54 protein-coding genes, 1 pseudogene and 1 riboswitch (1 of these 56 cut by a window edge) are annotated in these 55,786 nt (G+C 68.9%); of the genes and pseudogenes, 27 read left to right on the top strand and 28 right to left on the bottom strand.

Features of this window, described 5'->3' with window-relative positions; all coding sequences use genetic code 11:
* The 3 genes in view from ACZ5ZX_RS35635 to ACZ5ZX_RS35625 are tightly spaced (at most 1 nt apart) and all read left to right on the top strand, a layout consistent with a single transcriptional unit that may run on beyond the window.
* Positions 1-667, top strand: the 3' portion of a protein-coding gene (locus ACZ5ZX_RS35635; protein ID WP_465506402.1) for an ABC transporter ATP-binding protein. Its footprint begins 248 nt before the window's first position; the window shows 667 of its 915 coding nt (coding positions 249-915); its start codon lies beyond the left edge, outside the window; it ends in the stop codon at positions 665-667.
* Complete coding sequence (locus ACZ5ZX_RS35630) at positions 667-1,482, top strand: ABC transporter permease (protein ID WP_465506374.1); 816 nt, start codon at positions 667-669, stop codon at positions 1,480-1,482. The genes ACZ5ZX_RS35635 and ACZ5ZX_RS35630 overlap by 1 nt, the downstream gene beginning before the upstream one ends.
* 1 nt (position 1,483) lies before the next feature.
* Positions 1,484-2,311, top strand: a complete 828-nt coding sequence (locus tag ACZ5ZX_RS35625) for an ABC transporter permease (RefSeq protein WP_465506373.1) — start codon at positions 1,484-1,486, stop codon at positions 2,309-2,311.
* 43 nt (positions 2,312-2,354) lie between these two features.
* Here ACZ5ZX_RS35625 and ACZ5ZX_RS35620 read toward each other — a convergent pair whose 3' ends face one another.
* On the bottom strand, positions 2,355-3,785 hold the full coding sequence (locus ACZ5ZX_RS35620; protein ID WP_465506372.1) for a S8 family peptidase: 1,431 nt from the start codon (positions 3,783-3,785) through the stop codon (positions 2,355-2,357).
* A gap of 527 nt (positions 3,786-4,312) precedes the next feature.
* Here ACZ5ZX_RS35620 and ACZ5ZX_RS35615 point away from each other — a divergent pair.
* The 5 genes from ACZ5ZX_RS35615 (at position 4,313) to proB (ending at position 10,880) form a co-directional block, all read left to right on the top strand.
* The gene (locus ACZ5ZX_RS35615; RefSeq protein WP_465506371.1) at positions 4,313-7,429 is read left to right on the top strand and encodes a translation initiation factor IF-2 N-terminal domain-containing protein; all 3,117 of its coding nucleotides are present in this window, start codon (positions 4,313-4,315) and stop codon (positions 7,427-7,429) included.
* Positions 7,430-7,594: 165 nt separating this feature from the next.
* Entirely contained in the window at positions 7,595-7,909 is a 315-nt protein-coding gene (gene rplU / locus ACZ5ZX_RS35610) for a 50S ribosomal protein L21 (RefSeq protein WP_005158538.1), read from the top strand.
* Positions 7,910-7,936: 27 nt separating this feature from the next.
* Entirely contained in the window at positions 7,937-8,194 is a 258-nt protein-coding gene (gene rpmA, locus ACZ5ZX_RS35605; RefSeq protein ID WP_003067129.1) for a 50S ribosomal protein L27, read from the top strand.
* Between the two features lie 122 nt (positions 8,195-8,316).
* Complete coding sequence (gene obgE / locus ACZ5ZX_RS35600; protein WP_465506370.1) at positions 8,317-9,774, top strand: GTPase ObgE; 1,458 nt, start codon at positions 8,317-8,319, stop codon at positions 9,772-9,774.
* A complete protein-coding gene (proB, locus tag ACZ5ZX_RS35595; protein WP_465506369.1) occupies positions 9,771-10,880 on the top strand; it encodes a glutamate 5-kinase in 1,110 nt (369 codons plus the stop codon). The genes obgE and proB overlap by 4 nt, the downstream gene beginning before the upstream one ends.
* Before the next feature lie 131 nt (positions 10,881-11,011).
* On the opposite strand, the gene ACZ5ZX_RS35590 is transcribed toward proB, so the two are convergent.
* The gene (locus tag ACZ5ZX_RS35590) at positions 11,012-11,653 is read right to left on the bottom strand and encodes a TetR/AcrR family transcriptional regulator (protein WP_465506368.1); all 642 of its coding nucleotides are present in this window, start codon (positions 11,651-11,653) and stop codon (positions 11,012-11,014) included.
* An 89-nt stretch (positions 11,654-11,742) separates the two neighbouring features.
* Between ACZ5ZX_RS35590 and ACZ5ZX_RS35585 the strand changes: the two genes are divergently transcribed.
* Positions 11,743-13,017: an FAD-dependent oxidoreductase gene (locus ACZ5ZX_RS35585; protein WP_465506367.1), complete on the top strand. Its 1,275-nt coding sequence runs from the start codon at positions 11,743-11,745 to the stop codon at positions 13,015-13,017.
* Here the strand turns inward: ACZ5ZX_RS35585 and argS are convergent.
* The 3 genes from argS to ACZ5ZX_RS35570 form a co-directional block, all read right to left on the bottom strand.
* Positions 13,012-14,736 carry an arginine--tRNA ligase gene (gene argS / locus ACZ5ZX_RS35580; protein ID WP_465506366.1) on the bottom strand — a complete coding sequence of 575 codons (1,725 nt, stop codon included), beginning with the start codon at positions 14,734-14,736 and terminating at the stop codon, positions 13,012-13,014. The two genes, ACZ5ZX_RS35585 and argS, sit on opposite strands and share 6 nt — an antisense overlap.
* Positions 14,737-14,807: 71 nt before the next feature.
* A complete protein-coding gene (locus tag ACZ5ZX_RS35575) occupies positions 14,808-16,094 on the bottom strand; it encodes an MFS transporter (RefSeq protein WP_465506365.1) in 1,287 nt (428 codons plus the stop codon).
* Between the two features lie 91 nt (positions 16,095-16,185).
* On the bottom strand, positions 16,186-18,291 hold the full coding sequence (locus tag ACZ5ZX_RS35570) for a RecQ family ATP-dependent DNA helicase (protein WP_465506364.1): 2,106 nt from the start codon (positions 18,289-18,291) through the stop codon (positions 16,186-16,188).
* A gap of 161 nt (positions 18,292-18,452) precedes the next feature.
* Here ACZ5ZX_RS35570 and nadD point away from each other — a divergent pair, with 161 nt between their 5' ends.
* From nadD to ACZ5ZX_RS35535, 7 genes are all read left to right on the top strand, one after another.
* Positions 18,453-19,052, top strand: a complete 600-nt coding sequence (gene nadD, locus ACZ5ZX_RS35565) for a nicotinate-nucleotide adenylyltransferase (RefSeq protein ID WP_081736408.1) — start codon at positions 18,453-18,455, stop codon at positions 19,050-19,052.
* 55 nt (positions 19,053-19,107) lie between these two features.
* Positions 19,108-19,527: a ribosome silencing factor gene (gene rsfS, locus ACZ5ZX_RS35560; protein WP_465463672.1), complete on the top strand. Its 420-nt coding sequence runs from the start codon at positions 19,108-19,110 to the stop codon at positions 19,525-19,527.
* Positions 19,524-20,138 (top strand): histidine phosphatase family protein, encoded by a 615-nt coding sequence (locus tag ACZ5ZX_RS35555; RefSeq protein ID WP_465506363.1) that lies wholly within the window; start codon positions 19,524-19,526, stop codon positions 20,136-20,138. The genes rsfS and ACZ5ZX_RS35555 overlap by 4 nt, the downstream gene beginning before the upstream one ends.
* A 3-nt stretch (positions 20,139-20,141) precedes the next feature.
* Positions 20,142-20,867, top strand: coding sequence for a diglucosylglycerate octanoyltransferase (octT, locus tag ACZ5ZX_RS35550; protein WP_465506362.1), 726 nt, complete (start codon positions 20,142-20,144; stop codon positions 20,865-20,867).
* Positions 20,868-20,877: 10 nt separating this feature from the next.
* A complete protein-coding gene (locus tag ACZ5ZX_RS35545; protein WP_465506361.1) occupies positions 20,878-21,723 on the top strand; it encodes a DegV family protein in 846 nt (281 codons plus the stop codon).
* Positions 21,724-21,869: 146 nt separating this feature from the next.
* Positions 21,870-22,592, top strand: coding sequence for a ComEA family DNA-binding protein (locus ACZ5ZX_RS35540; protein WP_465506360.1), 723 nt, complete (start codon positions 21,870-21,872; stop codon positions 22,590-22,592).
* Entirely contained in the window at positions 22,589-24,994 is a 2,406-nt protein-coding gene (locus ACZ5ZX_RS35535; RefSeq protein WP_465506359.1) for a ComEC/Rec2 family competence protein, read from the top strand. Before ACZ5ZX_RS35540 ends, ACZ5ZX_RS35535 begins: the two co-directional genes overlap by 4 nt.
* Positions 24,995-25,011: 17 nt before the next feature.
* Here the strand turns inward: ACZ5ZX_RS35535 and thrC are convergent, their stop codons facing one another.
* A complete protein-coding gene (gene thrC, locus ACZ5ZX_RS35530) occupies positions 25,012-26,277 on the bottom strand; it encodes a threonine synthase (protein WP_465506358.1) in 1,266 nt (421 codons plus the stop codon).
* A 12-nt stretch (positions 26,278-26,289) separates the two neighbouring features.
* Positions 26,290-26,422: riboswitch (SAM riboswitch) on the bottom strand.
* Positions 26,423-26,557: 135 nt separating this feature from the next.
* Between thrC and holA the strand changes: the two genes are divergently transcribed.
* Positions 26,558-27,541, top strand: coding sequence for a DNA polymerase III subunit delta (holA, locus tag ACZ5ZX_RS35525; RefSeq protein ID WP_465506357.1), 984 nt, complete (start codon positions 26,558-26,560; stop codon positions 27,539-27,541).
* Between the two features lie 52 nt (positions 27,542-27,593).
* On the opposite strand, the gene rpsT is transcribed toward holA, so the two are convergent.
* Positions 27,594-27,854 (bottom strand): 30S ribosomal protein S20, encoded by a 261-nt coding sequence (gene rpsT, locus ACZ5ZX_RS35520; protein ID WP_005158599.1) that lies wholly within the window; start codon positions 27,852-27,854, stop codon positions 27,594-27,596.
* Between the two features lie 331 nt (positions 27,855-28,185).
* Between rpsT and ACZ5ZX_RS35515 the strand changes: the two genes are divergently transcribed.
* Positions 28,186-29,091, top strand: a complete 906-nt coding sequence (locus tag ACZ5ZX_RS35515; protein ID WP_465506356.1) for an EamA family transporter — start codon at positions 28,186-28,188, stop codon at positions 29,089-29,091.
* Between the two features lie 23 nt (positions 29,092-29,114).
* On the top strand, positions 29,115-29,489 hold the full coding sequence (locus ACZ5ZX_RS35510; protein ID WP_465506355.1) for a VOC family protein: 375 nt from the start codon (positions 29,115-29,117) through the stop codon (positions 29,487-29,489).
* On the opposite strand, the gene ACZ5ZX_RS35505 is transcribed toward ACZ5ZX_RS35510, so the two are convergent.
* Entirely contained in the window at positions 29,486-30,073 is a 588-nt protein-coding gene (locus tag ACZ5ZX_RS35505; RefSeq protein ID WP_465506354.1) for a class I SAM-dependent methyltransferase, read from the bottom strand. The two genes, ACZ5ZX_RS35510 and ACZ5ZX_RS35505, sit on opposite strands and share 4 nt — an antisense overlap.
* 113 nt (positions 30,074-30,186) lie before the next feature.
* Here ACZ5ZX_RS35505 and lepA point away from each other — a divergent pair, with 113 nt between their 5' ends.
* A complete protein-coding gene (gene lepA / locus ACZ5ZX_RS35500; RefSeq protein ID WP_465506353.1) occupies positions 30,187-32,025 on the top strand; it encodes a translation elongation factor 4 in 1,839 nt (612 codons plus the stop codon).
* Between the two features lie 52 nt (positions 32,026-32,077).
* Here the strand turns inward: lepA and ACZ5ZX_RS35495 are convergent, their stop codons facing one another.
* Both ACZ5ZX_RS35495 and ACZ5ZX_RS35490 read right to left on the bottom strand, forming a co-directional pair.
* A complete protein-coding gene (locus ACZ5ZX_RS35495) occupies positions 32,078-32,524 on the bottom strand; it encodes a pyridoxamine 5'-phosphate oxidase family protein (RefSeq protein ID WP_465506352.1) in 447 nt (148 codons plus the stop codon).
* Positions 32,525-32,581: 57 nt separating this feature from the next.
* Positions 32,582-34,345 carry a family 20 glycosylhydrolase gene (locus ACZ5ZX_RS35490; protein ID WP_465506351.1) on the bottom strand — a complete coding sequence of 588 codons (1,764 nt, stop codon included), beginning with the start codon at positions 34,343-34,345 and terminating at the stop codon, positions 32,582-32,584.
* 154 nt (positions 34,346-34,499) lie between these two features.
* Here ACZ5ZX_RS35490 and ACZ5ZX_RS35485 point away from each other — a divergent pair, with 154 nt between their 5' ends.
* Positions 34,500-35,549, top strand: coding sequence for an NAD(P)H-dependent flavin oxidoreductase (locus ACZ5ZX_RS35485; protein WP_465506350.1), 1,050 nt, complete (start codon positions 34,500-34,502; stop codon positions 35,547-35,549).
* Here ACZ5ZX_RS35485 and ACZ5ZX_RS35480 read toward each other — a convergent pair.
* The 3 genes from ACZ5ZX_RS35480 to ACZ5ZX_RS35470 all read right to left on the bottom strand — a co-directional run bounded on the left by ACZ5ZX_RS35480 (position 35,524) and on the right by ACZ5ZX_RS35470 (position 39,274).
* A complete protein-coding gene (locus ACZ5ZX_RS35480; RefSeq protein ID WP_465506349.1) occupies positions 35,524-37,002 on the bottom strand; it encodes an amino acid permease in 1,479 nt (492 codons plus the stop codon). The two genes, ACZ5ZX_RS35485 and ACZ5ZX_RS35480, sit on opposite strands and share 26 nt — an antisense overlap.
* 79 nt (positions 37,003-37,081) lie before the next feature.
* Positions 37,082-38,125, bottom strand: a complete 1,044-nt coding sequence (locus ACZ5ZX_RS35475; protein ID WP_465506348.1) for an alpha/beta hydrolase — start codon at positions 38,123-38,125, stop codon at positions 37,082-37,084.
* Between the two features lie 183 nt (positions 38,126-38,308).
* Positions 38,309-39,274 carry a zinc-binding dehydrogenase gene (locus ACZ5ZX_RS35470; protein ID WP_465506347.1) on the bottom strand — a complete coding sequence of 322 codons (966 nt, stop codon included), beginning with the start codon at positions 39,272-39,274 and terminating at the stop codon, positions 38,309-38,311.
* A gap of 59 nt (positions 39,275-39,333) precedes the next feature.
* Here ACZ5ZX_RS35470 and ACZ5ZX_RS35465 point away from each other — a divergent pair, with 59 nt between their 5' ends.
* The 3 genes from ACZ5ZX_RS35465 to ACZ5ZX_RS35455 are packed head-to-tail and all read left to right on the top strand — an operon-like array spanning position 39,334 to position 40,390.
* Complete coding sequence (locus tag ACZ5ZX_RS35465; RefSeq protein WP_465506346.1) at positions 39,334-39,537, top strand: hypothetical protein; 204 nt, start codon at positions 39,334-39,336, stop codon at positions 39,535-39,537.
* 11 nt (positions 39,538-39,548) lie between these two features.
* On the top strand, positions 39,549-40,034 hold the full coding sequence (locus ACZ5ZX_RS35460; RefSeq protein WP_465506345.1) for a guanyl-specific ribonuclease: 486 nt from the start codon (positions 39,549-39,551) through the stop codon (positions 40,032-40,034).
* Complete coding sequence (locus ACZ5ZX_RS35455) at positions 40,031-40,390, top strand: barstar family protein (protein ID WP_465506344.1); 360 nt, start codon at positions 40,031-40,033, stop codon at positions 40,388-40,390. The genes ACZ5ZX_RS35460 and ACZ5ZX_RS35455 overlap by 4 nt, the downstream gene beginning before the upstream one ends.
* Here ACZ5ZX_RS35455 and ACZ5ZX_RS35450 read toward each other — a convergent pair.
* The 10 genes from ACZ5ZX_RS35450 to ACZ5ZX_RS35405 all read right to left on the bottom strand — a co-directional run bounded on the left by ACZ5ZX_RS35450 (position 40,387) and on the right by ACZ5ZX_RS35405 (position 48,362).
* A complete protein-coding gene (locus tag ACZ5ZX_RS35450) occupies positions 40,387-41,160 on the bottom strand; it encodes an enoyl-CoA hydratase-related protein (protein ID WP_465506343.1) in 774 nt (257 codons plus the stop codon). The two genes, ACZ5ZX_RS35455 and ACZ5ZX_RS35450, sit on opposite strands and share 4 nt — an antisense overlap.
* A gap of 77 nt (positions 41,161-41,237) precedes the next feature.
* Positions 41,238-41,861, bottom strand: coding sequence for a cyclase (locus tag ACZ5ZX_RS35445; RefSeq protein WP_465506342.1), 624 nt, complete (start codon positions 41,859-41,861; stop codon positions 41,238-41,240).
* A gap of 179 nt (positions 41,862-42,040) precedes the next feature.
* Positions 42,041-42,790 carry a sirohydrochlorin chelatase gene (locus ACZ5ZX_RS35440; protein WP_465506341.1) on the bottom strand — a complete coding sequence of 250 codons (750 nt, stop codon included), beginning with the start codon at positions 42,788-42,790 and terminating at the stop codon, positions 42,041-42,043.
* Positions 42,787-44,049 (bottom strand): sulfate adenylyltransferase subunit 1, encoded by a 1,263-nt coding sequence (locus ACZ5ZX_RS35435; protein ID WP_465506340.1) that lies wholly within the window; start codon positions 44,047-44,049, stop codon positions 42,787-42,789. The genes ACZ5ZX_RS35440 and ACZ5ZX_RS35435 overlap by 4 nt, the downstream gene beginning before the upstream one ends.
* Positions 44,049-44,969, bottom strand: coding sequence for a sulfate adenylyltransferase subunit CysD (gene cysD, locus ACZ5ZX_RS35430; protein WP_465506339.1), 921 nt, complete (start codon positions 44,967-44,969; stop codon positions 44,049-44,051). The genes ACZ5ZX_RS35435 and cysD overlap by 1 nt, the downstream gene beginning before the upstream one ends.
* A gap of 11 nt (positions 44,970-44,980) precedes the next feature.
* Entirely contained in the window at positions 44,981-45,676 is a 696-nt protein-coding gene (locus ACZ5ZX_RS35425) for a phosphoadenylyl-sulfate reductase (RefSeq protein WP_465506338.1), read from the bottom strand.
* Positions 45,673-45,822, bottom strand: a complete 150-nt coding sequence (locus tag ACZ5ZX_RS35420) for an eL43 family ribosomal protein (protein ID WP_061982721.1) — start codon at positions 45,820-45,822, stop codon at positions 45,673-45,675. The genes ACZ5ZX_RS35425 and ACZ5ZX_RS35420 overlap by 4 nt, the downstream gene beginning before the upstream one ends.
* Complete coding sequence (locus ACZ5ZX_RS35415) at positions 45,819-47,513, bottom strand: nitrite/sulfite reductase (RefSeq protein WP_465506337.1); 1,695 nt, start codon at positions 47,511-47,513, stop codon at positions 45,819-45,821. The genes ACZ5ZX_RS35420 and ACZ5ZX_RS35415 overlap by 4 nt, the downstream gene beginning before the upstream one ends.
* Before the next feature lie 36 nt (positions 47,514-47,549).
* The gene (locus ACZ5ZX_RS35410) at positions 47,550-47,636 is read right to left on the bottom strand and encodes a putative leader peptide (RefSeq protein ID WP_360907593.1); all 87 of its coding nucleotides are present in this window, start codon (positions 47,634-47,636) and stop codon (positions 47,550-47,552) included.
* Between the two features lie 153 nt (positions 47,637-47,789).
* Positions 47,790-48,362, bottom strand: coding sequence for a TetR/AcrR family transcriptional regulator (locus tag ACZ5ZX_RS35405; RefSeq protein ID WP_465506336.1), 573 nt, complete (start codon positions 48,360-48,362; stop codon positions 47,790-47,792).
* A gap of 81 nt (positions 48,363-48,443) precedes the next feature.
* Here ACZ5ZX_RS35405 and ACZ5ZX_RS35400 point away from each other — a divergent pair, with 81 nt between their 5' ends.
* From ACZ5ZX_RS35400 to hemW, 3 genes are all read left to right on the top strand, one after another.
* Entirely contained in the window at positions 48,444-48,857 is a 414-nt protein-coding gene (locus ACZ5ZX_RS35400; protein ID WP_465506335.1) for a VOC family protein, read from the top strand.
* An 85-nt stretch (positions 48,858-48,942) separates the two neighbouring features.
* Positions 48,943-49,299: a hypothetical protein gene (locus tag ACZ5ZX_RS35395; RefSeq protein WP_465506334.1), complete on the top strand. Its 357-nt coding sequence runs from the start codon at positions 48,943-48,945 to the stop codon at positions 49,297-49,299.
* Positions 49,300-49,621: 322 nt separating this feature from the next.
* Positions 49,622-50,827, top strand: coding sequence for a radical SAM family heme chaperone HemW (gene hemW / locus ACZ5ZX_RS35390; protein WP_465506401.1), 1,206 nt, complete (start codon positions 49,622-49,624; stop codon positions 50,825-50,827).
* On the opposite strand, the gene ACZ5ZX_RS35385 is transcribed toward hemW, so the two are convergent.
* The 5 genes and pseudogenes from ACZ5ZX_RS35385 to ACZ5ZX_RS35365 all read right to left on the bottom strand — a co-directional run.
* Positions 50,820-51,512: a hypothetical protein gene (locus tag ACZ5ZX_RS35385; RefSeq protein WP_465506333.1), complete on the bottom strand. Its 693-nt coding sequence runs from the start codon at positions 51,510-51,512 to the stop codon at positions 50,820-50,822. The two genes, hemW and ACZ5ZX_RS35385, sit on opposite strands and share 8 nt — an antisense overlap.
* On the bottom strand, positions 51,509-53,311 hold the full coding sequence (locus ACZ5ZX_RS35380) for a carbamoyltransferase family protein (protein ID WP_465506332.1): 1,803 nt from the start codon (positions 53,309-53,311) through the stop codon (positions 51,509-51,511). The genes ACZ5ZX_RS35385 and ACZ5ZX_RS35380 overlap by 4 nt, the downstream gene beginning before the upstream one ends.
* Before the next feature lie 21 nt (positions 53,312-53,332).
* Entirely contained in the window at positions 53,333-54,613 is a 1,281-nt protein-coding gene (locus ACZ5ZX_RS35375) for a hypothetical protein (RefSeq protein WP_465506331.1), read from the bottom strand.
* Positions 54,610-54,876, bottom strand: coding sequence for a hypothetical protein (locus ACZ5ZX_RS35370; protein WP_465506400.1), 267 nt, complete (start codon positions 54,874-54,876; stop codon positions 54,610-54,612). The genes ACZ5ZX_RS35375 and ACZ5ZX_RS35370 overlap by 4 nt, the downstream gene beginning before the upstream one ends.
* A gap of 51 nt (positions 54,877-54,927) precedes the next feature.
* Positions 54,928-55,506 (bottom strand): annotated as a pseudogene (locus ACZ5ZX_RS35365) (ATP-grasp domain-containing protein); the annotation flags it as partial.
* Between the last annotated feature and the right edge of the window lie 280 nt (positions 55,507-55,786).

Below are 55,786 nucleotides of genomic sequence, written 5' to 3'. Positions count from 1 at the left end.
CAACCTGGACACCGAACTCACCGTCCGTCAGAACCTGCAGATCTACGGCCGCTACTTCGGCCTGTCCCGCGCGCACGTGCGGAGCAAGGCCGAGGAGCTGATGGAGTTCGCCCAGCTCACCGACCGGGCGGAGGCGGAGGTCGATTCGCTCTCCGGCGGGATGAAGCGGCGGCTGGCCATCGCGCGGTCCCTGGTCAACGACCCGGAGCTGCTCCTGCTCGACGAGCCGACCACGGGGCTGGATCCGCAGGCCCGGCATCTGTTGTGGGACAGGCTGTTCCGGCTCAAGGCCGGCGGGACCACGCTGATCATCACCACGCACTACATGGACGAAGCAGAGCAGCTTTGCGACAGGCTGGTCGTGATGGACAACGGCCGCATCGCCGCCGAAGGCTCGCCCGCGGACCTGATCAGCCGGTACTCCACCCGCGAGGTCGTCGAACTGCGGTTCCCGAACGGCGAACAGGAGGCGGCCGCGAAACGGATCGAAGGCCTCGCCGAACGCGTCGAGGTGCTCCCGGACCGGGTCCTGCTCTACACGATGACCGGCGAGGCCACCCTCGAACAGGCACACGCGCGCGGGCTGCGGCCGCTGTCGAGCCTGGTCCGCCGTAGTTCACTGGAGGACGTCTTCCTCCGCCTCACCGGCCGGACGCTGGTGGACTGATGACCACAGCACGGACGAAGGCCTCGACGGGCCGCGTGGTGTCGACCTGGCTCGGCGCCTGGCTCCGGGTCGAGGGGTACTGGATGTGGTACCGCCGGTACTGGCTGTCCACGTTGTACTCGACGGGCCTGCAGCCGGTGATGTTCCTGGCCGCGATGGGTCTCGGATTCGGCTCGCAGGTGCGGGCCGGTGCCGCGACAGGCGGGTTCTCCTACCTCGAGTACGTCGCGCCCGCGCTGCTCGTCGCCGGCGCGGCGCAGCTGGCGGTGGGGGAGTCCAGCTACCCGGTGCTGTCCGGGTTCAAATGGCAGCAGAGCTATGTGGCCGTCACCGCGTCGCCGATCACCCCGGGGCAGGTGCTCGGCAGCCAGATCATCTGGGTCGGGATCCGGTTGACCCTGGCCGGAGCGATCTACGCCGTCATCGCCGCGCTGTTCGGTGCGTGGACGAGCTTCGGCGTGCTCGCGGTCATCCTGATCGGGACGCTCACCGGTCTCGCCTGCGGCACCCCGGTGATGGCGCTGGCCGCGACCACCTACGACGAGGGCTCCCGGTTCGGCCTGGTGTTCCGGTTCATCCTGATCCCGATGACGTTGTTCTCCGGCACGTTCTTCCCGATCACCGAACTGCCGGCCCCGCTGATGTGGATCGCCTGGCTTTCCCCGCTGTGGCACGGCAACGAGGCCGCCAGGGCGGTCAGCCTCGGCACCGTCGGCCCGCTCGCCACGCTGGGGCACCTCGCCTTCCTGGTCGTACTGGCCGGCGCGGGCTGGGCGCTGGCGCACAAGTACTTCTACCGACGGCTGGTGGTCTGAAGTGACTGTTCTCGTCGATGCCCCGCGGCGTGGGGTGCTGCTGCGCGTCCTGCCGCCGTCGATGTACAGCGGCCGCTCGAAGGCGGTCCTGGAACGCACCTTCCTGACCTACTCGCACGTCTGGATGCTGTTCGTGTCCGGCGCCTTCGAGCCGCTGTTCTACCTGATGGCCTTCCAGCTCGGCTTCGGCAAGCTGGTCGGGGAGGTCGTCGGGCCCGGCGGTCAGGTGATGAGTTACGTCGCCTTCGTCGCGCCCGGCCTGCTCGCGGCGTCGGCGATGAACGGCGCGATTCTCGACTCGACGTACAACCTGTTCTTCAAGCTGAAGTACGCGAAGCTGTACGACGCCATGCTCGCCACCCCGATCGGGCCGCTGGACATCGCGCTCGGCGAGGTCGGCTGGTCGGTGTTGCGCGGCGGGATCTACTCGATGACCTTCCTCGGCGTGATGACCGCGATGGGGCTGCCCGGGTCGTGGTGGGCCGTGCTGATGATCCCGGCGGCACTGCTGATCGCCATGGCGTTCTCGGCCATCGGCATCGTGCTGGTGACCTTCCTGCGGTCGGTTTCGCAGTTCGACTACATCAATCTCGTGCTGATGCCGCTGTTCCTGTTCTCCACGACGTTCTACCCGCTTTCGGTCTACCCGGAGGCGATCCAGTGGATCGTGCGGATCTTCCCGCTGTACCACGGGATCGAGCTGATGCGCGGGCTCTCGATCGGCGTGCTGTCGTGGAGCATGATCGGGAACGTGCTGTACCTGACGGCGCTGGCGGCGGCCGGGATCTACGGGGCCTCGCGGCGCTTCGGGAAGCTACTGCTGCGCTGACCCCCCAACCGCGTTCAGAGGACTAAACGCGGGGCACCGGACCTCAGCGCGCCGGGTTCGGACCGCTCACCCGCGGCGCGACGGCGGCCAGCGCGTCGACCATCCCGTGCCCGTAGAAGCCGTTGAACCCCGCGTACCCGGTGCAGTACGCGTCCTGCGAGCCGTCACCGGTCAGGTCGTAGTCGGCGGGGCAAGCGATCGGCGTCGCCTGCGCGTCCAGCGTCCGCTTCAACTGGCGGGCGCTGTAGCCAGGGTGTTCCGAAGCGAGCAGTGCCACGACACCGGCGACATGCGGCGCCGCCATCGACGTCCCGCACAACGGCGCGTACCCGCCGGGAACGGTCGAAAGGACGCACTGTCCGGCCTCGCCGCCCGGAGCGGTCAGGTCGATCACGCCCAGCCCGTACGAGCTGTAACCCGCCTTGATCCGCTCCGCGCTCACGGACGACACCGCGACGACGTCTCGCAGGCCGGCGGGCAGCGCCTGACAGCCATCGGTCTGCACCCGGCCACCCGAGCGGGGTGACGGCACCAACCCGACGGCCTCGTTGGTCGCCGCCGCGACGTTGAGCGTGCCCGCCGAGGTCGCGTACTCGACCGCACGCGCCATGACCTCGTTCACCACGCCCCGTTCGTCATCGTGGGCGCACGAGAGCGACCACGGCTCGACGAAGTAGCTGCTGTTGGTCACCGTCATGCCCTGTGACGCGGCCCACATGAGCCCGCAGACGGCGGCCTCGGGGTCGGCGTACCCGCGGTCGTCGATCACCTTCACCGAGGCGATCCGCACCCCGGGCGCCACCCCGGTGACGCCTTTGCCGTCGTCGGCCGCCGCGATGATGCCCGCGACGTGGGTGCCGTGCGCCGAGGTCGTCGCGGCCCAGTTCCGGTCGGGGGCGCCGGTCAGGCAGCCCGCCGACCTGTCGGGGTCGAGCGCGGCCGTCAGGTCGGGGTGGGCGGGGTCGATCCCGGAGTCGAGGACGCCGACGACGACGTCCTTGCTGCCCCGCTCGACAGCGTGGGCCTTGTCGGCGCCGATCGCGCGCATGTTCCACTGCTCGTCGGTGCGGTCGGCCTTGGGCACCTTCGCCGGATCGGTCGGTTCGAGTTCGGCGCGCGCTGGCGTCGACCTGGGCGACGGCGTGCCGTTCGCCCGCTGCACCGCCAGCCGTTCCGCCTGCGCGCTGAACGCCGCGGCCGGCCGGACCAGCTCCGCGAAGGCACGGTCGGCCGAGGTCGCGACGGCCACCGCGATCTGCGGGTAGTAGATCGTCTGGCTGCCGCAGGCGCCGGTGACCGCCGCCTTGGCCTCGGCTTCGGAGGTACCCCTGTCGAAGGCGACGACGTAACGCAGCGCCCGGCCGACGGGATGACAGGATGACTCCGCTACGGCCGTCGTGGCCGCGGCGACCGAACCGCAGAGCACCACCAAGGCGCATACGGCCGCTCGCAGGGACCGCCCCAGCAGGGACACGCGACCTCCCACCGGAGAACAAGGGACTACGGGGATCGCTCCGGCCTGGGCCTCGGCGCTCCCGAGCCGCACGCTAGCCACCCTCGCACCCGTCGACAAGCTCTCTCGCGAAGTTCGCCCGGCCGGTGGCCGCGGCGCGCCCGGGAGTCAGGCCTGTGGCACCGAGTACACCGGAGCGGGGCCGGTGTGTGGGATACTCGCGGTGGCCGCTGGCCGATGGGCACACGTGAGAGGTGGCGCCCGCGGTCTCGTGGCCCGGTGGTGTGCTGCACATCCTCCACACGCGTCGCCGCCTTCCGAGGCGGCTCGACGACGTGGCGGGCGGCCCGATGTCGCGAACGTGGCCAGCGCTCCGCCGAGCAGACCTTCAGCCGTACGCGGCGCCCGGACAACCCGGCGCCGTCGCGGTCCGGGCAAGGATTCCCGCTGCTGGTGACCACCACGGCGGAACGAACAGAAAGGGGCCCCTGCGCGGCCGCGTCGAGCCGGTGTGAGCCAGCCGACGCGCCCGGGGGCGGAGGAGATATATGTCGAACGCGGACACACCCGCCGTCACCGGCGGGAATACCGCCACACCCATCGCAGGCCAGCTGGCCGAACTGCCTCCCCGGATCCGGGTGCACGCCCTGGCGAAGCTCCTGGGATCCAACAGCCGTGAACTGATGGCCAAGCTCGGCGAGCTCGGCGAGACCGTTCGTAGCGCGCAGTCCAGCGTCACCCGCGATGTGGCCATCAAGCTCGCCGAAGCCCTCACCGGCGGAGACGAGCCCGAGACCGCCGAAGCGGCCCCGGCCGCCGAGGCCCCTGTTGTCGAGAGCCCGGCCGCCGAGACCCCGGCCGAGCCCGAGGTCGAGACGAAGCCCGAGGTCAAAGCCGAGACGCAGCCTGAGCCCGCGCCGCAGGCCGAGGCGTCCTCCCGGCGGGTTCCGCCCGCGCTGGCCGCCCCGGTGACCCCGGAGCCGCCGCAGCGGACGACCCGGCCGTCGAGGGCCGCCGTGCACGTCCCGGTCTTCGCGGCGCCGTCGCCGATCTTCCTGCCGCCGGAGCCGGTCGCGGCGAAGCCCGCCCGCCGTCCGGAGCCGTCCTTCACCGAGACCGAAGAGATCTCTTCCGACGAGGACGAGACGCAGACCGAGCAGGCCGATCGCCAGGACGGTGCCGACGAGGACGGTGACGACGCCAACAGCCGTCGCCGCCGCCGTCGCGGACGTCGCGGGCGTGGCCGTGGCAAGGGTGGCGACGAGAACTCGGCCGACTCCGAGAACGACGAGGAGCAGTCCGAGGCCCCGCGCGGCCGTCAGCCGCGTGGCAAGGACCGCACCGACAAGACCGATAAGGACACCGAGGCCGAAGAGGCCGAGTCCGAGACGGCGGAAGAGGCGTCCGCCGCGTCTGATTCAACCGAGTCCGATTCGGACAATGACGGTGATTCCGACAACGGCAGCAAGCGCCGCCGCCGTCGCCGCCGTCGCAAGGGCGGTGACGGCGACGACACCGCCGAGACCACCCCCGACGACCCGCCCAACACGGTCGTCCACGTGCGCCAGGCCAAGGCCGCCGAGACCGAGCGTCCCGCCAGGGACGAGGTCCGGAGCGTGCGCGGCTCGACCCGGCTCGAGGCCAAGCGCCAGCGCCGCCGGGACGGTCGTGAAGCAGGCCGCCGTCGCGCGCCGATCCTGTCCGAGGCCGAGTTCCTCGCTCGCCGCGAGTCGGTCGAGCGCACCATGGTCGTCGCCGAGAAGGGCGACTCCACGCAGATCGGTGTGCTCGAGGACGGTGTCCTGTGCGAACACTTCGTGACGTCGTCGGGCACCGGCTCGATCGTCGGCAACGTCTACCTCGGCCGCGTGCAGAACGTGCTGCCTTCGATGGAGGCCGCCTTCATCGACATCGGCCGTGGCCGCAACGCCGTGCTGTACGCCGGTGAGGTCGACTGGGACGCCGCCGGTCTCGAGGGCAAGGCCCGCAAGATCGAGCAGGCGCTCTCCACCGGCGACTCCGTGCTGGTCCAGGTCACCAAGGACCCGGTCGGGCACAAGGGCGCCCGGCTGACCACGCAGATCTCGCTGCCGGGCCGCTTCCTGGTGTACGTGCCCGCGGGTGGCGCCACCGGTATCTCCCGGAAGCTGCCGGAGAACGAGCGTCGCCGCCTGAAGGACATCCTCAAGCGCATCGTCCCCGAAGACGCCGGTGTGATCATCCGCACCGCCTCCGAGGGCATCGCCGAAGAGGAGCTGGACCGCGACGTCCGCCGCCTCAAGGCGCAGTGGGACGTCATCAAGGAGAAGGCCGAAGCGAGCAACGGTGGCAAGAAGAACAGCGCCCCCGTCATGCTCTACGAAGAGCCGGACCTGCTGGTCAAGGTCGTGCGTGACCTGTTCACCGAGGACTTCGCCAAGCTGGAGATCCAGGGCGACAAGGCCTGGAACACCATCTACGACTACGTCCAGCACGTGGCGCCGGATCTCGCCGACCGCGTCAAGCGGTACACGGGCACCGGTTCGGCCTTCGCCGACCACCGGATCGACGAGCAGATCACCAAGGCGCTGGACCGCAAGGTCTGGCTGCCCTCGGGTGGTTACCTGGTCATCGACCGCACCGAAGCGATGACGGTCATCGACGTCAACACCGGCAAGTTCACCGGATCGGGTGGAAACCTCGAGGAGACGGTGACCAGGAACAACCTGGAGTCGGCGGAGGAGATCGTCCGCCAGCTCCGGCTCCGGGACATCGGCGGCATCATCGTCATCGACTTCATCGACATGGTGCTCGAATCCAACCGTGAGCTGGTCCTGCGCCGCCTGACCGAATGCCTCGGCCGCGACCGCACCCGCCACCAGGTCGCCGAGGTCACCTCGCTCGGCCTGGTGCAGATGACCCGCAAGAAGATCGGCACCGGGCTGCTCGAGGCGTTCTCGACGCCGTGTGAGCACTGCAAGGGCCGTGGCGTGGTCGTCTCGACCGAGCCGCAGCGCACCGCCGGTGGTGGCAACGGTCACAGCCACGGCGGTGGCAACGCCGGTAGCGGTGGCGGTGGCGGCAAGGAGCAGGGCTCCCGCCGGTCCCGCAGCCGCGGCAAGGGCGAAGACCAGGGGCAGAACGAGCCCGCGGCCGCCAAGGCCGAGACGCCGCAGGCCCCCGCCCAGCGCGAGTCGGTCGTTTCGGCGGTCCAGGCCGTCGCCAACGCCGCCAAGGCGGCCAAGGGCGAGCACCCGCACGAGGTCACCGAGAACGTCGAGGGTGCCGCGCTCAACGGGCACGCGCCGCAGGCGGCTGAGAAGGCCGCTGAGCCGGTGAAGGAGAACGCGGACGTCGTTGCCGAGGCGACCGTCGAACAGGCGGCCGAGGCCGCGGCTGAGCCGGTTTCCGAGCCGGTCGCCGAGGCACCCGCGACCGAACTCGCCGGTGAACCGGTGACGACTTCGGACGACGAAGCTCCGGCCGTGCGCGAAGAAGAGATCGCCGTCGTCGGGGAATCGGGCCCTGAGCCCGAGGCCCCCGAGGTTCCGGTGACCCAGGAGGAGACCGGACCCGAGGTGGACGTCCCGGCCCCGGCCGGCCGCTCCACCACCCGCCGTCGTCCGCGACGGGCCGCCTCCCGGCCCGCGGGCCCGCCGGTCAAGGCGTCCGAAAACAGCCAGTGAACACCTAGGGGCACCCCGGTGTGATCGCACCGGGGAGCCCCCCGTAACCTGTAGAACGGCCCGCACCTAGAGCGGGCACCTTGCGCAGACCTTGGACCGCCGAGAGAAATCCGGCGGGCCGGTCACGCAAGCCCCCACCCGTTGTCGAGTAAGCAGGAGACTTCCGTGTCGGCGTACGCGATCGTCAAGACTGGCGGCAAGCAGTACAAGGTGGCCGTCGGCGACGTCGTCGAGGTCGAGAAGCTCGAAGGCGAGCCCGGTACCGAGCACACCTTCCCCGCAGTCCTCTTTGTGGACGGTGGCGACGTCACCACGGACGCCGACGCACTGGCGAAGGTCTCGGTCACCGGCAAGGTCGTCGAGCAGACCAAGGGTCCGAAGATCCGGATCCACAAGTTCAAGAACAAGACCGGCTACCACAAGCGGCAGGGTCACCGGCAGAAGCTGACCCGCGTCGAGGTCACCGGCATCAGCAAGTAATTCGGATCTTCAGGGAGAGGCTGAGCGATGGCTCACAAGAAGGGTGCGTCCAGCTCCCGCAACGGTCGCGATTCGAACGCGCAGCGGCTGGGCGTCAAGCGTTACGGCGGCCAGGAAGTCAACGCCGGCGAGATCCTCATCCGCCAGCGTGGCACCAAGTTCCACCCCGGCGTGAACGTCGGCCGTGGCGGCGACGACACGCTGTTCGCGCTGGCCGCCGGTGCGGTCCAGTTCGGTGAGAAGCGTGGCCGCAAGACGGTCAACATCGTGCCGTCCGAAGCCTGATTTTCGGCTTCGAGCAAGAACCTCTGACGAGGGGTGGGGCCGGAATATCCGGGCCCACCCCTCGTTTGTTTTGTATGACCAGGTCTTTTGAACGACACAGTGCGAGTGAATAGAGGCAAGTCATGGCGTCCCGTTTCGTGGACCGCGCGGTGATCCATCTGACCGCCGGCGACGGTGGGAACGGCTGCGCCTCGGTGCACCGCGAGAAGTTCAAACCCCTCGGCGGCCCGGACGGCGGCAACGGCGGCAACGGCGGCGACGTGCTGCTGATCGTCGACCCGAACGTCCACACGCTGCTCGACTTCCACTTCCGCCCGCACGCCCGGGCGGGCAACGGCAAGATGGGCCAGGGCGGCAACCGGTCCGGCGCGGCGGGGGAAACGCTGGAAATGCGCGTCCCGTCCGGCACCGTCGTGATGACCGAAGACGGCGAGATCCTGGCCGACCTCGTCGGCCCGGGCACCACGTTCATCGCCGCTCAGGGCGGCCGTGGGGGCCTCGGGAACGCGTCGCTGGCCTCCAGCACCCGCAAGGCACCCGGGTTCGCCCTGCTGGGTGAGCCGGGGGAGAGCCGCGACCTCGTCCTGGAACTCCGGTCCGTCGCCGACGTCGGCCTGCTCGGCTTCCCGTCCGCGGGCAAGTCGTCGCTGATCTCGGTGCTGTCCGCGGCCAAGCCGAAGATCGCCGACTACCCGTTCACCACCCTGGTGCCGAACCTGGGCGTGATCACCGCCGGATCGACCGTGTTCACCATGGCCGACGTCCCCGGCCTGATCCCCGGCGCGAGCGAGGGCAAGGGCCTCGGCCTCGACTTCCTTCGCCACATCGAGCGGTGCGCGGTGCTGGTGCACGTCATCGACTGCGCCACCTTCGAACCCGGCCGCGACCCGGTGTCCGATATGGACGCCCTCGAAGAGGAACTCGCCCGCTACACCCCGAGTCTCGGCGGTGACCTCGCCGACCGGCCGCGCGTGGTGGTGCTCAACAAGATCGACGTCCCGGACGCGGCCGAACTCGCCGAGTTCGTGCGCCCTGAGCTGGAGGCCCGCGGGCTCAGCGTGTTCGAGATCTCCACGGCGACGCGGCAGGGCCTGAAGGAACTGACCTACGCGCTCGCCGCCGTGGTCGAGAAGTACCGCGCCGAGCAGCCGGAACCGGAGCCGGAGAAGGTCGTGCTGCGGCCGATGGCCGTCAACGACGCGGGCTTCACCGTCGAGCACGACCCGGACGAGGAAGGCGCCTTCATCGTGCGCGGTGTCCGTCCGGAACGGTGGATCCGCCAGACGAGCTTCGGCAACGACGAGGCCGTCGGCTACCTCGCGGATCGCTTGCAGCGCCTCGGTGTCGAAGAAGCACTGGCCAAGAAGGGCGCCGTACCCGGCAGCCCGGTCACCATCGGCGACGTCCAGTTCGAATGGGAGCCGTCGACCCCGGCCGGGGTCGCGGTGCACATGTCGGGCCGTGGGACGGACGTGCGGCTGGAGAACAACAACCGGATCGGTGCCGCCGAGCGCAAGGAAGCCCGCCGCGTTCGTCGTGACGGCCCGGACGGTGTCGAAGACGAGATGGACGACGAGTGAGCTCGACCCGTGAGGCGCTCGCCGCCGCGAAACGGGTGGTCGTCAAGGTCGGGTCCTCCGCGCTGACCACCGCCGGTGACGGTCTCGACGTGGCCAGGCTGGACGCGCTGGTCGACGCGATCGCCGAGCGGGTCTCCCGCGGTACGCAGATCGTGCTGGTCTCCTCGGGTGCGATCGGTGCGGGACTCGCACCGCTCGCGCTCGGCAAGCGCCCGCGCGACCTCGCCACCCAGCAGGCCGCCGCCAGCGTCGGGCAACTCGCGCTGGCCCACGCCTACGCCGAGTCGTTCGGCCGGTTTTCCTTGACGGTGGGCCAGGTTCTGCTGACTTCGGACGACGTCGTGCGTCGTTCGCATTACCGCAACGCGCAGAACACGTTCACCCGCCTGCTGGCACTCGGCGCGGTTCCCGTGGTCAACGAGAACGACACCGTGGCCACCGAAGAGATCCGCTTCGGCGACAACGACAGGCTCGCCGCCCTCGTGGCGCACCTGATCGGCGCCGACGGCCTCGTCCTGCTGTCCGATGTGGACGGTCTGTACGACGGGGATCCCCGTGACGGCGCCACTCGCAAGATCGCCGAGGTCGCCGACGAGTCCGATGTGGACGGCATCACGGTCGGCATGTCGAGTTCCGGGCTGGGCACCGGTGGCATGGTCTCGAAGCTCGCCGCGGCCCGCACCGCCGCCGGTGCCGGCATCCCGGTCCTGCTCGCCGCCGCGTCCGAAGCCGCCCGCGCCCTCACCACCGCCGAGGTCGGCACGGCCTTCGCCGCCGCGGACTCCCGCCTGTCGGCCCGCCGGTTCTGGCTGGGCTACGCCGCGGGCGCGTCCGGGAGACTGCACCTCGACGACGGTGCCGTCGCGGCCGTCGTCCGGCGCCGCCGCTCCCTGCTCGCCGCCGGGATCACCGGCATCGACGGCGACTTCCAAGCGGGCGACGTCGTCGACCTGGTGGACCTCCGGCAACGCACCGTGGCCCGGGGTGTCGTCGCCTTCGACGCCGGTGAACTCCCCGACCTCATCGGCCGCTCCAGCCACGACCTACCCGCCGAACAGCGGCGAGAGGTCGTCCATGCCGACGATCTCGTCCCCCTACGCCCCTGAATGTCAACCCTTTCCACCGGGGGAGCGGGGGACCTTTGCTATCGCCGAACCCAGCATGTGGTGCAAGGTGAGCGGGCAATGGGCTATATATGGTGGCAAAATCAACCTAGGTTGACGCCAAAGGTGGCCGGTCACGCCTGCTGATCTCGACCGGTCGCGAGGTGGCCGACGAGCCGCGCCAGTTGGTCGCCGTAGGCCTCCGCGAATTCGGCTGAGTGGGGATCCTGGCCTGTGGCCGCCCGCGCGACTCGGGGGAGCGCCAATGCCGCACTGGCGGCGGCCATGAAGATCACCAGCAGGAATTCTGGGTCGAGGTCCGCGGGAAAGTCGCCGGCGGCCTGGCGGGCCCGGACGTACTCGACCTGCCGCTGAAGAAACTCCCGCTGCCCTTCGACGCCGATGGCGTCGGGTGCCCCGTCGGTCAGGTTCTCCCACAGGAACAGTTTGGCGAGGTCGTGGTCCCGCACCCCTGACTGGACGAAGAACCGCACCACGTCGGCGAACGGCTGGCTGTGGTCGGAGACCGCGACGTAGTCGTCGTACATCGTCGCGGTCAGAGCGTTGTACAGCCCTTCTTTGCCGCCGAAGTAGTACGAGATCAGCTGCTTGTTCACGCCGGCCTTCGCGGCGATCTCGCTGACTCGTGCCGCGGCGTACCCCTTCGCGCCGAACTCGGCCTTCGCTGCTTCCAGGAGCTGGGCCTTGGTGCGCTCGGGGTCTCGTTGGCGTTCGACAGGGGCGCGGCGGGGGCTTCGAGCGGCGGCTTCGGACATGGGTTCACCTTAGTCGCTGACTCTTTCAAACGTTCAGTTGACTTTATCATCCAGTTGGATGATAGTAGTGGACGGAGAGAGGAGATCGAATGACCACGAGAATCGCGATCATCGGCGGCGGCACGGGCGGGCTTTGTCTGGCACAGGGGCTGCGCAAGGCAGGTGTCGAGGTGTCCGTCTATGAGCGCAGCCGTACCCGGACGGAGCGGCTTCAGGGCTATCGCGTCCACATCAACCCGCATGGTTCGGCGGCGCTGCACGAATGTCTGCCGCCAGAACTGTGGACACGATTCCTGGCCACGACCGGCACCTCGAGCGGGCCGTTCACGTTCGTGACCGAGCAGTTGAAGGATCTGATGGTGATCGACAGCGAGCTGACCTGGAGCCCGGATCCCGCGTCGAACCACCATTCGGTCAGCCGGATCAGCCTGCACCAGGTGTTGTCCGACGGGCTCGACGGAGTTCTTCATCACGGCAAGGAGTTCGTCGGATACCGGAGAAACGGGGATTCGGTCGTCTGTGAGTTCGCCGACGGAAGCACCGCAGAGGCGGATCTGGTGATCGGCGCGGACGGGGCGAACTCCCGGGTGCGGAAGCAGTTCTTGCCGCATGCCGATCGGGTGGACACCGGGATCATCGCGATCGCGGGTAAGCACCCGCTGACCGAGGAGGCCCGCGAACGTTTGCCCGCGCGGCTCACCGAGGGGCCGAGCATGGTGATGCCCCGTGCGGGGGCAGGACTGTTCAGCGCGCCGCACGAACTGAACGGTGTGTCGTCGGTCAACGACGAGACCGCCGAGTACGACCCCGTCCTGTTCGACAACACTTCGAGTTACGTCATGTGGGCGTTCGCGGCCGACAACCGGCGCTACCCGGACGACGTGTCCTCATTGGACGGTGAGGCCCTGCGGGCTCTCGTGCTGGATCTGGTGGACGACTGGGCTCCCGCGCTCAAGGACCTGATCGCCGGTTCGCCGTCGGGGTCGGTGTCCCGGCTGCCGATCTTCACGTCGAAACCCGTCGAGCCATGGCCGACGAGCAACATCACCCTGCTCGGGGACGCGATCCACAGCATGACCCCGTTCCGCGGCATCGGCGCGAACACCGCGCTCCGTGACGCGCGACTGTTGTGCCGCAACCTCGTCGCGGCACAGAAGACCGGTGCCGTGCACGCCGCGGTCGCCGACTACGAGCAGCAGATGCGGGACTACGGTTTCGCGGCGGTGCGCGACTCGGAGCGCAGTGCCCGCCAGTTCGTGTCGGAGAACCGGACGGGCCGCACGATGGCGCGGGGGATGTTCCGCTTCTTCCAGGCCGTCCCCCCGTTGAAGCGCAAGGTCTTCAGCGACCACGGCGATTCATAGCCTGGCAGGGGTGGAGATGCCGAGCAGGGACAAGCCCAGCGTCAGCGTCTTCGACGTGAGTTCGGCCAGCAGCAGTCGGGAGTCGCGGACGCCGTGCCCTTCCGCGTCCAGCACCGGGCACTGTTCGTAGAACCGCGAGAACACGACCGCGGTTTCGTAGAGGTATGTGCACAGCTTGTGGGGGAGATGTCCCGCGGTCGCCGAGCCGACGGCTTCGGGGAACCGGACCAGGGCGAGAGCCAAGGCCCGCTCGGCGGGATGACCGAGCGTGATCCGCGCACCGGTGAGATCCTGGTCCGCCTTCGCCAGTACTGAGCGGATCCGCGCATTGGCGTACTGCAGATAGACCGAGGTGTTCCCGTTCTTGGAGAGCATCCGTTCCCAGGAGAAGACGTAATCACGCTCGCGATCGCCGGACAGGTCGGCGTACTTGATCGCCCCGATTCCGATCGCACCGGCGACCTCTTCCCTGACCTCGGGGGAGAGGTCGCCCCGGCTGTCGATCACTTCGGCGGCGTGGGAGACGGCCTCGGTGAGCAGGTCGGATAGACGGACCGATTCGCCGGCCCTGGTTTTCATGGCGCGGCCGTCTTCACCCAGCACGGAACCGAATCCGATGTGCTCGGCCCGGTGCTCCTCATCGAGCCAACCGGCGGCCCGGCAGACGGCGAACACCATCGCGAAGTGCTGTGCTTGTGGCGCTCCGACGACGTAAAGCAGGTCGGTGACGTCGCGTTGCCCCGTCCAGTAGCGCACGGTCGCGAGATCGGTGGCCGCGTAGCCGTAGCCGCCGTCCCGCTTGCGCACGATGAGCGGCAGCGGCTCGCCTTCCCGGTTACGGAAGCCGTCGGGGAAGACGCAGACGGCGCCATCGCTGATCTCGGTGAGGCCGGCGGCGGTCAGGTCGTCCACGACCGCGGCGAGGAACGGGTTGTAGAAGCTCTCGCCGTAGACGTCCTTGCTCGACAGGTCGATTCCGAGGACTTCGTAGACCTGAGTGAAATGCCTTGTCGACTCGTCGACGAGATGTCGCCATAACGACAAGGTCTCGTCGTCACCACCCTGAAGGAGTACCACCCGCTCCCGCGACCGGGTCGCGAAGCCCTCGTGGGTTTCGAACTTCGACCGGGCGGCGCGATAGAAACCGTTGAGATCACCGATCGTGTAAGGACCTGACGGGCGCTCGTCGAGCAGGTGCTCGATCAGCATGCCGAACGGGGTGCCCCAATCGCCCAGATGGTTGTGCGCGATGACGTCGTGTCCCGCGAACCGCAGCAGCCGTGCGATCGCGTCGCCGATGATGGTGGGCCGGAGATGCCCGACGTGCATTTCCTTCGCCACGTTCGGGCTGCTGTAGTCGATCGCGATCCGCCGCGGCCGCGCCGTCACCGTGGCACCCAGCCGTGGGTCGCCGTTGAGCGCGGACGTCCGGTCTTCCAGCCACGACGTGCGCAGCGTGAAGTTGAGAAAACCCGGTCCCGCGATCTCCGGCGGCTCGGCGATGTCCGCGACGTCGAGCCGCGCCGCGATAGCGGCGGCGATCTCCCTAGGGGGCTTCCCGAGCCGTTTGCCCAGGCTCATCGCGAGATCGCACTGGTAATCGACCCCGCTGCGGGACGAGGTCCGGACCAGGGCGGCTGACGGTTCCATGTCACTGACGTGGCGAAAGGCTTCCACCACGCGTTGCGCCAATTCCTCGCTTACATCGCCGAACAACACGGTGTCCCTCCTTCACGCTCGTCGTAGGAGCGCGAGAGTAGCCACCTCGCCACGTCGTCGGCGACGGAGTTTCAGCGCAGATCGCTGCCCTTGGTCTCAGGCAAGGTCCGGATGACGAAGAACGCGATGGCCGCTCCGACCGCCACATACCAGAAGAACAGCGTCGACAATCCGGCATCGGACAGCGCTGTCAGCACCAGAGGAGCGGTTCCGCCGAAGAGTGCGACGGTGAGGTTGTACCAGGCGCCGATACCCAGTCCGCGCAGCTCGGTGGGGAACAGTTCGCTCATGATCGCGGGCGCGATCGACGTCATCGCCGTGTACAGGCAGAGCCCCACACAGAAGACGACCAGCAGCCCCGGTAGTCCCGGACGGACCAAAGTGGACAGCGGGACGATGAGGATCGCGGTCGCCGCCGACCAGACGAGCAGCTGGGGTTTGCGGCCGAAGCGGTCGGACAGCGCGCCCAGCGGATACTGCAGTGCGACGAACAACGCGGTCGCGATCGACAACGCGAGGAAGACGTCGACGTCGTCGGCCTTGCGGGTCTTGACCGCGAAGGACGTCAGTGCGCTGAAGAACGTGTAGTAGCAAAGTGTCGAAAGCATCGAAAAGCCCACGAGCTGCACCACAGCGCGCGGGTGTTCGCGCAGTGTGGTGCGCAGCGGTCGCTCGACCCGGCGCGCCGTCGACTTCTTTTCCTCGAACAGTTCGGTCTCGGCGAGGCTGCGCCGCAGCCACAGGCCGATGATGCCGAGGACGCCACCGAGCAGGAACGGGATCCGCCAGCCGTACGCCGTCAAGTCCGCTTTGGACATCGTCCGGGCGAGCACGAAACCGAGGATCGAGGCGAGCAGGACGGCGGAACCGGTCGAAATGTAGAAGAAAGCGGAGTAGCGCCCGCGGCGGGACGGCGGCGCGATCTCACCCAGGTACGCCGAAGCGTTCGACACTTCGCCGCCGAGCGACAATCCTTGCGCCACCCTCGCCAGCAGCAACAGGATCGGTGCCAGCCAGCCGACCTGGGCGAAGGTCGGCAGGAGGCCGATGGCCACCGATCCGCCCGCCATCAACACGATGGTCAGGATCATCGCGGGCTTGCGGCCCTTGACGTCGGCGAAGCGGCCGAGCAGCATCCCGCCGAGCGGCCGGAAGAAGAACGCCAGCGCGTACGTGGCGAAGGTGTTGATCAACGCGAGGGCTTCGTTGCCCTTCGGGAAGAACTCGCTCGCGAAGTAGATGCTGAACGTGGCGTAGATCGTCCAGTCGAACCACTCCAACGCGTTCCCGACACTGGCGGCGAACAGCTTCCGCACCGGGAGCCGATGTCCGAGTCGTTCCGTCGTTGAGTCCGCCACCGGCACCTCCGTACTCGCGCGTGGACGGAACCATGCCAGAAAGTTTCGGCGGGGGAAAGAACCTGTCGAATGTCGAGACGTGGCTCCTGCGTCACGAAGAGCTGGCGAGGGCGAACGGCAACACGGCGCGGGCCCCGGCCTGGCGCAGCAGGCGCGCCGACAGAGTCATGGTCCAGCCGGTGTCGATCAAGTCGTCGACCAGCAGGATCGGGCCCTCGGTCGCGGCGACCCCGGCGGCGAGCTCGTCGGGGAGGCTGAGCCGCTTCCACAAATCAGCGAGCCGTTGCGCGCTGTTCGCCTGGCGCGGGGGCGGTCCCGCCGAAGCGATGGCGCCCAGATATTCCAGCCGCCCGATCGAAGCCAGCTTCGTCGCCAGACTGTGGACGAGCTGGGGCCGGGTGGCGGACGGCACTTCCACCACCGCGACCGGGCGCTCCGTCCACTGCCAGCCCTTGAGTACCTCGATACAGGCCTGGAAGACCGCGTCGGGGAGCTCGGCGTCCGCCGCGGACGGGCCGACGAGTTCGCGCAGCCGGGTGCCCCAGCCGACGTCGGTCACCCGGCCGACGACCTGGCCGGTCTCGGCCTGCTCACTCGCTGGCAACCGTCCGGAGAGGGGAACGTCCAGCCCCGCCATCCCGGTCGGCCACATCTTCCGGGGCGCGACCTCGACCCCGGGACGACGCAGGCGTTGCCGGGTGGCGTCGACGACGTCGTCGGAAATCGTGGTGTCCCAATGCTTTCCGGTGCAGTTGTCGCATCGTCCGCAGGGCGTCGCTTCGGGGTCGTCCAGCTGACGGCGCAGGTACTCCATCCGGCAACCGGTGGTTTCGAGATAAGCGAGCATCGCGTTCTGTTCGTTGGTGCGCGCCGCGCTCACCCGGGCGTAGCGTTCCTTGTCGTAGCTCCACTCTTCGCCGGTGCCCTCCCAGCCGCCCTTCACCCGGCGGACGGCGCCGTCGACGTCGAGCACCTTGAGGACCATCTCCAGCCTGGATCGGGACAGCTCGACGAACGGTTCGAGTGCGGGTGTCGAGAGTGGACGGTCCGCGTACGCCAGCGCGTTGAGCACCTGCGTGACCCGCAGTTCGTCCGGGAACGCCAGTGAGCCGAAATACGCCCAGATGTCCTTGTCCTCGTGGCCGGGCAGCAGGATCACTTCGGCGCGGTCGACGCCACGCCCGGCACGGCCGACCTGCTGGTAGTACGCGATCGGCGAGGACGGTGCGCCGAGGTGGACGACGAAGCCCAGGTCCGGCTTGTCGAATCCCATGCCCAGTGCCGAGGTGGCCACCAAGGCCTTGACCTTGTTGTTCAGCAGGTCGTCTTCGGCGGCCTGCCGATCCGCCGGATCGGTCTTGCCGGTGTAGGCGGCGACCGGATAGCCGCGCTCGGTCAGCAGCCCCGCGGCGTCGTGCGCGGCCGCGACAGTGAGCGTGTAGATGATTCCGGACCCCGGAAGTTCCTCCAGGCGCTCGGCCAGCCAAGCGAGCCGGGCCTGTGATGTCGGCAGCTTGGCCACCGACAGGTGGAGGCTTTCGCGGTCCAGGCTGCCGCGCAGGACGAGGGTGCCGCCGCCGTTGCCGATGCCCAGTTGTTCGGCCACGTCGGTGGCGACCCGGTCGTTCGCGGTCGCGGTGGTGGCGAGTACCGGTACACCTTCGGGCAGATCTTTCAGCAACGTCCGCAGCCGCCGGTAGTCCGGCCGGAAGTCGTGGCCCCAGTCCGAGATGCAGTGTGCCTCGTCGACCACGAGCAGGCCGGCGCTCGCGGTCAGTTTCGGCAGGACGGTGTCGCGGAAGTCGGGGTTGTTGAGCCGTTCCGGGCTGACCAGGAGGACATCGACCTCGCCGGCCGCGATCGCGGCCTGCACCTGGTCCCACTCCTGCTGGTTCGCGGAGTTCATGGTCGCGGCGTGGATGCCCGCCCGTGCCGCCGCGGAGATCTGGTTGCGCATCAGCGCGAGCAGCGGCGAGATGATCACCGTCGGCCCGGCGCCGCGCTCCCGCAGCAGAGCGGTGGCCAGGAAGTACACCGCCGACTTCCCCCATCCGGTGCGCTGCACGACGAGGGCGCGACGGCGGTGCGCGACCAGGGCCTCGATGGCCGTCCACTGGTCGTCGCGCAGCCGGGCGCCTTCGCCCGCCAATGCCCGGAGGAGGGTCTCGGCGCGGTCCCGGAGAGTCGATGTGTCCACGTCCCCACCTCTACCCCATGCCACCGACGAAGTCGCGGTCGGCATGTCGTGAACGGACCGTTCATCCATGGAACCGACTGTAATGTGACCCAGATCACCACTGGTCGGTGGGTCCGGCGACCCGAGCGGGGAGCCACCCGCGGTGTATAGGCTCACGACCCATGTCACCACGCCGGATCGGGGTCATGGGCGGCACCTTCGACCCCGTGCACCACGGGCACCTCGTCGCGGCCAGCGAGGTTCAGTCACGGTTCGCGCTCGACGAGGTCATCTTCGTGCCCACCGGTCAGCCGTGGCAGAAGTCCGACAGGGTGGTCACCCGGGCCGAGGACCGGTACCTGATGACGGTGATCGCGACGGCGTCCAACCCCGTCTTCTCGGTCAGCCGCGTCGACATCGATCGCGTCGGGCAGACCTACACCGTCGACACCCTGCGCGACCTGCGTGCGGAATATCCCGACGACCAGCTGTTCTTCATCACCGGCGCGGACGCGCTCGAACAGATCCTCACCTGGCGCAACGCCGACGAGCTGTTCGATCTGGCGCATTTCATCGGCGTCACCAGGCCGGGTTACCGGCTCAATTCGCAGCATCTGCCGAGCGGGAAGGTGAGCCTGGTCGAGGTGACCGCGATGGCGATCTCGTCCACCGCCTGCCGCGAACGGGTCGAGGGCGGGGAACCCGTCTGGTACCTCGTCCCCGACGGTGTGGTGCGCTACATCGCCAAAAAGGACCTCTATCGCAAAGACCGGGGAGCGTGACCGGGTACCCTCGTCGGGCGCACCCGCGAGTAAAGCCATCTGTTTGAGGAGAACTGTGACAGCCACGTCCGAGGCACGAGAGCTGGCCGTAGCGGCCGCCCATGCGGCGGCGGACAAGAAGGCGAGCGACGTGGTCGTGCTGGACGTGTCCGACCAGCTGGTGATCACCGACGCCTTCGTCATCGCGTCCGCGCCCAACGAGCGCCAGGTCGGCGCGATCGTCGACAACGTCGAGGAGCAGCTGCGCCTCAACGGGCACAAGCCGGTCCGCCGGGAAGGCGCCCGGGAAGGCCGCTGGGTCCTGCTGGACTACGTCGACGTCGTCATCCACGTCCAGCACCAGGAGGAGCGCTCCTTCTACGGTCTCGAGCGGCTCTGGAAGGACTGCCCGCGGATCGAGGTCGCCGGTCTGGCCGTGCCGGCCGACGGGGACCCAGCCGAGGAGGACCCCGCCGGCGCGCAAGGGGCCTCGTGAGTCCGCGGCGGCTGGTGCTCTGGCGCCATGGCGAGACCGACTACAACGCGGCGGGCCGGATGCAGGGGCATCTGGACTCCGCGTTGACGCCGGTCGGCTGGAACCAGGCCCGGTTCGCCGTTCCCGCGCTCGCCAGGTTCTCCCCGGATCTGGTGATCGCGTCGGATCTCCGTCGCGCGACGGATACGGCCACCGTGCTCACTGAGGCCATCGGTGTCCCGCTGCGGATCGACAAGCGTCTCCGGGAAACCCATCTGGGTGAATGGCAGGGCTTCACCGGCCAGCAGGTCGACGAGGCCTATCCCGGTGAACGCGCACGCTGGCGGGTCGACGCGACCTGGGCACCGCCCGGCGGCGAGTCGCGGGTGGACGTCGCCGAACGCGCGCAAGAGGTCGTCGCCGATCTGGATCTGCCCAATTCCGACGCCGGCGACACCGTGCTGCTCGCCACGCACGGCGGTCTGATCATCGCGCTGACCGCGAAGCTGCTCGGTCTGCCGGTGCCGTCCTGGCCGGCGTTGGGCGGGATCGCGAACTGTCACTGGGTCGAGCTGACCCGGCGTGACGGGAACTGGCGGCTGGCCGCCTACAACGCGGGAATCACCGGCTGATCCATGGCTCCGCGCCTGCTGGTGTTCGGCGATTCCCTCAGCTTCCACGGCCCGGACGGCCCGCTCGCCGCCGACGACACGCGCCTGTGGCCCAATGTCGCCGCCGAAGCGCTCGGTGGCGGTGCGGACCTCGTGGCCGGGTTCGGCTGGACGGCCCGTGACGCCTGGTGGTCCTTGACCGGGGATCCGCGGGTTTGGGCCGATCTCCACCACGTCGACGCCGTCGTGCTCGCCGTCGGGAGCATGGACACGCTGCCTTCGCCGTTGCCCACCTACCTGCGTACCGGTCTGCGGTACCTGCGGCCCGACCCATTGCGACGGGTGGTGCGCAAAACGTATCTTGCCGCTCAGCCCCGGCTCGCGATCGCCCTGCGAGGACGTCCGGCGGTCTTGCCTGCGAAGCTGACCGTCCAGTACCTCGACATGGCTGTCGGAGCCTTGCGGGTGCTGCGGCCGGAACTGCCGATTTTCGGCATCCTGCCGTCGGTCCACCGGTCCGACTCCTACGGTCGTGTGCACACCGCCCGCGCCGGTGCCGCCGCCGCCATCGCCGCTTGGGGGCGTCGCGCGGAGATCCCACTGCTGGATCTCGAAGCCGTCGTCGGCGACCACGTGCTGAGCGGAAGGGGTAATCCGGACGGAATGCACTGGGGCTGGGAAGGTCATGCCGCCGTCGGCGCGGAAATGGCCCGCCTGATGGCCCCGGTGCTGCGCCCCGCGGCAACGTAGGCTGGCTGCCGTGTCGGTCGCCGTAGTCACGGATTCCACCGCCCACCTGCCGGAAGGCTTCGCCGAACGGAACGGGATCCGGGTGGTCCCGCTGCACGTCCTCGTGGACGGCGTCGTCTTTCTCGACGGCGTCGAAATGGGCCCCGCGGCCCTGGCCGAAACGCTCGGCAAACGCAGCATCGTGACGACCTCACGGCCGACTCCCGCGGAATTCGTCAAGGAATTCCGTGCGGCACTGGCCGAAGGCGCGGACGCCGTCGTGTCGGTCCATCTGTCCCGTGAGCTGTCCGGGACCTGGGAAGCGGCGGTGCTCGCGGCTCAGGAGGTCGGGCCGGACAGGGTGCGTGTGGTCGATTCACGCAGCACCGCGATGGGGCTCGGCTTCGCGGCCCTTCGTGCGGCGAGTGCCGCGGCGGAGGGTGCCGATCCGGCCGAGGTGGAAGCGGCGGCGGTCGACGCGGTGAGCCGCTCGGAGACCCTGTTCGCCGTCGAGACCCTCGAATACCTGCGCCGCGGCGGGCGGATCGGCCCCGCGGCCGCCCTGCTCGGCACGGCGCTCGCGGTGAAGCCCGTGCTCCACATGTCCGAAGGCAGGATCCAGCCGCTGGAGAAGGTGCGGACGATGAATCGCGCCGTGGCGCGGCTGGTCGAACTGGCCGTGAAGGCCGCCGACGGCGGACTCGCCGACATCGCCGTCCACCATCTGGCCTCACCGGAGCGCGCCGTCGAACTGGCCAACCGGCTGGAGGAGTCCATCAACTGCCCGGAGGGGTGCGTGGTGTCGGAGCTCGGCGCCGTCATCGGCGCCCACACCGGCCCCGGTGTGCTCGGTGTCGTGATCCAACGAGCGGGCTAGGGAAACCCGTCAGCGTCCCATAACACCCCGACGGAAATCGGCGGTCGGGTCTCGGCCGGGCCTGGGTTGTCCACAACACCCCACTTATCCACAGCCCTGCGATTCGCCACTGCCGCCGTCCACCCCCGCTCCGTAGCGTCGTTCACGTGTTCGACCGAACCGCCCGTCCGCCGGGCTCCTCCGCCAACGCCAGGCTGGCGTGGCTGACCGCGCAGCTGTCGCCACCCACCCAGGGCCCGCCCGCGGGCAGGCTCGTGCGCCGCTGGGTACCCGCCCGGTTCACGGCGGACGGGATTCCGGTGAACCGGCGGTGGTTCGCCGTGGCGGCCGTGCTGATCACGGTGGCCGTGATCGTGACCGGCGCGGTCGCTCTGTTCGGACACCGGCCAGGGGCGGAGACCCCGCCGCCCCTGCCGTCGGCGAAGGCCGCCGGAGACGCCCCCGCCGCGGCGGCCAAGGCGCCTTTGGTGGTCAGCGTCGTCGGCCGGGTGCTCAACCCCGGCCTGGTCACGATCCCTCCGGGCGCACGGGTCGCCGATGCCCTCACGGCGGCCGGTGGGGCACGGCCCGGAACGGATCTGACCGGGCTGAACCTGGCCAGGCGGCTCACCGACGGCGAGCAGGTGGCCGTCGGTGTCCCCGGACCGGCCGTGGCCGGTCCGGGGACACCGCCAGGGAAGCTCGACCTGAACACGGCCACGGCCGAGCAACTCGACACCCTGCCCGGGGTCGGCGAGGTGATGGCGAAACGCATCGTCGACTGGCGGTCCGGGCACGGTGGGTTCACCACGGTCGAGCAACTCCGTGAAGTAGAAGGGATCGGCGAAAGTAAATTCAAAAAAGTCCGGGAACTGGTGTCCGTCGGATGAACCCGTCCGCCGATCCGTCCGAAGTGGACACCGCGTCGTGGCGAGGGCAGGACCTGCGGCTGGTACCGGCCGCGGCGACGGCCTGGCTCGGCACTCTTTCCGGGCTGCTCGGCGGCTGGTGGATCACGATGCTCTGCGGTGCGGCCGCCGCGGTGCTCGCGAACTTCGCCGGTGTCCGTGCCCGCCGGACGGCGTCCCGGTGGGTGACGGGGTTGGGTGCGCTCGCGGTCCTCGGCGCGCTCACGGCCGGTCCGGTGGCGCTGCGGATCCGGGCCGCCGAGCAGGACGACCTCCGTGCCGCCGCCGCACGGGGGAGCGCCGCCACCATGAGGGTGCTGGTCACCGAGCGGCCACGTCCGGTCCGCGGTGCCGGATACGCCGATCGCCGGGCAGGCACCCGCCTGGTGGTCATCGCCGCGACGGTGGACACCGTGGTGGTGGACGAGCGAGGGGTGGATTCGGCCGGCCGGATCCTCCTCCTCGCTCCCGCCGAGGGGTGGACGGACCTGCTGCCCGGGCAGCAGGTCACCGCCTCCGGGCGGCTGGCCCCGGCAAAGGGGGCCGAACTGACGGTCGCGGTCCTCTCGGTGCGAGGCCCGCCGTCGGGGCTCGGACCGGCGCCCTGGTGGCAGCGAGCCGCGGAATCGCTGCGCGCCGGGCTCCGGGAGCTGTGCGCCGTTCTCCCGGAGGAGCAGGCCGGTCTCGTGCCCGGACTGGTCGTGGGGGACACGAGCGCACTGTCCCCGCGGGTCGAGCGTGAGTTCACGGACTCCGGCATGTCCCACCTGATGGCCGTGAGCGGTGGGAACGTGGCGATCGTCTGCGGCTCGATCCTTCTCCTGCTGAGGGCGCTTCGGGTCGGGCCGCGGACATCCGCCGCCGCGGCCGCCGCGGGGCTCGCCGGGTTCGTGGTCCTCGCCGGACCCGCGCCCAGCGTGCTCCGTGCCGGAGTGATGGGTGCGGTGGGGTTGCTGGCGCTGGCACTGGGCCGCCGGGGTTCGGCGCTGCCCGCATTGGGGTTCGCCGTGGCGGGCCTGGTCGTGGCCGATCCCGCGATGGCGGCCGATTTCGGGTTCGCCCTTTCGGTGCTGGCCACGGCCGGGCTGGTACTGCTGGCTCCGCGGTGGGCCGAGTGGCTGGTCGGACGTGGCGTGCCGTCCGGCTATGCCGAGGGACTGGCCGTTCCGCTGGCCGCGTTCGTGGTGACGGCGCCGGTCATCGCGGGGATGGCGGGATCGGTCAGTCTCGTCTCGGTGGTGACCAACGTGCTCGCCGCGCCGGTGGTCGCCCCGGCCACCGTGTGCGGCGTGCTCGCCACCGTCATCGGGCCATGGTGGCCTGCGGCGGGAAGACTGCTGGTCCGCCTGACCGAACCCGAGGCGAGCTGGCTCATCACCGTGGCCCGTCACGGCGCCCGTGCGCCGGGAGCGGTCGTGGAGTGGCCGGGTGGCTGGTGGGGCGGGCTCTTGGCGGCCGCCCTGCTGGTCGTACTGCTTGTCGCCGTCCGGCTGCGGTATGCCCGGATCCTGGTGGCGATCGCCTTGGCGGGCGGACTCCTCGTCTTCGTGCCGGCGCGGGTGCTCGCCCCGGCGTGGCCGCCGGCGTCGTGGAGTGCCGTCGCCTGCGACGTCGGGCAGGGCGATGCCGTGGTCCTCGCGACGGCCGAACCGGGGAGGGCGATCCTGGTCGACACCGGCCCGGAACCGGGACCGGTCGACGAGTGCCTGAGCAGGCTCGGCGTGGACCGCGTTCCGCTGATCGTGCTGAGCCATCTGCACGCCGACCACATCGGCGGTCTCGAATCCGTCTTCGAGGGCCGATCGGTCGGTGCGGTCGCCGTCGGTCCGGGACGGGCGCCCGCGTGGGCGTGGCAGCAGGTCGCCGACGAGACCGCGCGCCGTGGGATTCCCTTGCTGGAACTCGGGATCGGGCAACGGCTGGACTGGCCGGGACTGTCACTGGAGGTACTGGGGCCGCGTTATGTCACGCGGCGATCGGTCCTCGAACAGGACGGCACGGTGATCAACAACGGATCGGTAGTCCTGCGGGCCGGGACCCCGGCTGGCCGGTTACTGCTGACCGGCGACGTCGAGCTCGCCGCGCAGGCCGACCTGATGGCGGAGGGGGTCGATCTGCGTGCCGAGATCCTGAAAGTGCCGCACCACGGAAGCCGTTACACGGCACCGGATTTCCTCAACGTCGTCGCGCCGAGGGTCGCGTTGGTGAGTGTCGGCGCGGGTAACACCTACGGCCATCCGAGCAAGTCCACTTTGGACAACCTGGTGGCCGTCGGCGCCTTGGTCGCCAGGACGGACACGGACGGCGACACCGCGGTCGTCGCCGACGCGCGGGGTCTCGCCCTGCTGCGCCGGGGTGAGGCCCGCGGCCCGCCTCGTTCCTGAGGCGGGCCGGCGGGATCTCAGATGCCGAGTGCCTCGCGGACAGCGTCGGCCGAAGCGCTGACGGTGGCCTTCGGGCCGACCTTGTCCTCGATGGCGTCGAGGGTCTTGAGGCCGTCACCGGTGATCAGCAGCACGATCTCGGCGTCCGGGTCGAGCTTGCCGGTCTCGATGAGCTTCTTGGCCGTCGCCACGGTGACCCCGCCGGCGGTCTCGGTGAAGATGCCCTCAGTGCGGGCGAGCAGCCGGATGCCTTCGACGACCTCTTCGTCGGTGACGTCTTCGATCGCTCCGCCGGTGCGGTTGACCACGTCGAGGACGTACGGGCCGTCGGCCGGGTTACCGATCGCCAGCGACCGGGCGATCGTGTCCGGCTTGACCGGCTGGACGACGTCGTGGCCCGCGCGGAACGCGGCCGAGACGGGGGAGCAGCCGGTGGCCTGCGCGCCGAACACCTTGTACGGCGTTTCCTCGACGAGGCCGAGCTGTCCGAACTCGCGGAAACCCTTGTCCACCTTGGTGAGCTGGGAACCGGAGGCGATCGGCACCACGATCTGCGGGGGAAGGCGCCAGCCGAGCTGCTCGGCGACCTCGAAGGCCAGTGTCTTGGAGCCTTCCGAGTAGTAGGGCCGGACGTTCACGTTCACGAACGCCCAGCTCTCCTGCTCCGCGGCGAGCTGGGTGGCGAGCCGGTTCACGTCGTCGTAGTTGCCGTCGACCGCGATCAGGTCACCGTCGTACACGGCGGTGGTGAGGATCTTGGCGCGTTCGAGGGTCTTCGGGATCAGCACGACCGACCGCCAGCCGGCGCGGGCCGCCGCGGCGGCGACCGCGTTGGCCAGGTTGCCGGTCGAGGGACAGGCGAGCACCTCGAACCCGAACTCGCGCGCGGCCGCGAGCGCGACGGCCACCACGCGGTCCTTGAACGAGTGGGTGGGGTTGCCCGTGTCGTCCTTGACCCAGATCTTCTTGACACCGAGCGCTTTCGCGAGCCTGTCGGCCTGGACGAGCCGGGTGGCGCCGGGTTCGGTGTTGGGGATTTCTTCGACGTTCGAGGGAACGGGAAGGAGCTTCTTGTAGCGCCAGATGTTCTTCGGCCCCGCTTCGATGTCCTCGCGGCGCACGCGGCCGAAGTCGTAGGCGACCTCGAGCGGCGAGAAGTCCTCGGCGGAAACGAATTCGGGGGCGAGCGGCTGCCGGTGTCCCTCTTCCTTCGACACCAGTTCGACGGCCGGTCCGAGATCCGGGGTCTTGGTGGTGGAGGTCGTGCCGAGGGTTGCGGTCATCGCGAGGTCCTTTCCTCATCTGCCCCGCCGAGGCGGGCCGGAATTGGCACCGTGTTCGTCAGCTATCCCACGATCGCGGGATGACAGGCTGACGCCGGTTGCCGGGGCTTCATCGGGCCGTTCCCTCTGCCCCTCTGGATGAGCGGTATTCACTTGTCGGCACGCGCATGATCGCGTCGCCTCGCTAACACCGTACGACATGGGGCTCGCGTGGGGCCACCGTGCCCGGAACACATCACCGGACAAAGCACACGAGAGGAGGAGTGGCAGGATCGTCACCGTGACGACGCAAGCTTCCGCCCCATCGCCGCTGGTCCTGGTCCTCGGTGAGGAAGAGCTGCTGATCGAACGCGCGATCCGTGGCGCTTCGGACGCGGCCAAAGCGGTCGACCCGACGGCGGATCTCAGCCGCATCCGGGTGTCGGACCTCACAGTTCCGGCACTCGCGGAGATGGTCAGCCCCTCACTGTTCGCCGAAGCCCGGGTCATCGTGCTCGAATCCGCGCACGACATCTCACAAGAGCTCGCCGACGGGGTGATGGCCTACGTCAAGGCGCCCGCTGACGGCATCGTGCTCGTCGTCGTGCACAGCGGAGGCGGCCGGAGCAAGGCCGCCAAGGCGCTCCCCGCTGCCTTGAAGAAGGCAGGAGCGGAAGTCGTCGAGTGCTCGAAGCTGACCAAGCCCGCTGAGCGAGAGTCCTTTGTCCGCAACGAAGTCCGCCGGGTGGGCGGAAAGATCGACGGCGCGGCCGTGCTCGCGCTGATCGACGCGGTCGGCTCGGATCTGCGCGAGTTGTCGTCGGCCGCGACACAGCTCGTCGCGGACTCCGGGGGAGTGGTCGACGAGCAGGCGGTCCGCCGCTACCACCGGGGTCGCGCGGATGTGAACGGGTTCGCCGTCGCCGAGAAGGCCGTCGCCGGTGACAAGGCGGCGGCGCTGGAGTCACTGCGCTGGGCGATGCAGCTCGGCGTCCCGCACGTACTGGTCGCGGACGCCCTCGCCGACGCGGTCCGGACGATCGCACGGGTGTCCGGCGCCGGTCGCGGGAACCCGAACCAGATGGCGGGCGAGCTGGGGATGCCGCCGTGGAAGGTGCGCAAGGCCCAGGGACAGGCCCGCGGCTGGGGGCAGGACGGTCTCGCCACCGCGATGCGGATCGTCGCCCGGCTCAACGCCGAGGTCAAGGGGGTTGCGGCCGACCCGGAGTACGCGCTGGAACGCGCCGTGCTGGAGGTCGTCGACGCGCACGGCATCAGCCGCTGAACATGGCGAAGGGCCCCGGCGACTCGCGTCACCGGGGCCCTTCGAAAGCCGATCAGAGAGAGTTCGCGCGCTTCGCGAGCGCGGACTTCTTGTTGGCGGCCTGGTTGGCGTGGATAACGCCCTTGGTGACGGCCTTGTCCAGCTTCTTGGCCGCGTCCTTCTGCAGCTCCAGGGCCTTGGCCTTGTCGCCGGCGTCGGCGGCCTCGCGGAACTTGCGGATCGCGGTCTTCACCGAGGACCGGATCGCCTGGTTGCGCTGACGCGCCTTCTCGTTGGTGGTGATGCGCTTGATCTGCGACTTGATGTTGGCCACGGGGGCGCTCCTCTTGATCTCTCGGTGGTTTCACCGCCGCGCTGTGACTGGCCCTGCGCGCTCGAGAAAGCGGCGCGGGTTTCCTCCATGACGGAATGCCACACGGCGATGAGGAGCAAGCTTAACAGTCGTCCCGAGGCAGATCGCGGCCGCCTCCGGACGAGTGCTTGCGGTACGGTGAAGATCGTAGTGCCTAGGGTTCCGCCGCCTGCCCGTTCCGCGAAACACACAATCAGGGCAGGTGGGGCAGGTCCGAGCGGCACCATCGGCGGGGCCGGAAGCGCCGCCGTTCATCTGACGGGACAAAAGCCTGGAGGACCGGGTTTTCCGCATGCGCGGAAAACGTGAAAGGTCCCCAGTGAACGCCACCGCCCTGTCCCTTGTCCTCGCCGCCGCCGTCATCCACGCCGGCTGGAACCTGGCCGCCAAGCGGATCCGCAGTGGCGGAGCCCGGTTCGTGTGGGCCTACTACAGTCTTTCCGCGGTTCTGCTCCTGCCCGTCATGGTGATCTCATTGATCGTGGAGCCGCAACGTCCACAGTGGACGTGGTTGCTCGCCTCGGCGGTCACCGCCGTGTTGCACGTCACCTACGGGGTCGTCCTCCAGCGGGGTTACGCCGTCGGTGACCTGTCCGTCGTGTATCCACTCGCCCGGGGTACCGGGCCGCTGATCTCGGTGCTCGCGGCCGTCGTGCTGCTCGGCGAGCGGCCGGGTCCGCTCGGCCTGGTGGGTGCGTTCCTGGTGGTCGCCGGGGTACTGGTCATCGGGACCGGACGGTCCCCGGCGCACGCCGACGCCGCGGATCGCGTCGCTCGCCGCAAGGGCGTGGCGTACGGGCTGCTGACCGGGCTCACGATCGCCGCGTACACGCTTTGGGACGCGCATTCGGTCACCGGTCTCGGTGTCCCGCCGATCGTCTACTTCGGAACCGGCGCGGTCGTGCAGAGCCTGCTGATGGCGCCGTACGCACTGAAGGACCGTGAAGAGGTCTCGTGGCTTTGGCGCGAGCACAAGCGTGAAGTCCTTCTCGTCGGCCTGCTCTCGCCGGTCGCCTATCTGCTGGTCCTCTACGCCCTTCAGATCGCTCCCGTGAGCCTCGTCGCACCGGCGAGGGAGCTCAGCATCGTCCTTGGCGGCTTGGCCGCCTGGCTGGTGCTGGGAGAGGCGAACGCCGTCCGCAGGCTGGCCGGGTCGGTGGTGGTGCTGGCGGGTATCACCGCGATTGCGATGGCCTGAACACATCCGGTAGGGATTGAGCCATGGACGTGCTGAGCAGCAGGGTGCTGATCCACCCGAAGGACCTCGATGTGTCGACGGCGTTCTATCGGGACACCCTGGGCCTGGCCATCGACAAGGAGTTCCCCGGTGGAACGGTGTTCTTCGCCGGGAACGGGTCGATCGAGATCGTGGGGACCGGGAAGACCGGTCCGACCCCGGACGTCGCCTTGTGGCTCCAGGTCCGGGACCTGACGGCGGCGCTGGAGGAACTCGCCGCGAAGGGTCTGGAGCCGGTCCGCGAAGCCCGGCGTGAACCGTGGGGCCTGGACGAGGCGTGGATCGCCGACCCCGACGGCACCAGGATCGTGCTGGTCGAGGTGCCGCGTGAGCATCCCTTGCGCACCGATCCGCGTTAGGTCGCGGGTTTGACCGCGCGGAGCTGAGCGGCCAGTGACGCGCCGAACCCCGGCGGATCCCAGGTCCAGGTCTGCAGGTCGGTGAAGCCGGCCGCGGCCGCCTCGTCGGCCAGTTCGTGCCGTGACACAGGCAGCCATTTCTCGTGCGACGAGAGCAACAGCCTGCCGCCGGGCCGGAGCACGCGGAACAGTTCGGTGAACCCGGCTGTCCTGTCCTCCCACAGCTGCACGTTGTTGACGCTCAGGACCACGTCGACGCTCTCGTCCGGCTCACCCGTGGAGGCGGCGGTACCGCTGCGCAGTTCCACCTTGTCTCCGCACCGGCGGCGGGAGCGGGCGATCATCTCCGCCGACGGGTCGACGCCGATGGCGCGGGCGGCGCGTTCGGCCGCGGCCTGCAGGCCGACACCCGGGCCGGGGCCCACGACCAGGGCGGTTTCGCCGGGCTCGATCGCCGCCAGTTCGACGACACGAAGTTCGGTGGCGGCGTTGCCGCGCTCCATCGCCATCCCGCCGAACCGGCCGAGCAGTCCCCTGGGACGGCCGAAGGTGCGGTCGAGCATTTGGGCCAGTGAAGTACTCATACTTCGAGGGCACCACAGCTCATCAAGGGCCGCATCGGGGATGACCCCCACTCCCACCCGGAGCGGCATGGGACCATAGACGTGGCACACCCCGACCTTCGCGAGGAAACCCGTTGACGACGTTCGCCGACACCACGTTCACGCCCCCGGAGCTCATCCGGAACTTCTGCATCATCGCGCACATCGACCACGGCAAGTCGACCCTGGCCGACCGGATGCTGCAGCTCACCGGCGTGGTCGAGGAGCGGGCGATGCGCGCGCAGTACCTCGACCGGATGGACATCGAGCGCGAACGCGGGATCACGATCAAGGCCCAGAACGTGCGGCTGCCCTGGAAGGTCGACGGGCAGGACCACGTCCTGCACATGATCGACACGCCGGGACACGTCGACTTCACCTATGAAGTCTCCCGTGCGCTCGAAGCGTGCGAAGGCGCCGTCCTGCTGGTCGACGCCGCGCAGGGGATCGAGGCGCAGACGCTCGCCAACCTGTACCTCGCGCTGGAGAACAACCTCCAGATCATCCCGGTGCTCAACAAGATCGACCTGCCGTCGGCGGATCCGGACAAGTACGCCGCCGAGATCGCGCACATCATCGGCTGTGAGCCCTCGGACGTGCTGCGCGTGTCCGCCAAGACCGGCGTCGGAGTCGGTGAACTGCTCGACGCGGTGGTGAAGCAGGTACCCGCACCGACGGGCGACGCCGACGCCCCGGCACGGGCGATGATCTTCGACTCGGTGTACGACACCTATCGGGGCGTCGTCACCTACATCAGGGTCGTCGACGGCAAGATCACGCCGCGTGAGCGGATCAAGATGATGTCGACCGGCGCCACGCACGAACTCCTCGAGGTCGGGATCATCTCGCCGGAGCCCAAAGCGAGCAAGGGCCTCGGCGTCGGTGAGGTGGGCTACCTCATCACCGGGGTGAAGGACGTCCGGCAGTCGAAGGTCGGTGACACCGTCACCTCCGAGCGCAGCGGCGCGAAAGAGCCGCTCGCCGGCTACCGGGAGCCGAAGCCGATGGTCTACTCCGGTCTGTACCCGGTGGACGGTTCGGACTACCCGGATCTGCGCGAGGCCTTGGACAAGCTCCAGCTCAACGACGCCGCGCTCGACTACGAGCCCGAGACGTCGGTGGCGCTCGGGTTCGGCTTCCGCTGCGGTTTTCTCGGGCTGCTGCACCTGGAGATCACCCGCGACCGCCTGGAACGAGAGTTCGGCCTCGACCTGATCTCCACCGCGCCGAACGTGGTCTACGACGTGGTGCTGGACGACGGCAAGGAAATCCACGTCACCAACCCCTCGGACTGGCCGACCGGGAACAAGATCGACAAGGTGCTCGAACCGGTCAGCAAGGTGAGCATCCTGGCGCCGTCGGAGTTCATCGGCACGATCATGGAGCTGTGCCAGAACAAGCGCGGCACGCTGCTCGGCATGGACTACCTGTCCGAAGACCGGGTCGAACTGCGGTACAACCTGCCGCTGGGTGAGATCATCTTCGACTTCTTCGACACGCTGAAGTCGCGGACGCGCGGTTACGCGTCGCTGGACTACGAAGAGGCAGGTTCCCAGGCGGCGGACCTGGTCAAGGTGGACATCCTGCTTCAAGGTGAGGGCGTCGACGCGTTCTCCGCGATCGTGCACAAGGACGATGCCTACAACTACGGCAACCGCATGGTGAACCGGCTTCGCGAGCTGATCCCTCGGCAGAACTTCGAGGTGCCGATCCAGGCCGCCATCGGGGCCCGCATCATCGCCCGCGAGACCATTCGCGCGATCCGCAAGGACGTGCTCGCGAAGTGTTACGGCGGTGACATTTCGCGTAAGCGCAAGCTGCTGGAGAAGCAGAAAGAAGGCAAGAAGCGGATGAAGACGGTCGGCCGCGTCGAGGTCCCGCAGGAGGCCTTCGTCGCCGCACTGTCCACTGAGGACAGCGGCAAGAAGAAGTAACCGATCTTCGCGAAAAAGGCCGCCCGAGACTTCGCCGGGCGGCCTTTTCGGGTCAGCGATTTCCGCTGATGCGGTTCGCTGTGACGAAGACGGCGACGCGGCGTTCGGCGGCCATCACACGGTCGTACTCGTCCCAGTCGTCATGCGTCCCCGTCGCCGCGACGAAGACATCGCGCAGCAGCTGGGGGAGCCCGGCCGGGTCGAAGTCCGGATCCAGGTCGTCCGGGCCGATGAGGTGGACGGTGCCCTGGATCGCCGCCCATTCCCAGCCTCGGCGGAAGGTGATCGTGGCGTGGCCCGCGCGGCGGAACAGGTCGAGTTTCTTCGCCCCGCCCACCGCGACGAAACCGACCCCTGGCGCTTTCGTGACCGGATCTTCGATCACTCCGGCGTTCACCACCGACGAATGCACGGTGCCGTCCGCGCGGACCGTCGAAACGGTCGCGAGGCCGTTTTCGCGCAAGGAAAGAGCGCGGACGAGTTCGAGATCGGCAGCCATGGTTCCACCGTAACCCGCTCGACCCGGTGAAAGGGCCGAGCGGGCGAACGGAGGAGGTCAACAGGTGCCGTCGTCGCGCCAGACACCCCACTGCCCGGTGGTGCCGGGCTCCTCGCCTTGCGTCCACCATTTCGCGTACCACTTGTGCCCGTTGTGGGACACGCTCGTGCCACCGGTGTAGGCCGAAGCGCGGTCCCAGGCGGGGAGGGTGCAAGTGCCCGGGTTGGTGGAACCCGTCTCCCAAGGCACCTGACTCGACGCGTAGTAGGCGATGCCCTGCGCCTGCCATCGTGGGGCCTGCGCGCCGAGGCGTACGCGGAAGGCGTTCCAGTCGTGCGTCGACCATGGAGACCAGCCGAGTTCGGCGTGCGCCGGAAGCCTCGGGAACGCGAGGTAGTCGATGTTCGCCGGGGTCACCACGGTTTCGGTCCACAGCGGGGATTCGACACCGCGGACGGCCGATTCGGGCACTCCGGCGAGATACGCGCCCGGGTTCCAGTTGTAGGCGTCCTGGACCTCGATGTAGCCAGCCCACGAGAGCCCGATCGGCGTGCTGGAGTTGTATTTCATGTCCAGGTACGCCTTGTTCGCCGGGGACAGGATCACCTTGCTCCCGCGGGCGACGGCGTTCGAGACCTCGGTGCTCGAGGTGGTCGTGCCCCAGAACTGCGGGGTCGCCGTGGCGGGCAGGGTGGCTTTCCCGATCTCGTGCCAGCCGACGACCTGTTTGCCTGCCGCGGCCACCATCGGCAGTACGCGGTTCATGAAGGTGCGGTAGTCCGCGTCGCTGGTGGCCTGGGCCTCGTCGCCGCCGAGGTGGAAGTACGGCCCCGGGGTCAGCGCGGCGATCTCCCGGATGACGTCGTTGACGAACGTGTAGGTGATCTCTTTCGAGATGCAGAGCGAGCTGTAGCCGACAGCGGTGTCGGTACGCAGCGGGGGAGCGGTGTTGTCGCAGTTCAGCTCGGCGTAGGACGCCTGGGCGGCGTTGGTGTGCCCAGGCATGTCGATCTCCGGGATGACCGTGATGAACCGCGAAGCCGCGTAGTTCACGATCTCGGTGTACTGCGCCTTCGTGTAGTAGCCACCGGCGCCGCCGCCGACCTGGGTACTGCCACCATAGGTGGCCAGGCGCGGCCAGCTGTCGATCTGGATCCGCCAGCCCTGGTCGTCGGCCAGATGCAGGTGCAGGTTGTTGATCTTGTACTGCGCCAGCTGGTCGATGTATCGCTTGACGGTCGCGACCGGGTGGAAGTGCCGGGCGACGTCGAGCATGGCGCCGCGGTACCCGAAGCGCGGATGGTCCAGGATGTCGGCGCCCGGGATCGTCCAGGGGCCGTCCTGCACGGTCGAGCTCTCGACCTTGCCGGGCAGCAGTTGCCGCAGTGTTTGGACGCCGCCGAAGAGGCCCTGCGCCGTCGTCGCGCGCAGGATGACCGAAGCGGATCTTGAGTTCAGTTGGTAGCCCTGGTCACCGACGCTGGGGTCGGCGCCGGACAGCAAAAGCGAGATGCCATCGGTGGGTGTGCCCGAAGGCGCGTCCGACACGGGCAAAGCGAAACCGGTCGACTTGCGCAGGACACCGGCTAGATAGTCGCCGACAGCCTTGGCGGGTGCCGAACCGGCTTGGGTGTAGATCTTCGTGTTCGCGGTCAGGACGTGGTCGGAGCCGGTGACGGCCTGGGCCGAGACCGGTGCGGGGACGATCGCCTGCAACGGCGGAGTGGCCGCGTCGGCGACAGGGGCGGCTGCGGTGGTGGCGCCGGCGAGCAGCGCCACCCCTACGACGGCGCGGCCCAGCCGCGCTCTCAAGCTCTTCACCGGGGGCCTCCAGGCGACAGGGGAGAGGTGACCTGCGTCACGACTGCTTCGATCGTCGCATTTTCGACACTAAAGGTCTAGACCACCATGAAGGAAGCTTGGAGTGGCCGAACGTCACATTCCGTATCGCCAGGGTGGGACTATCGTCGGAATCGTGTTCGAAGAGCTGCGTTTCCCCGTGATAGCGGCGCCGATGGCCGGTGGCCCGACGACTCCCGAGCTGGTGGCCGCGGTGACCGCGGCGGGAGGCTTCGGCTTCCTCGCAGGCGGATACCTGAGCGCCGAAGCCCTCGCGGGCAGAATCGCGAAGACCGCGGAGCTGACCGGTGAACCCTTCGGAGTGAATCTCTTCGTCCCGGGTGACGCCGCTTCGGTGGACCTCGATGGCCACGTTCAGCGCTGGCGGGCGGAGGCGGAGCGCCATGGCGTCGAGCTCGGCGAGCCGCGGTGGGACGACGACGCCTACAGCGCGAAGCTGGAGCTCGTCTTGGAGCGGAAGGTGCCGGTGGTTTCCTTCACCTTCGGCACGCCCTCGGCCACGGACGTCGAACGCCTGCATGTCAACGGGAGCAAGGTGGCCGTCACCGTCACCAGCCCGGCCGAGGCCGATCGGGCCGTGGCTGTCGGCGCGGACGCGCTCGTCGTCCAGGGATTCGAAGCCGGAGCACATCGAGGGCTCTTTGCTGACGAGTCCGGCACCGAAGGCGGGGGAGCGCAGTACGGCGTGCTCAGCCTGCTTCGCCTCGTCTCGGCGCGGACGGACCTGCCGCTCGTCGCGACCGGCGGGCTCGTGCACGGCGCCGACATCGCGGCCGTGCTGGCGGCGGGCGCGGTCGCGGCTCAACTGGGTACCGCGTTCCTGCGTGCGGACGAAGCCGGTACCCAGCCCACGCACCGGCAGGCGCTGGCGGACGGCGGCAGGCCGACCGCTTTCACCAGGGCGTTCAGCGGACGTCCCGCCCGTGCGCTGGTCAACCGCGCGGTCACGGAGTTTTCGGCGACCGCGCCGTCGGCCTACCCGGAGATCAACAACCTGACCAAACCGGTCCGCGCGGCGGCGGGGAAGGCGGGGGATCCGGAAGTGATGTCGCTCTACGCCGGGCAGACCTACGAACTCGCGGGCTCCGGTCCGGCGGCGTCGATCGTCGAACGCCTCCAGGCCGAAGCCCGCGAAGCAGCTACGCGTTTGAGTCGTCTCCGCTGACCTGTTTCGCTTCGCCGTTGTTCGCGTTCATCGCCGAGTGACGGCGGCTGTAGGCGAAGTAGATGATCAGGCCGAGGCCGAACCAGGCCGCGAACCGCAGCCAGGTGTGGTAGTTCAGGAACGTGATCAGCCAGATCGAGAAGACGACGCCGATGATCGGCACGACGGGCATGCCCGGGGTCTTGAAGGACCGCGGCAGGTCGGGCTGCTTGTAGCGCAGCACGATCACCGCGACGCAGACGACCACGAACGCGAGCAGGATGCCGATGTTCGTCAGCTCCGCGGCCTCACCGATGGGCAGCAGCCCGGCGATGACCGCCGACGCGATGCCGAGCACCCAGGTCATGCGGCTCGGCACCTTGCGCACCGGGTGGGTCTTGCCGAACCACTTCGGCAGCAGACCGTCGCGGCTCATCGAGTAGCCGACCCGGCTCGCGCCCATGAGGAAGGTGAACAGCACCGTGGTGATGCCGATGATCGCGCCGACCGCGATGATCAGGCCGAGCCACTTCATCCCGATACCCGCGAAGGCGCTGGAGAAAGCGGCTTCGCTGTCGATGTCCTTGTAGTTGACCATGCCGGTCAGGACCAGGCACGCCAGCACGTAGAGCACCATCGAGATGGCGAGCGAGTAGATGATCGCCTTCGGCATGTGCTTCTGGGAGTCGGTCGATTCCTCGGCCGCGGTGGACATGGCGTCGTAGCCGAAGACCGCGAAGAACACCGTCGCCGCGCCCGTGAAGGCGCCGCTGAGGCCGAATGGGAAGAAGTTCGAGTAGTTGTCGGTGTTGATGTGGAACACGCCGACGACGATCACCAGCAGGACCAGCGCGACCTTCAGGTAGACCAGCAGCGTCTCGAACCGGGCCGCGTTCTTCATGCCCTGGTTGAGGATGAAGGCGATCAGCAGGCACAGCAGCACGGCGAACAGGTTGACCTTGTAGGAGCCCGCTTCGACACCGGCCTTCTCGGTGCCCGGGGCGCCCAGCATCCACGTCGGAAGATCGATGTTGAGATAGCCGAGCAGCTCGTTGAAGTAGCCGGAGATGCCGATCGCGACCACCGCCACGATCGCGGTGTACTCCAGCAGCAGGTCCCAGCCGATGAACCAGCCGACGATCTCGCCCAGCACGGTGTAGCCGTAGGTGTAGGCGGATCCGGCGCGGGGGATGAGCCCGGCGAACTCGGCGTAGGAGAACGCGGCGGCCGCGCTGGCGATCCCCGCGATCAGGAACGAGATGAGCACGGCGGGTCCGGTCGTCTTGTTCGCGACCGCACCGGCCAGGGAGAAGATCCCCGCGCCGATGATGCCGCCGACGCCGATCGCGGTCAGCTGGCGGAGGCCCAGTGTGCGTTGGAGCCCGCCGCCGCTGTCACTGAGTTCTTGGATCTGCTCGATCGGTTTGCGTCGGAATACCCCGGATCCCGAGCCCAGGCTGCGCGGTGCGGACATCGTCGTCTCCCAACAGGTTGTGCCCTTCGGACTGGGTCACAGTCCGAAGGGCACCGTACTGGCAGACGGGACATCGCACCTATCCGGCGACGGTGTCCTCGCTCACTTCTGTGGCGGCGCGAGCCGCGACCTTCGCGGGCCTGGCCGCGCTGGCCGCGAAATAGTTCAGCAACTCCGAGATCTCGATGGGGTCGTCGAGCTGCGGGCAATGGCCCCAGTCCTCGCGCACCATCAGCCTGCTGTGCGGGACCAACGCGTGCAGCTGCCGTCCGGACGCGGCGCTGACCAGCTTGTCCTTGCCGCAGACGACCACCAGGAGCGGGATGCGGACCTCTTCGAGCCGGTAGGCGTCCGTCAACTCTTCGACGAGCTGCCTCGCCTGCTCGAGCCGGGTGGTGGTGGAGCGGTAGTCCGGGAACAGCGACGTGAACCGGCGGACCTGCTCGGCGTCCGCGGCGGTGGCGTTGGCGTAGAGCAGCCGGGGCACGACCTGTTCGGCGACGGCGCGGACCACGAAGCCGGGGATGGGCAGCGGCAGGGCCGAGTACATCCGCAGCGGCAGGGGATAGCGGGCCACGGTCCGGATCAGCCAGCTGTCGACGAAACCGGGGGCGGCGATCGACACCACGCCCGCGACCGGCAGCCGGTGGTTCTCCGCGGCGCGCAGGCTCATCGTGCCGCCGAGTGAGTTCCCGGCGAGAACCACCGTGCCGAGCACGGCCTGTTCCTTGATCACGGCCGCGGCGAAGGCGTCCAGTTGTGGCAGCATCGGGCCCGGCCGCAGGGGCTGTGCGTCACCGAATCCGGGCAGATCGACCGCGACCGCCGGAACACCGGCGGCCGCGAGGAGCTCCAGAACCGGGCGCCAGGTGTCGGCGCTGTCGCAATAGCCGTGCAGCAGCACCAGCCTCGGTGCGGTCGGCTTGGCGTGCCCGCGCGCCGCCGTCCGCTTGCCGAGTACCCGCCGCGGGGCGCGGTCGGCGGATTCCACCGGCTGCGGCCCGACTTCGAGCACTCTGGTGCGGACACCGGCGTAGCGCCGGAAGGAGACGCGGATCGGGTCGGCGTCGGTGGTGTTCCGGCCCCCGGGGTCCGCCGGTTCGGGCCGCTGCGATGCGGTCATGCTTCAAGGCTAACCGCGAGAGGTCGGATTTTGGTCGAACTTTGGTCGTGAAAAGCTCCCTGAGTCATAACGTTCTTGACACTTGACAAGACCGCGAAATGACGCTTTGACCTGCTTGGACCGCGCGGATGTGCGCTCATGTGCGCGCTGGATCGCAGCGAGGGGGAGGACTCACCCCTCCGATCAATGTGTGAAAACCACCTTGCCTGAAGTTTCCCCGTCGAGCATGTTCTTAAACCCTGTCTCGGCTTCTGCGAACGGCAGCTCGGCGCCGATCTGCGGGCGGACACCTGTGAGCTCCAGGTAGGCGAGGAGATCGGTCAGTTCGTCCCTGGTCCCCATCGTCGAACCCGCGATACGCAGTTGCAGAAAGAACACGCGCTGCAACTCCGCGTGAGCATCCGGGCCGCTGGTCGAGCCGGAGACGACGATGATCCCGCCTGGTTTGAGGGATTTCACCGAATGCGACCAGGTCGCCTTGCCGACGGTCTCGAAGACGGCGTCGACTCGCTCGGGCAACCGCGCGCCGGACTCAAAGGTCTGATGTGCGCCCAGATTCTCCGCCAGCGCACGCTTTTCTTCGCTACGTCCTGTCACCCAAACCCGGAAGCCCGCCGCACGGCCGAGCTGGACGAGGGCCGTCGAGACACCGCCGGACGCGCCTTGGACGAGCATCGTCTGTCCCGGTCGCAGCCCGGACTTCACGAACAGCATCCGGTAGGCGGTCAGCCAGGCCGTGCCCATGGTCGCGGCTTCCGTGAAGCTCAGGCCCGCCGGCTTCGGCACGACGTTGCGTGCCGGGACGACGACCTGCTCGGCGAAGGTGCCTTGGTGCTTCTCGGTCAGCAGGGTGCGCTTCGGGTCGAGGGTGTCGTCGCCCTGCCAGCCCGGGGCGTTGATCACCGAGTGGATGACGACCTCGGTGCCGTCGTCGAGGGTGCCCGCGCCGTCGCAGCCCAGGATCATCGGGAACTGCTCGGGTTTGATGCCGACACCACGCAGGGTCCACAGATCGTGCATGTTGAGGCTGGCGGCCTTGATGCCGACCCGCACCCAGCCGTCGGGTACTTCGGGCTCGGGTCGCTCGCCGATCACGAGCGAGTCCAGCGGCTTTTCGGCGTTGGGTTCGGAAGCGTAAACGGCGAACATGCCAGCAACCTACATGGCCTGACCGGCGGTGGCAGTGGGCGCGAGCGTAGGCTCACACCGTGTTCAACGGGCTTGCTGACTGGTGGGACGGTGTCGAGCTGTGGCTCGCGCAGGCCCCGTTCCCGGTGCAATTCGTGCTGGTCATGGCGGTCGTGGTGCCGCTGTGCCTGGTCGCTGCCTGGCTGCTCGACACGGTCTTCGGCAGGGTCGCCCGGCTCTTCGGCACGGCCCGCGATGCGAGCGACTCCGACCGGTCCTCCTAAGCTGGCGCACCATGTTCAACCGTAGGCGGATCACCGCCGCCCTGATCGGGCTGATCGTGCTGGTACTCGCCGGCTGGTTCGTCAAGGACGGCATCAGCGGTGACGACACGAAGGGCGCCTCGGCTCCGGCGAGTTCGTCCGCTTCGGCCGGGCCGTCCGGTGAGACCGGGGCTGGCCGGGCCAAGGGCAAGGTCGCGGGTGAGGAGTCCGGGCTGCCGGTCAAACCGCTTTCGGGACTGCCCCCGCAGGCGTCGGAAACCTGGCGGCTCATCAAGGCGGGCGGGCCGTACCCGTATCCCCGCAACGACGACGTCCTCTTCCAGAACCGGGAGAAGGTCTTGCCTGCCAAAGGCTCCGGCTATTACCGCGAATACACCGTCAAGACGCCGGGCAGCCCGGATCGCGGCGCCAGGCGGCTGGTGACCGGGTCGGGCAAGGAGCTGTATTACACCGAGGACCACTACAAGTCCTTCGTCGTAGTGGACACCGACCGATGAGCGAAGCGAAAAAGAGCGAAGCGGACAAGGCCTTCGCGCGAGGCGCGCACCCCCATCTGATCGACCGAGGACGCACTCTCGACAAGGAGTCCACGCTCGACGCGATCGCGGAGGCGTTGTCGTTCCCCGACTACTTCGGGAAGAACCTCGACGCGCTCTACGACTGCCTCACCGACCTGTCCTGGCTGCCGCCGGGCGAGCACGTGCTGATCTGGTCCGGTTCCTCGGTGCTCAGGGAGCGCGACCCCAAGGCGTACCTGGCCGTTCGCAGCGTGCTTTCCGACGCCCAGCGGGCGCTGGGGCCGTCCGGTGACCGGACGGACTCCCGGCGCCTCACCGTCGTCCTGCCGGACTAGCCTTCGGGAACCCAGTTCGGCTTGCGCTTCTGGGCGAAGGCCGTGATGCCCTCCTGGCCTTCTTCGCTCGCGAAGAACCCGGCGGACAGCTTGTTCATGGCCTCGAAGCCTTCGCTCGGCGTGGCCGGACGAGGCTTGCTGAGAAGCTCCTTCGTCGCGGCGAGCGCTTTCGGGCCACCGAGGGCGAGCGCCTTGACGTAGCGGGCGACCTCGCCGTCGAGTTCGTCGGCCGGGACAGCCGAGTTCAGCAAGCCGATCTCGACGGCTCGCTTCGCGTCGAAGGTGTCACCGGTCAGGAACAGTTCGTGCGCGGCACGGGCGGTGAGCCGGGGCAGCACGGTGAGCGAGATGACGGCGGGGACGACGCCGATCCGCACCTCGGAGAAGGCGAAGGTCGCCTCGTGCACGGCGACGGCGATGTCGGTCGCGGCCACCATGCCGATGCCGCCCGCCCGTGCCGGGCCCGCCAGCTTCGCGACCACCGGTTTGGGGCTGGTCCACAGCTGCTCGAGGATCTTGGGGAACTCGTTGACGCCCTGGTCGCCGGCTCCGGCCCCGCGGGCCTCCTTGAGGTCCATCCCGGCGCAGAACACCGGGCCGGTGTGGGTGAGCACGATGACCCGTACCGCGTCGTCCGCCCGCGCCTTGTCCAGCGACTCGCTCAGTTCGCGCCGCAGCTGGGCGGAGAGCGCGTTGCGGTTGTGCGGGGAGTCCAAGGTGATCGTGGCGGTGCCGCCCACCACGTCGTAGTGCACCAATTCGTCAGCCATGGCCTCACCTTCGCACGAGCGAAGTCGGGCCGGGCAGTGGCCTGCGCCACCACGGGAGGTGGTGGCGCAGGCGGCACTCAGCCGATCGTCGTCGTGGTGAAGGTGGGGCTCGGGTTCGGGAAACAGGAGGTCGGTGCCGAGACATCGAAGCCCGCGCTGACCACCGCGGTGAAGGTCAGCCCCGGGTCGGCGTAGCTGCTGCCCGCCAGTTTCGTCTCGATGGTGCCGGACGTGCCCGCGGTGAGATGCGCGGTCACGGTCGGCAGCTCGAACGTCGAGCCACCCGCGATCGGGCCGGGGAAGCTCAACGTCGCGACACTGCCGGAAACGGTGATCTTCGGCGGGGTCGAGCCGATGCCGGAGCCGCCGGTGAGGTCGGCGCCCACCCAGGTCGAGTTCGCCGGGATCGGGATCTTCAACGCGAAGTCCTTGATGTGCTTGACCTGGTAGCCGCTGACCTCGGCCGGGACGGTGTTGGGTGCCGGGTCGATGACGACGTCGAGCGCCGCGCCGGGAGCGACCGTGGCCGGCGCGGTGACGTCGGCGTCCTGGTTCAGCTTGAGGTACTTGTTGCCGACGAGCGGCGGCTTCGCTTCGCAGTCGAAGACGACAGTGGTCGCCGCCGAAGCCGGGACGGCCACGCCGATGAGCGGGACGAGGACGGCCGAGGCGCAGACGAGGGCACGAATGGCAGCCTTCATGTTCCACCTACCTGGGGGTTCGATGGGGAGAAAGGGAGCTGCGCAGCGTTTAGAGAGTTACCGGCAAGTTAAGTAACTCGTCAAGAAATCTCCGTTCCCATACGCGAGGCGTGACGGAACTGGGAATGAGATCCTCCGAAGATCGGTATCAAGCGCCCGAACGCGATAGGCCGCGCTACTCAGGCGGCGAGCCTGGCCGCGGCGACGCCATAGCGGTCCAGGACGAGCCCCGCGATCCGCGGATCCGGCCCCAGTGGCTCGGAGACGATCACCGACGGGTCGGCTTCACGGGCCAGGCGCGCGATCCGGTCCGGCAGCAGCCCCGGCGCGAGGAACCAGCCCGCGACCGCGAGCCGCCGGGCGCCGTTGAGCCGCAACCGGGCGACGGCGGCGGGCACGTCCGGCTGGGCGGCGCTGGCGAACGCGGGGGTCGCGCGCAGCCCACGCCGCAGCTGCCAGCGGGTGGTGATCCCGGCGACCGCGTCGTTCGCCGCGACATTCGACGAGCCGACCCCGGCGAGCAGGACACCCAGTTCCGGGTCGGCCAGGTCGGCGCCCGCCTCGGTGAGCCGGTCCAACGCGACCGTCTCGATGAGGGGATCGATACCCAGCACCCCGGAAACGCGCACGTCGAGACCCGGGCAGTCCGCGGTCACCTCGGCGACGAGCGCGGGCAGGTCGACCCGGGCGTGATACGCCACGCCGAGCAGCAGCGGCACCACGACGACCTCGCGATGCCCCTCGGCGTACAACGCGCGCAGGGCATCGGTGAGCAACGGCTCCGAGAGGTCCAAAAAGGACTCCCGGATGTCGAGCTCCGGTGCCAGGCCACGGGTGACGTCGAGCAGGGCGCGGATGGTCGCGGCGGACCGCGGGTCGCGGCTGCCGTGGGCGACGGCGACCAGTGGCGGGGTGAGGCTTGGGGTCATGCGAACCTTTCGCCGACGAGTCCTGCCGCCAGTGTATCGCCGTCCTTCGGGTCGATGACCAGGAACGCGCCCGTCCGCGGGCTGACGCCGTAGTCGTCCACGCCGATCGCCTCGGCGAGCCGCAGGGTCACCCGGCCGATGTCGTTGAGCTCCAGCGTGTCCGGTTCGTCCACACTGGACAGCGTCTGCTCGTCGAAGCGGGCGTGGAGTTCGCCGACGATGGCCTGCACCGTTCGCGCGCCGTGCTTCACCAGCACCCGCGCGCCCGGTTTGAGTGCCTTGGCCGAGAGCCAGCACAGGGTGGCGGCGATCTCGTCGGTCACCTCCGGCTGCCGGTCGGCGGCGGCGATGAGGTCCCCGCGCGAGATGTCGAGGTCGTCCGTGAGCAGCAGCGTCACCGAGGTACCCGCACCGGCCTCGGCGAGCGGACCGTCGGCGGTGTCGATGCCCTCCACCCGGGTGCGGAGTCCTTGTGGCAGCACGACGATCTCGTCGCCCGTCCGGACGGTGCCCGCCGCGATCTGCCCGGCGTAGCCCCGGTAGTCGGGGTGGTCGGCCGTGCGCGGCCGGATCACGTACTGCACCGGGAAGCGGAACGCCGAATCATGCGGATCCGGTGCCACGGGCACGGTTTCCAGATGCTCCAGCAGGGTCGGGCCGGAGTACCACGGGGTCTTGTCCGACTTCTCCGCCACGTTGTCGCCCTGCAGCGCCGAAACCGGCACCGCGAGCACGGAACCGCGTTCGTAGCCCAGCGACGCGGCGTGCTCGGCGAACTCCTCGGCGATCACGGTGAAGGTCGCCTCGTCGTAGTCGACGAGGTCGATCTTGTTCACCGCCAGCACCAGCTGCGGAACGCCCAGCAGTGCGAGCACCGCGGCGTGACGGCGGGTCTGCTCGATGACGCCCTTGCGCGCGTCGACCAGCAGCACGGCCAGTTGCGCGGTGGACGCCCCGGTCACCGTGTTCCGCGTGTACTGCACGTGGCCGGGGGTGTCCGCGAGGACGAAGCTGCGCTTCGGGGTCGCGAAATACCGGTACGCCACGTCGATCGTGATGCCCTGCTCGCGTTCCGAGCGCAGACCGTCCACGAGCAGCGAAAGGTCCGGTGTGGACAGTCCTTTGTCGACACTGGCGCGGGTGACCGCGTCCAGCTGGTCGGCGAGGACGGACTTGGTGTCGTACAGGAGCCGCCCGACGAGAGTCGACTTCCCGTCGTCCACACTGCCCGCGGTCGCGAGCCTCAACAGGCTGGACATCAGAAGTACCCCTCACGCTTGCGGTCTTCCATCGCCGCCTCCGACATCCGGTCGTCGGCGCGGGTGGCGCCGCGTTCGGTGAGCCGGGAGGCCGAGACCTCGGCGATGACCTCGTCCACCGTGGCGGCGGTCGATTCGATGGCACCGGTGCACGAACCGTCGCCGACGGTCCGGTAGCGCACGGTCAGTTCTTTCACTTCCTCGCCCGGCCGCGGGCCGCCCCACGGGCCTTCGGCCAGCCACATCCCGTCGCGCTGGTAGACCTCGCGCCGGTGCGCGTAGTAGATCGACGGCAGTTCGACCTTTTCCCGCGCGATGTAGTTCCAGACGTCCGCCTCGGTCCAGTTGGACAGCGGGAAGACACGGACCTGCTCGCCGGGGCGGTGACGGCCGTTGTAGAGGTTCCACAGTTCCGGCCGCTGCCGCCGCGGGTCCCACTGGCCGAAGGCGTTGCGGAGACTGAAGATCCGCTCCTTGGCGCGAGCGCGTTCCTCGTCGCGGCGTCCGCCGCCGAAGACGGCGTCGAACTTGTGCTCGGCGATCGTGTCGAGCAGCGGTGTGGTCTGCAGCGGATTGCGCATCCCGTCGGCGCGCTCTTCGAGCCTGCCGTCGTCGATCCAGTCCTGGACCTTCGCCACGACCAGCCGCAGCCCGTGCTGCTCGACCACGCGGTCGCGGAAGTCGATGACCTCGTCGAAGTTGTGCCCGGTGTCCACGTGCAGCAACGGGAACGGCACCGGCGCCGGCCAGAACGCCTTGATCGCCAGGTGCAGCAGCAGTGTCGAGTCCTTGCCGCCGGAGAACAGGATCACCGGCCGGTCGAATTCGCCCGCCACCTCGCGGAAGATGTGGATGGCCTCGGACTCCAGCGCCGCCAGGTTGTCCTGCGCCGCGACGATGGCCGGCTCGAGCGTGGTCATGTCGTCCCTTCTCACCCGTGCAACCCGCACTCGGTCTTGCCCTGACCGGCCCACCGGCCGCTGCGCGGGTCTTGCCCCGGAGCGACCTTGGCGGTGCACGGCGCGCAGCCGATCGACAGATAACCGATGGACACCAGCGGGTTCTCGAGGATCCCGTGCTGGTCGATGTAATCCCTGAACTCGTCGTCGGACCACGGCGCGATCGGGTTGATCTTCACCAGCCCGTTGCGGTCGTCCCAGGTGACGATGGGGGTGTTCGCGCGGGTCGGCGCGTCGACCCGGCGGACACCGGTCACCCACGCCGAGTATTTCGCCAGCGTGTTGCGCAGCGGCACGACCTTGCGGAGGTGGCAGCACTGGTTCGGGTCGCGTTCGTGCAGCTTCGGGCCGTATTCCGCGTCCTGTTCGGCGACGCTCTGCGCGGCCTCGGCGTTGACGATCCGAACGCCGGGGTAGACCGTCTGTACCGCGTCGCGGGTGCCGATGGTCTCCGGGAAGTGGTAGCCGGTCTGCAGGAACAGCACGTCGACGTCCGGTTTGACCTGGGTCGCCAGGTCGATGAGGACGGCGTCCTGCATGTTCGACGCGACGATGAAGTCGTCGCCGAACGTCTCCGCGGTCCAGCTCAGGGCCTCGGTCGCGGTCGCCTCGGCGAGCTCCTTCGAGGCCCGTTCGGCGAGTGTCTTGTAGTCGGCAGTGACGGTCATTGCGACACCTCCGGAAGGGACAGTCCGAGGAACTTCACGGTGAAGACCCGGCGGCAGCCCGAGCACAGCCAGGAGCCGCCCTCTTCCGGCCGCAGGTCTTCATCGCCACAGAAAGGGCAGTAGTACGGGGTCGCTCGTTCGGTCACTGCAGGACGCTTTCCTCGACCCGAGTGACCCACTGGGCGAAGCGCTCGCCGGGTTCGCGGCCGTCGACGTAGGCACGCACGACCCGCTCGACGTACGCGGTCAGTTCCGACGCGGTCACCTTGTGCCCCCGCAGTTTCCGGCCGAACCCGGCGTCGAGGCCGAGCCCACCGCCGAGATGCACCTGGAAGCCTTCGACCTGCTTGCCGTCGGCGTCGGTGACGATCTGGCCCTTGAGCCCGATGTCGGCGGTCTGGACCCGCGCGCAGGAGTTGGGGCAGCCGTTGAGGTGCACGGTCACCGGGTTCTCGACCTCGGCCTGGATGTCGGCGAGACGCTTTTCCAGTTCGGTGACCAGTTCGATCGCGCGGGCCTTGGTCTCGACGATCGCGAGTTTGCAGAACTCCAGGCCGGTGCACGCCATGATCCCGCGCCGCCACGGCGAAGGCTCGGTCTGCAGGCCCAGCTCGGCCAGCTCGGTCTTCAACCCGTTCACCTCGGCCTCGGGGACGTCGAGGACCACGAGCTTCTGGTGCGGGGTCAGGCGGACGCGGTTCGATCCGGCCCGCTCGGCGGCTTTGGCGACCGCCAGCAGGGTCGCGCCGGAGACGCGGCCCGCGACCGGCGCGGCGCCGACGTAGAACTTGCCGTCGATCTGCGGGTGCACGCCGACGTGGTCGATCTGCGCGGCGGGCACCTCGGGCGCCGGGCCGTCGGTCAGCTTGCGCTTGAGGTACTCGTCTTCCAGCACCTGGCGGAACTTCGCGGCACCCCAGTCCTTCACCAGGAACTTGATCCGGGCGCGGGCGCGGAGCCGCCGGTAGCCGTAGTCACGGAAGACGCTGATCACGCCTTCCCAGACGTCGGGGACCTCGTCGAGCGAGACCCAGGCGCCCAGCCGCTGCCCGATCATCGGGTTGGTGGACAGGCCGCCGCCGACCCAGACGTCGAAGCCGGGGCCGTGTTCGGGGTGGTTCACACCGACGAAGGCGACGTCGTTGATCTCGTGCGCGACGTCCTGCTGCCCGGAGACCGCGGTCTTGAACTTGCGCGGCAGGTTCGAGTAGCGCGGGTCGCCGATGTAGCGGCGCTTGATCTCGTCGATCGCGGGCGTGCCGTCGATGATCTCGTCGGCGGCGATGCCGGCGACGGGGGAGCCGAGTATGACGCGCGGGCTGTCGCCGCAGGCCTCCATCGTGGTCATCCCGGCCTTCTCCAGTTTGGCCCAGATCGTCGGGACGTCCTCGATCTGGATCCAGTGGTACTGGATGTTCTGCCGGTCGGTGATGTCGGCGGTGTCGCGTGCGTGGGTCTGCGAGATCTCGGCGAGCACCGCCAGCTGGTCGGTGGTCAGCGCGCCGCCGTCGAGCCGGACCCGCAGCATGAAGTAGCGGTCGTCGAGCTCTTCGGGCTCCAGCGTCGCGGTGCGGCCGCCGTCGATCCCCGGCTTGCGCTGGGTGTAGAGACCGAACCAGCGGAACCGGCCACGGAGGTCACCCGGGTCGATCGAATCGAAGCCGCCGCGGGCGTAGATGTTCTCGATCCGCGCACGGACGTTGAGCGGGTTGTCGTCCTTCTTGGACCGTTCGTTGGGGTTCAACGGTTCGCGATACCCCAGTGCCCACTGTCCCTCACCCCGTTTTTGTTTCACCCGGGGCGTGCGGGCAGGGGTCTCGCGCGTGGGCGACGACATGGGAGTCCTCCGGCAGATCGTGGTGGTGGCGGGGAGTCAGCGGTTCGTCGCACAGAGCGCGCTCGCCACACGACGGAGATCCACGTGGCGGCGTGCCACGAGGGTGATTCCGGCGCGGGTCATTCATTCAGCGTGCCACGCGCCCACTATGTGGTCCAGGCCGGTCCGGATACTGGGAACACCGTCCACGGGTCACTGTTTTCCCAGGTGAACGGGCTGCTTTGAAGGTCAAGTCCGGGTTCGCGGCCGGGCACTGTGACGCAGAACGCGCAGGGCTCAAGAGGGGAGGACGCGGTCGACGAGGATCCGGATGACCTCTTCGTCGGTGACGTCCGCGAGAACCTCGGGCAGGGTGAGCCGTTCGACGGTGAGCCCGGTCAACGCGAGGTACATCAGCAGCACTTCGGGGCGCCCGCCCGGCATCCCCGCCGCGACATGCCAGTCGACGCTCATGTCGATGCCCTCGCGGACGGTCTTGGTCAGCTCGGCCGACAGATCCGGGCGCCGGGTGGCTTCGAGCCGGAGTTCGAGCAGGGCCAGATAAGGCTCGCGGTGGGCGGTCAGCCGTCCCATGAGTTCGCCGAGCAGCACGCCGACCCGGTCGTGGGACGGCGACTCGGCCTGGGGGTTCGCCATCACCTCGGCCGGTGCCGACAGTCGCTCCTGTACGCGGACGCCGACCTCGCCGAGCAGCTGGTCCCGGTTGCGGAAGTAGTTGGACGTCGTTCCCGGCGGGACATCCGCTTCGACGTCCACCGCGCGGTAGGTGAGGCCGCGGGCTCCCTCGCGGGCGAGGACGGTGATGGCGGCGTCGGTGAGCGCGGTCCGGCGCTCCGGGTTCTGTCGCATCGGAACATTCTCCTTGCCTCAGTCAAACCACTATGATTATAGTACTACGCATCAAGTGGTTCGACTGGGAGGAAACACCAGATGCAACTCAGCGGTTTCGGTGCCTGTGTGCTCGTCGACGACATCGCCGAGACCACCGCCTGGTGGAAACGGCACCTGCAGTTGACGGTGACGATCGAGCTGGACTGGTTCTCCAGCCTCAACACGGGCGTGCCGGGCTATGAAATGAGCTTCGCGAAGCGCGGCCACAAAGCCACGCCGGAGCCTTGGCGCTCACAGGAGGCCGCCGGGTCGATGGTCGGCTTCATGGTCGCCGACGCGGCCGCCGAGTACGAGCGGCTGCGCGAGGAGGGGGTCAAGATCGTCACGGAACTCGTGGACGAGGAATTCGGTCAGCGGCACTTCTACATCGAGGACCTCAACGGCTTCCTGATCGACATCATCGAGCCGATCCCGCCGTCCCCGGAGTGGTTGGCCGCGAACGGGTTGGCCTAGTACCGCTTCGGGTGAGTGAGGCCGCGCGTCACCGCTGTCGCCGCTAGCTTCGGTCTCCGATCCACAGAGGACGGAGGAGTTGCGCATGCGCCGATGGGTGGTCGCCGCGATGGTGCTGGCGTCCCTGCTGATCCCCGGTACGGCATCCGGGGCGCCGCAGGGCTGCAGGCTGGTCGCTCCCGAGGAAGGTGCGGTACTGCACAAGGGCGGCTCGTACCGGTTCGAGGCGGTCGGCTGCTCGCCGAACGCGCGGGGGCATCTGGCCAACGTGGTGCTGGTCGAGATGGCCATGAGCCGCGAGGTCGTCACGGACGGCCACGGCGACTGGTCGCTCGACTATGTGGTCAACGACTATTCGATCTCCATGGAGACCCTCGTCTGGGTGCGGTTCGAGGACGGCACCCGCTCCACCTCGGTCAAGGTGTACATCGCCGACCGGTAGCGCGGTCCGTGAAGGCCTCCTTCACTACCTTCAGGGCCCCGGCATGGTCGCAGAGTTGCCGGTCAGTGCTGTTCTTGGTGGTCCGGGTGTGACGTCGCTGGTGCCTGTGAGGGCGAGCGGGGAAGATTCCGGACGTTGGACGTCCGGAATCTTCCCCACTCGAGGTGCGCCGGGTTCCGGGGCATGTTCCTGAACCGCACACGGGGAGACCCAGCCGGTAGGTGAACACAGCTCCGCCCTTACGACACTGAGAACCGGGCCACTCACGACCCCGCGGGGAAGGAGGCCTTCACGGCGTGGGGGACACTGGGGTGTGCCCGCACTGTCGCTCGAGAACGCCAAGCCCGTCGAATCCGCGCTCCCCGAGAGCGCGCTGGAAGGGCTCGGCACCCGCCCGTTCGGCGTCTACGTGCACGTCCCGTTCTGCGCCACCCGCTGCGGCTACTGCGACTTCAACACCTACACCGCCGGTGAGCTGGACAGCGATTCGTCGCCGCAGTCCTGGCTCGAAGGCCTCAAGCGCGAGTTCGACCTGGCCGCGCGCGTGCTCGGGAAGCCGCCCGCGGTCGACACCGTCTTCGTCGGCGGCGGTACCCCGTCCCTGCTCGGCGCGGACGGCCTCCGCAGTGTCCTGGACGCCGTCCGCGACACCTTCGGGCTCGCCGACGACGCCGAGGTCACGACGGAGTCCAACCCCGAGTCGACCTCGCCCGAGTTCTTCGCGGGCATCCGTGACGCGGGGTACAACCGGATCTCGCTCGGCATGCAGTCGGCCGCGCAGCACGTTCTGCGGATCCTCGACCGCGTGCACACCGTGGGACGGCCCGTCGCGGCCGCCGAGGAGGCGCGCGCCGCTGGATTCGAGCACGTCAACCTCGACGTCATCTACGGCACGCCGGGGGAGCGGGTCGAAGACCTCCAAGCCTCGCTGGACGCGGTGCTGGCCGCCGGCGTCGACCACGTCTCGGCGTACGCGCTGATCGTCGAGGAGGGCACCGCGCTCGCCCGCCGCATCCGCCGCGGTGAACTGCCCGCCCCGGACGACGACGTCCTCGCCGCCGACTACGAGATGATCGACCGCGTCCTCGCTTCGGCGGGTCTGCGCTGGTACGAGGTGTCCAACTGGGCGACGTCGGAGGAAGCCCGCTGCCGCCACAACATCGGTTACTGGCGCGGCGGCGACTGGTGGGGCGCGGGGCCCGGCGCGCACAGTCATGTCGGCGGCGTCCGCTGGTGGAACGTCAAGCACCCGGCGCGGTACGCCGCCGCGCTGGCCGCCGGGGAGTCACCGGCCGCCGGTCGTGAAGTGCTGACCGACGAGGACCGGCACCTGGAACGCGTGATGCTGGAACTCCGGTTGTCCGAAGGGCTTCCGCTCGACGCCCTCGACGACGACGGCCGGGCCGAAGCCCGGGTCGCCGCCGCCGAGGGGTTGCTGGATCAGTCCGCTTTGGACGGTCAGGAGCGGGCGGTGCTCACCGACCGGGGGCGGCTGCTGGCGGACGGTCTGGTGCGCAGGCTCACCTGAGCCCCAGGGCCCGGTTCACCCATCGGCCGGCGGGCAGCGCCACCACGATCGCCGCCAGCACCAGATGCACCACCATGAACGCGACCGCGGCCGGGACGCTCGGCGGACCGCCGAGGAACACGATCATATGCGACGCCCACTTCAGCTCGGTCGGTTTTGCCCCCGCCGACCAGACGTCGTTGAGCGCCCAGAACGTCAGATCGTTGGCGCCCGAGATCACCACCAGGATCGAGGCGACGCCGGTTTTGAGCACGTTCGCCGTCCGGCCGCCGCCGAGCCGGTAGGCCATCAGTCCGAACAGGACGATGAACGTCACGACGAACAGCTCGAACTGGTACACCGGCTGAAAAGCGTTCTCGTCGGTCGCGGCGTTCCGGGCGAACGCCTGGATCCGCATGACCAGCTCGGTGTCCAAATAGGACATATAGACGAACACCGCGAGGACGATCAGCGCCGGTCCCCATTTGGTGCGCGGGAAGAGCGCCACCGTGACGACGGCGAACACGAACGGGCACAGCTTGAACGCCCAGTCCACGACGTTGTCCAGCGTCTGATCCGGCGGCAGGATCACCATGATCAGCAGGGTGGTGACCACCGCCGGGACGGCGGCCACCAGCCACAGCCACTTGCGCCGCCGGTAGAGCGCGGGAACCCAGCCGGTCGTGTCGGGGAGCGTGGCGGTCACAGGGTCTCCTTCTCCGCCCAGAACGGCCCGAGGGCGAGCGCGTCGACATCGGTCTTCAGATAGCAGGCCACGGCGTCGGCCGGGCTGGCGACGATCGGCTCGTTGTTGTCGTTGAACGAGGTGTTGACCACCATCGGCACCCCGGTGAGCTTCTCGAACTCGCTGATCATCCGGTAGTAGAGCGGATTGTCGGTCCGGCTCACCGTCTGCACGCGGGCCGTCCCGTCGACGTGGGTGATGGCGGGGACCTCGTCGCGTTTGTCCGGCAGGACGTCGAACACCAGCAGCATGACCGGTGACGGGTAGTCGCTGACGAAGTAGTCGCCCGCCCGTTCCGCCAGGCACGACGGCGCGAACGGCCGGAACGCCTCGCGGTGCTTGACCTTCTCGTTCATCCGCGTCTTCGAATCGGGATCGCGCGGATCGGCCACCAGCGAGCGGTTGCCGAGCGCACGCGGCCCGCATTCCATCCGGCCCTGTACCCAGCCGACGATCTTGCCCTCGGCGATCTTCGCGGCCGTGTGCGCGGCGATGTCGTCGACCTTGACGTAGTCGACTCCGGCGTCCTGCAGCGCCAATTCCATCTCCGCCTCGGTGTAGTCCGGGCCGGTGTAGGTGTAGCCGTCGCGGGGCCGCGGCCTGTGATAGGTGCCGACCGAGACCTCCAGCGCGGAGCCGAGCGCGCAGCCGTCGTCGGCCGCCGCGGGCTGGGCGAAGAAGTCCTCGAACGGCGTCTCCAGAAGAAGCCGCCCGTTCATCACGCTGTTGAGCGCGACACCGCCGGCGACGGAGAGCCGCTTCGACCCGGTCTCCCACTGCAGCCAGCGCGCCAGGTGCAGCCCGGTTTCCTCCAAGGTCACCTGCAGCGCGTAGGCGATGTCGCAATAGTGCTGCGGTACCGGGTTTTCCGCGGTGACCCGGGTCTTGGGGCGCGCGGGGCCGAACAGGTCGGTGAATTTCTTCGACATGACGTGTTTGCCGGTGCGGTGGTGCCCGAAGAAGCTCAGGTCGAGTTCGTAACCGCCGTCGTCGTCGAGGTGGATCAGTTGCTTGAACGCGTCCACGTAGGTGTCGTTGCCGAGCGGCGCCAGCCCCATGATCTTGCCTTCGTCCCTGGTCGGGTAGAAGCCGAGATAGCCGGTGACACCGGCGTACATCGCGCCCAGCGAGTGTGGGAACTTGATCCGCCGGATGTCGATGATCCGGTTTCCCTTGCCGTGGCCCAGATAGGTCGCGGTCCCGTCACTGCCGATACCGTCGAAGGTGAGCACCGCCGACTCTTCCCACGGCGAGATGAAGTACGCGCTGGCCGCGTGCGCCTTGTGATGGTCGACCAGATGCGTCTTGAATTTCGTCGGGCCCGTCCACCCCGCGGCTTCTTTCACGTCGCGTTCGAGGGTGAAGGACCGTTTGATGTGCGCCAGTACCGCACCGCCGACGTGATAGTCGTCGACCCCTTTGCCGCCACCGGTTTTGAAGGTCTCCACCAGGCCGGCCGAGGAACCGTCCTCGTCACCGTTGGCGTTGCGGAACACCTCCAGCGTGGCGGGGAAGTACCGCGCGAACACCTTCGCCGCGTGGACGCCCTCGCGCCAGCGCTGCCAGTAGTAGGCGACGTGGTCGACGTCGGCGAGGGTGATTCCGGCGCGGTCGAGACAGAATCTGATGGCGTGCGCGGGAAAGTCGCCGTCGTGCTTCACCCGGGTGAAGCGCTCTTCTTCGGCGAACGCGATGATCTCTCCATCGCGCACGAGCGCGGCCGCCGAATCGTGGACCCTGCTGATACCCAGTACGTACATGTTCCTTCTCCAGTGCGGAATTCAGAGTTCGGGGTGATGGCGGCGCAGCAACCGCCGGAGCACGGTGGCCCGTACACCGATGGCGAAGACGAGGGCGGCGAACCCGCCGACCGGCCCCATCGCCGGGACCAGCGCCGCCGCGGCGAGCGGGGTGGCGAACAATCCGGCGATCGAGGCCGACGCGGTGAGGGTGAGGACCTTGCTGTTGGTGTTCTCGATCAGGAAGCCCGCGTAGAGCCGGACGGCGAACAGCACCGTTTCGGCCAGCACGAAGACACCGAGAACCAGGTAGGCGCCGGTGGTGCCTTCCGACGTCAGCACCGCGCGGGCGGCCGGGATCACCAGCGCGATCCCCACCAGGACGAGGAAGACCAGCGCACCCAGTTCGACCAGCTTCAGCAGTTCCACCGCGCGAGCGCGACCCGCCGCCGCGCCACCGCCCCGCATCCGGCTGGAGATCGCGGGCTGATGCAGCCTCAGCTGATAGAACAGCAGCGAGCAGACCGCGCTGCTCGCCAGCAAGGCGATGTAGAACGGTCCACTGTCGACGGTCCGGCCCGCCAGTGCGAGCACGCCGAACACCGTCGACGTCGCCAGGACGTCGAGCACTTCGGTCATCCCGAGCAGGACGGTGGTCCGGCCGAAGGCGGGCAGGAGCCGGTGCCCGTTCACCCTGCTGGAACGCAGCCACCTCTTCGGCAGCAGCGCGGCGGAGAAGCCGAGGATGAGCAGGATCCCGCCGAGCAGCAGGCCGAGATGGGTCAGCGGTGACCAGCGGACGAACCAGGTGCCCACGGTGACCGCGCCGACCACCAGCGCGCCTGCGGTGAACGCCAGCGCGTCCAAAGTGGACCGGCCGCGGAACCGGTGCAGTCCGGAGACGGTCATCAGGAGCCCGCCGGAGATCGACCATCCCGCGGCCGTCAGGTACAGCGCGGCGTCCGACTCCGGGACGAAGACCAGCGCGACAGCCATCGCCGCCAGCACCACGAGGACAGGCGCGAAAGCGATCCGTACGGCCAAGGCCGCGACGGCGTCCCGGGTCACCCGCAGCCGGGGCAGGCATTTCAGTGCCGACTTCTCCGCCGCGGACGGCACGAAGTTCAGCCACGTCATCAGGCCGAGCGCGGTGGCGAACCGGCCGTAGTCGTGCGCTCCCCACGCGGTGACCAGGACCACGCCCATGGCCTGGATCGCCAGCCGGAAGACGCCCCGGCCGGCGAGGAGCCGGAGCACCATCGACGGCTTCGGCGCCGCGATCGTCGCGGTGCCGGTGCCGCCGGTGAGCGAGGTACCGGTCAAGGGAGCGGCACCGCCATACCCTGCTCGTCGAGCAGGAATTTCAAGGTGCCGCGCAGTTCGTCCTCCGCCGCGAGCACTTCGGGCACGGTCGGCGCCGAAAGCACGGCGTAGCCCATCTTGTACCCGGCCTGCTCGTACGGCTTCACGAAGGAATCCTGTTCCGCGAACAGTTCCAGCGTGTGTACCGAAGGCATCGCCCGGACCTCGTCGGTGCCCTCGATCCGCCGGATCCGGCCGCCGCGGTCGGAGGCGAGGATGTGCACCAGCGTCGGTCGCGGGGCGCGCGGGGAGAGGATGACCTCGTCCCCGGTCGCGGCGGCGATCCCGGCGGCGATCAGATCGACGCCGGTACTGATTTCGATCGCCTCGGCGAGGCCGTTCCCGCCCATCCGGGCGCCCATCTCGATCAGGTAGAACTTCCCGTCGCGGCCGAGGACGGCGTCGAGGGTGAGCGGACCGGTGCGATAGCCGAGTTCGGTGCACAGCGCGGTCAGCATCAGCGGCAGGGCACGGTCGACCACCGATGGCAGCCCCGCCGGCAGGAGATGGGACGCCGTCACGAAGAACGGTGGCGGGGTGAGCGTGCGCCGGGTGACCGCGTGGAACACGATCCGGCCGTCGACCGCGAGTGCTTCGATCGTGTAGTGAGAGCCGTCGAGGTGTTCCTCCACGACGAGCCGCCCCGACGGGGAGAACGCGAGCGACTCGGTGAACGCCGTGGTCAGCCCGCCGGGGCTCGCGCACGAGACCACCCCCCGGCTCCCGGAGGAATCGACCGGTTTCACCAGTGTGGGGAACCGCAGCTGCTGCGCGGCGAGGACGAGGTCCGGCCCCGGTTCGCCGCCGACACTGCGGTAAGTCGGTAAGCGCAACCTGTCGCAGAGTTCGCGGAAGACGGACTTGTCGACGGAAGCGGCGACGGCGGCGTCGGGCAGCGGGTCCGGCAGGTTCCAGTGCCGGGTGAGCCAGGCGAGTGCGGGAAGCCCGACATCGCTGGCCGGGCAGAGCACCCCGGCGATGTCGTCCCGTCCCTCCAGCGCGGCCGCGATCTGTTCCGGCGCGCGGACACTGACCTGGACGAACTCGTCGGCGAGCGCCACCGCGGGCGCGGCCGCGCGGACGTCGACACAGATGGTGCGGAAACCGAGTTCCCGCGCCCGGTGATACGTGCTG

This window comes from Amycolatopsis sp. NPDC033938, assembly GCF_055575975.1.
The sequence above is the reverse complement of the archived record's forward strand: the minus strand, read 5'-3'. Positions and strand labels throughout refer to the sequence as shown.

Bases quoted from the DNA above. Each gene is read 5' to 3' on its own strand.
- ACZ5ZX_RS35630 (WP_465506374.1), top strand. From the start codon at position 667: ATGACCACAGCACGGACGAAGGCCTCGACGGGCCGCGTGGTGTCGACC.
- ACZ5ZX_RS35615 (WP_465506371.1), top strand. From the start codon at position 4,313: ATGTCGAACGCGGACACACCCGCCGTCACCGGCGGGAATACCGCCACA.
- rpmA (WP_003067129.1), top strand. From the start codon at position 7,937: ATGGCTCACAAGAAGGGTGCGTCCAGCTCCCGCAACGGTCGCGATTCG.
- obgE (WP_465506370.1), top strand. From the start codon at position 8,317: ATGGCGTCCCGTTTCGTGGACCGCGCGGTGATCCATCTGACCGCCGGC.
- ACZ5ZX_RS35590 (WP_465506368.1), bottom strand. From the start codon at position 11,653: ATGTCCGAAGCCGCCGCTCGAAGCCCCCGCCGCGCCCCTGTCGAACGC.
- ACZ5ZX_RS35585 (WP_465506367.1), top strand. From the start codon at position 11,743: ATGACCACGAGAATCGCGATCATCGGCGGCGGCACGGGCGGGCTTTGT.
- nadD (WP_081736408.1), top strand. From the start codon at position 18,453: ATGTCACCACGCCGGATCGGGGTCATGGGCGGCACCTTCGACCCCGTG.
- octT (WP_465506362.1), top strand. From the start codon at position 20,142: ATGGCTCCGCGCCTGCTGGTGTTCGGCGATTCCCTCAGCTTCCACGGC.
- ACZ5ZX_RS35535 (WP_465506359.1), top strand. From the start codon at position 22,589: ATGAACCCGTCCGCCGATCCGTCCGAAGTGGACACCGCGTCGTGGCGA.
- thrC (WP_465506358.1), bottom strand. From the start codon at position 26,277: ATGACCGCAACCCTCGGCACGACCTCCACCACCAAGACCCCGGATCTC.
- ACZ5ZX_RS35515 (WP_465506356.1), top strand. From the start codon at position 28,186: ATGCGCGGAAAACGTGAAAGGTCCCCAGTGAACGCCACCGCCCTGTCC.
- ACZ5ZX_RS35510 (WP_465506355.1), top strand. From the start codon at position 29,115: ATGGACGTGCTGAGCAGCAGGGTGCTGATCCACCCGAAGGACCTCGAT.
- ACZ5ZX_RS35505 (WP_465506354.1), bottom strand. From the start codon at position 30,073: ATGAGTACTTCACTGGCCCAAATGCTCGACCGCACCTTCGGCCGTCCC.
- ACZ5ZX_RS35495 (WP_465506352.1), bottom strand. From the start codon at position 32,524: ATGGCTGCCGATCTCGAACTCGTCCGCGCTCTTTCCTTGCGCGAAAAC.
- ACZ5ZX_RS35480 (WP_465506349.1), bottom strand. From the start codon at position 37,002: ATGTCCGCACCGCGCAGCCTGGGCTCGGGATCCGGGGTATTCCGACGC.
- ACZ5ZX_RS35475 (WP_465506348.1), bottom strand. From the start codon at position 38,125: ATGACCGCATCGCAGCGGCCCGAACCGGCGGACCCCGGGGGCCGGAAC.
- ACZ5ZX_RS35470 (WP_465506347.1), bottom strand. From the start codon at position 39,274: ATGTTCGCCGTTTACGCTTCCGAACCCAACGCCGAAAAGCCGCTGGAC.
- ACZ5ZX_RS35460 (WP_465506345.1), top strand. From the start codon at position 39,549: ATGTTCAACCGTAGGCGGATCACCGCCGCCCTGATCGGGCTGATCGTG.
- ACZ5ZX_RS35455 (WP_465506344.1), top strand. From the start codon at position 40,031: ATGAGCGAAGCGAAAAAGAGCGAAGCGGACAAGGCCTTCGCGCGAGGC.
- ACZ5ZX_RS35450 (WP_465506343.1), bottom strand. From the start codon at position 41,160: ATGGCTGACGAATTGGTGCACTACGACGTGGTGGGCGGCACCGCCACG.
- ACZ5ZX_RS35445 (WP_465506342.1), bottom strand. From the start codon at position 41,861: ATGAAGGCTGCCATTCGTGCCCTCGTCTGCGCCTCGGCCGTCCTCGTC.
- ACZ5ZX_RS35440 (WP_465506341.1), bottom strand. From the start codon at position 42,790: ATGACCCCAAGCCTCACCCCGCCACTGGTCGCCGTCGCCCACGGCAGC.
- ACZ5ZX_RS35435 (WP_465506340.1), bottom strand. From the start codon at position 44,049: ATGTCCAGCCTGTTGAGGCTCGCGACCGCGGGCAGTGTGGACGACGGG.
- cysD (WP_465506339.1), bottom strand. From the start codon at position 44,969: ATGACCACGCTCGAGCCGGCCATCGTCGCGGCGCAGGACAACCTGGCG.
- ACZ5ZX_RS35425 (WP_465506338.1), bottom strand. From the start codon at position 45,676: ATGACCGTCACTGCCGACTACAAGACACTCGCCGAACGGGCCTCGAAG.
- ACZ5ZX_RS35415 (WP_465506337.1), bottom strand. From the start codon at position 47,513: ATGTCGTCGCCCACGCGCGAGACCCCTGCCCGCACGCCCCGGGTGAAA.
- ACZ5ZX_RS35410 (WP_360907593.1), bottom strand. From the start codon at position 47,636: ATGACCCGCGCCGGAATCACCCTCGTGGCACGCCGCCACGTGGATCTC.
- ACZ5ZX_RS35405 (WP_465506336.1), bottom strand. From the start codon at position 48,362: ATGCGACAGAACCCGGAGCGCCGGACCGCGCTCACCGACGCCGCCATC.
- ACZ5ZX_RS35400 (WP_465506335.1), top strand. From the start codon at position 48,444: ATGCAACTCAGCGGTTTCGGTGCCTGTGTGCTCGTCGACGACATCGCC.
- ACZ5ZX_RS35395 (WP_465506334.1), top strand. From the start codon at position 48,943: ATGCGCCGATGGGTGGTCGCCGCGATGGTGCTGGCGTCCCTGCTGATC.
- ACZ5ZX_RS35380 (WP_465506332.1), bottom strand. From the start codon at position 53,311: ATGTACGTACTGGGTATCAGCAGGGTCCACGATTCGGCGGCCGCGCTC.